Source organism: Azospirillum lipoferum (genome assembly GCF_024170005.1).
Lineage (GTDB): Bacteria > Pseudomonadota > Alphaproteobacteria > Azospirillales > Azospirillaceae > Azospirillum > Azospirillum lipoferum.
Genome location: NZ_JALJXJ010000001.1, coordinates 733,603 through 791,273 on the forward strand (window position 1 = coordinate 733,603; position 57,671 = coordinate 791,273).

Annotated in this window: 49 protein-coding genes (2 of these 49 only partly in view); 24 read left to right on the top strand and 25 right to left on the bottom strand. The window is 66.2% G+C overall.

Annotated features, from left to right (window positions below; genetic code table 11):
• From J2848_RS03525 to J2848_RS03535, 3 genes are all read right to left on the bottom strand, one after another.
• Window positions 1-379: the 5' end (the start) of a glycosyltransferase family 4 protein gene (locus tag J2848_RS03525; RefSeq protein WP_149233582.1), read on the bottom strand. The gene continues 797 nt to the left of window position 1, outside the view; 379 of the gene's 1,176 nt are visible here — the first part of the coding sequence; its start codon is at window positions 377-379; its stop codon lies beyond the left edge, outside the window.
• A 155-nt stretch (window positions 380-534) separates the two neighbouring features.
• Complete coding sequence (locus tag J2848_RS03530; protein WP_149233581.1) at window positions 535-2,010, bottom strand: hypothetical protein; 1,476 nt, start codon at window positions 2,008-2,010, stop codon at window positions 535-537.
• Window positions 2,011-2,116: 106 nt separating this feature from the next.
• Window positions 2,117-2,341, bottom strand: a complete 225-nt coding sequence (locus J2848_RS03535; protein ID WP_149233580.1) for an anti-sigma factor family protein — start codon at window positions 2,339-2,341, stop codon at window positions 2,117-2,119.
• Window positions 2,342-2,458: 117 nt separating this feature from the next.
• On the opposite strand from J2848_RS03535, the gene J2848_RS03540 reads away from it, so the two are divergent.
• A complete protein-coding gene (locus J2848_RS03540; RefSeq protein ID WP_318604832.1) occupies window positions 2,459-3,553 on the top strand; it encodes an SDR family oxidoreductase in 1,095 nt (364 codons plus the stop codon).
• Here the strand turns inward: J2848_RS03540 and J2848_RS35855 are convergent.
• From J2848_RS35855 to J2848_RS03555, 3 genes are all read right to left on the bottom strand, one after another.
• A complete protein-coding gene (locus tag J2848_RS35855) occupies window positions 3,499-4,146 on the bottom strand; it encodes a methyl-accepting chemotaxis protein (RefSeq protein WP_149233579.1) in 648 nt (215 codons plus the stop codon). The two genes, J2848_RS03540 and J2848_RS35855, sit on opposite strands and share 55 nt — an antisense overlap.
• 273 nt (window positions 4,147-4,419) lie before the next feature.
• Window positions 4,420-4,893: a sigma-70 family RNA polymerase sigma factor gene (locus J2848_RS03550; RefSeq protein ID WP_085089358.1), complete on the bottom strand. Its 474-nt coding sequence runs from the start codon at window positions 4,891-4,893 to the stop codon at window positions 4,420-4,422.
• Window positions 4,894-5,375: 482 nt separating this feature from the next.
• A complete protein-coding gene (locus J2848_RS03555) occupies window positions 5,376-5,900 on the bottom strand; it encodes a GNAT family N-acetyltransferase (protein ID WP_149233578.1) in 525 nt (174 codons plus the stop codon).
• Window positions 5,901-6,079: 179 nt separating this feature from the next.
• Between J2848_RS03555 and J2848_RS03560 the strand changes: the two genes are divergently transcribed.
• The 5 genes from J2848_RS03560 to J2848_RS03580 all read left to right on the top strand — a co-directional run bounded on the left by J2848_RS03560 (window position 6,080) and on the right by J2848_RS03580 (window position 13,792).
• Window positions 6,080-8,578, top strand: a complete 2,499-nt coding sequence (locus J2848_RS03560) for a glycogen/starch/alpha-glucan phosphorylase (protein ID WP_149233577.1) — start codon at window positions 6,080-6,082, stop codon at window positions 8,576-8,578.
• A 278-nt stretch (window positions 8,579-8,856) separates the two neighbouring features.
• The gene (locus J2848_RS03565; protein ID WP_149233576.1) at window positions 8,857-9,897 is read left to right on the top strand and encodes an aspartate-semialdehyde dehydrogenase; all 1,041 of its coding nucleotides are present in this window, start codon (window positions 8,857-8,859) and stop codon (window positions 9,895-9,897) included.
• A 135-nt stretch (window positions 9,898-10,032) separates the two neighbouring features.
• The gene (locus J2848_RS03570) at window positions 10,033-11,640 is read left to right on the top strand and encodes a peptide chain release factor 3 (RefSeq protein WP_109443642.1); all 1,608 of its coding nucleotides are present in this window, start codon (window positions 10,033-10,035) and stop codon (window positions 11,638-11,640) included.
• A gap of 207 nt (window positions 11,641-11,847) precedes the next feature.
• A complete protein-coding gene (locus tag J2848_RS03575) occupies window positions 11,848-13,419 on the top strand; it encodes a sensor histidine kinase (protein ID WP_149233575.1) in 1,572 nt (523 codons plus the stop codon).
• Entirely contained in the window at window positions 13,412-13,792 is a 381-nt protein-coding gene (locus J2848_RS03580; RefSeq protein ID WP_149233574.1) for a response regulator, read from the top strand. The genes J2848_RS03575 and J2848_RS03580 overlap by 8 nt, the downstream gene beginning before the upstream one ends.
• Before the next feature lie 11 nt (window positions 13,793-13,803).
• Here J2848_RS03580 and J2848_RS03585 read toward each other — a convergent pair whose 3' ends face one another.
• From J2848_RS03585 to J2848_RS03600, 4 genes are all read right to left on the bottom strand, one after another.
• Window positions 13,804-14,736 (bottom strand): transglutaminase family protein, encoded by a 933-nt coding sequence (locus J2848_RS03585; RefSeq protein ID WP_149233573.1) that lies wholly within the window; start codon window positions 14,734-14,736, stop codon window positions 13,804-13,806.
• A gap of 4 nt (window positions 14,737-14,740) precedes the next feature.
• Window positions 14,741-17,302 carry a circularly permuted type 2 ATP-grasp protein gene (locus J2848_RS03590; RefSeq protein ID WP_149233572.1) on the bottom strand — a complete coding sequence of 854 codons (2,562 nt, stop codon included), beginning with the start codon at window positions 17,300-17,302 and terminating at the stop codon, window positions 14,741-14,743.
• A gap of 278 nt (window positions 17,303-17,580) precedes the next feature.
• The gene (locus tag J2848_RS03595) at window positions 17,581-19,626 is read right to left on the bottom strand and encodes a di-heme-cytochrome C peroxidase (protein ID WP_149233571.1); all 2,046 of its coding nucleotides are present in this window, start codon (window positions 19,624-19,626) and stop codon (window positions 17,581-17,583) included.
• Between the two features lie 182 nt (window positions 19,627-19,808).
• Window positions 19,809-23,162 carry a transglutaminase family protein gene (locus J2848_RS03600; protein ID WP_149233570.1) on the bottom strand — a complete coding sequence of 1,118 codons (3,354 nt, stop codon included), beginning with the start codon at window positions 23,160-23,162 and terminating at the stop codon, window positions 19,809-19,811.
• A 237-nt stretch (window positions 23,163-23,399) separates the two neighbouring features.
• Between J2848_RS03600 and J2848_RS03605 the strand changes: the two genes are divergently transcribed.
• Together J2848_RS03605 and J2848_RS03610 are read left to right on the top strand one after the other, a co-directional pair.
• On the top strand, window positions 23,400-24,341 hold the full coding sequence (locus tag J2848_RS03605) for a hypothetical protein (RefSeq protein ID WP_246194116.1): 942 nt from the start codon (window positions 23,400-23,402) through the stop codon (window positions 24,339-24,341).
• Between the two features lie 31 nt (window positions 24,342-24,372).
• Window positions 24,373-25,230, top strand: coding sequence for a lysozyme inhibitor LprI family protein (locus J2848_RS03610; protein WP_149233569.1), 858 nt, complete (start codon window positions 24,373-24,375; stop codon window positions 25,228-25,230).
• Window positions 25,231-25,258: 28 nt separating this feature from the next.
• On the opposite strand, the gene J2848_RS03615 is transcribed toward J2848_RS03610, so the two are convergent.
• A complete protein-coding gene (locus J2848_RS03615; RefSeq protein ID WP_149233568.1) occupies window positions 25,259-26,038 on the bottom strand; it encodes an SDR family oxidoreductase in 780 nt (259 codons plus the stop codon).
• Entirely contained in the window at window positions 26,035-26,358 is a 324-nt protein-coding gene (locus J2848_RS03620; protein ID WP_149233567.1) for a nuclear transport factor 2 family protein, read from the bottom strand. The genes J2848_RS03615 and J2848_RS03620 overlap by 4 nt, the downstream gene beginning before the upstream one ends.
• 109 nt (window positions 26,359-26,467) lie before the next feature.
• Between J2848_RS03620 and J2848_RS03625 the strand changes: the two genes are divergently transcribed.
• A complete protein-coding gene (locus tag J2848_RS03625) occupies window positions 26,468-27,373 on the top strand; it encodes a LysR family transcriptional regulator (RefSeq protein ID WP_149233566.1) in 906 nt (301 codons plus the stop codon).
• A 30-nt stretch (window positions 27,374-27,403) separates the two neighbouring features.
• On the opposite strand, the gene J2848_RS03630 is transcribed toward J2848_RS03625, so the two are convergent.
• Window positions 27,404-28,300: an aldose 1-epimerase gene (locus tag J2848_RS03630; RefSeq protein ID WP_149233565.1), complete on the bottom strand. Its 897-nt coding sequence runs from the start codon at window positions 28,298-28,300 to the stop codon at window positions 27,404-27,406.
• Between the two features lie 298 nt (window positions 28,301-28,598).
• On the opposite strand from J2848_RS03630, the gene J2848_RS03635 reads away from it, so the two are divergent.
• Window positions 28,599-31,274, top strand: a complete 2,676-nt coding sequence (locus J2848_RS03635) for a serine/threonine-protein kinase (protein WP_149233564.1) — start codon at window positions 28,599-28,601, stop codon at window positions 31,272-31,274.
• Window positions 31,275-31,349: 75 nt separating this feature from the next.
• On the opposite strand, the gene J2848_RS03640 is transcribed toward J2848_RS03635, so the two are convergent.
• The gene (locus tag J2848_RS03640; protein WP_109443634.1) at window positions 31,350-31,919 is read right to left on the bottom strand and encodes a peptidylprolyl isomerase; all 570 of its coding nucleotides are present in this window, start codon (window positions 31,917-31,919) and stop codon (window positions 31,350-31,352) included.
• A 200-nt stretch (window positions 31,920-32,119) separates the two neighbouring features.
• Here J2848_RS03640 and J2848_RS03645 point away from each other — a divergent pair, with 200 nt between their 5' ends.
• The 4 genes from J2848_RS03645 to J2848_RS03660 are packed head-to-tail and all read left to right on the top strand — an operon-like array spanning window position 32,120 to window position 36,451.
• A complete protein-coding gene (locus J2848_RS03645; RefSeq protein WP_149233563.1) occupies window positions 32,120-33,790 on the top strand; it encodes an intermembrane phospholipid transport protein YdbH family protein in 1,671 nt (556 codons plus the stop codon).
• The gene (locus J2848_RS03650; RefSeq protein WP_246194114.1) at window positions 33,787-34,047 is read left to right on the top strand and encodes a YnbE family lipoprotein; all 261 of its coding nucleotides are present in this window, start codon (window positions 33,787-33,789) and stop codon (window positions 34,045-34,047) included. Before J2848_RS03645 ends, J2848_RS03650 begins: the two co-directional genes overlap by 4 nt.
• The gene (locus tag J2848_RS03655; RefSeq protein WP_149233562.1) at window positions 34,047-34,415 is read left to right on the top strand and encodes a YdbL family probable chaperone protein; all 369 of its coding nucleotides are present in this window, start codon (window positions 34,047-34,049) and stop codon (window positions 34,413-34,415) included. Before J2848_RS03650 ends, J2848_RS03655 begins: the two co-directional genes overlap by 1 nt.
• Window positions 34,412-36,451: an O-linked N-acetylglucosamine transferase, SPINDLY family protein gene (locus J2848_RS03660; protein WP_246194112.1), complete on the top strand. Its 2,040-nt coding sequence runs from the start codon at window positions 34,412-34,414 to the stop codon at window positions 36,449-36,451. Before J2848_RS03655 ends, J2848_RS03660 begins: the two co-directional genes overlap by 4 nt.
• 4 nt (window positions 36,452-36,455) lie before the next feature.
• Here J2848_RS03660 and J2848_RS03665 read toward each other — a convergent pair whose 3' ends face one another.
• The 6 genes from J2848_RS03665 to J2848_RS03690 form a co-directional block, all read right to left on the bottom strand.
• The gene (locus J2848_RS03665; RefSeq protein ID WP_149233561.1) at window positions 36,456-37,181 is read right to left on the bottom strand and encodes a hypothetical protein; all 726 of its coding nucleotides are present in this window, start codon (window positions 37,179-37,181) and stop codon (window positions 36,456-36,458) included.
• A 125-nt stretch (window positions 37,182-37,306) separates the two neighbouring features.
• Window positions 37,307-39,694 (bottom strand): LPS-assembly protein LptD, encoded by a 2,388-nt coding sequence (locus J2848_RS03670; RefSeq protein WP_149233560.1) that lies wholly within the window; start codon window positions 39,692-39,694, stop codon window positions 37,307-37,309.
• A gap of 155 nt (window positions 39,695-39,849) precedes the next feature.
• A complete protein-coding gene (locus tag J2848_RS03675; protein WP_149233559.1) occupies window positions 39,850-41,271 on the bottom strand; it encodes a homospermidine synthase in 1,422 nt (473 codons plus the stop codon).
• Between the two features lie 143 nt (window positions 41,272-41,414).
• Window positions 41,415-42,698: a type III PLP-dependent enzyme gene (locus tag J2848_RS03680; RefSeq protein WP_149233558.1), complete on the bottom strand. Its 1,284-nt coding sequence runs from the start codon at window positions 42,696-42,698 to the stop codon at window positions 41,415-41,417.
• 437 nt (window positions 42,699-43,135) lie between these two features.
• Window positions 43,136-43,699 carry a 1,2-dihydroxy-3-keto-5-methylthiopentene dioxygenase gene (locus J2848_RS03685; protein WP_149233557.1) on the bottom strand — a complete coding sequence of 188 codons (564 nt, stop codon included), beginning with the start codon at window positions 43,697-43,699 and terminating at the stop codon, window positions 43,136-43,138.
• Window positions 43,700-43,794: 95 nt separating this feature from the next.
• Complete coding sequence (locus tag J2848_RS03690; RefSeq protein WP_149233556.1) at window positions 43,795-45,003, bottom strand: MFS transporter; 1,209 nt, start codon at window positions 45,001-45,003, stop codon at window positions 43,795-43,797.
• Between the two features lie 207 nt (window positions 45,004-45,210).
• Here J2848_RS03690 and serS point away from each other — a divergent pair, with 207 nt between their 5' ends.
• Genes serS through J2848_RS03710 form a run of 4 tightly spaced genes read left to right on the top strand, consistent with a single transcriptional unit; the run spans window position 45,211 to window position 49,206 of the window.
• Entirely contained in the window at window positions 45,211-46,482 is a 1,272-nt protein-coding gene (gene serS / locus J2848_RS03695; protein WP_149233555.1) for a serine--tRNA ligase, read from the top strand.
• The gene (gene surE, locus J2848_RS03700) at window positions 46,482-47,264 is read left to right on the top strand and encodes a 5'/3'-nucleotidase SurE (RefSeq protein WP_149233554.1); all 783 of its coding nucleotides are present in this window, start codon (window positions 46,482-46,484) and stop codon (window positions 47,262-47,264) included. Before serS ends, surE begins: the two co-directional genes overlap by 1 nt.
• Window positions 47,261-47,914: a protein-L-isoaspartate(D-aspartate) O-methyltransferase gene (locus J2848_RS03705; protein ID WP_149233553.1), complete on the top strand. Its 654-nt coding sequence runs from the start codon at window positions 47,261-47,263 to the stop codon at window positions 47,912-47,914. Before surE ends, J2848_RS03705 begins: the two co-directional genes overlap by 4 nt.
• Window positions 47,911-49,206, top strand: coding sequence for a LysM peptidoglycan-binding domain-containing M23 family metallopeptidase (locus tag J2848_RS03710; protein ID WP_149233552.1), 1,296 nt, complete (start codon window positions 47,911-47,913; stop codon window positions 49,204-49,206). Before J2848_RS03705 ends, J2848_RS03710 begins: the two co-directional genes overlap by 4 nt.
• Here J2848_RS03710 and J2848_RS03715 read toward each other — a convergent pair.
• Entirely contained in the window at window positions 49,163-50,044 is an 882-nt protein-coding gene (locus J2848_RS03715; RefSeq protein ID WP_149233551.1) for an ATP-binding protein, read from the bottom strand. The genes J2848_RS03710 and J2848_RS03715 overlap by 44 nt on opposite strands.
• 225 nt (window positions 50,045-50,269) lie before the next feature.
• Here J2848_RS03715 and yajC point away from each other — a divergent pair, with 225 nt between their 5' ends.
• From yajC to J2848_RS03745, 6 genes are all read left to right on the top strand, one after another.
• Complete coding sequence (gene yajC / locus J2848_RS03720) at window positions 50,270-50,695, top strand: preprotein translocase subunit YajC (RefSeq protein WP_149233550.1); 426 nt, start codon at window positions 50,270-50,272, stop codon at window positions 50,693-50,695.
• A 125-nt stretch (window positions 50,696-50,820) separates the two neighbouring features.
• Window positions 50,821-52,419: a protein translocase subunit SecD gene (gene secD, locus J2848_RS03725; protein ID WP_149233549.1), complete on the top strand. Its 1,599-nt coding sequence runs from the start codon at window positions 50,821-50,823 to the stop codon at window positions 52,417-52,419.
• A gap of 11 nt (window positions 52,420-52,430) precedes the next feature.
• Window positions 52,431-53,387, top strand: coding sequence for a protein translocase subunit SecF (gene secF / locus J2848_RS03730; RefSeq protein ID WP_149233548.1), 957 nt, complete (start codon window positions 52,431-52,433; stop codon window positions 53,385-53,387).
• 30 nt (window positions 53,388-53,417) lie between these two features.
• The gene (locus J2848_RS03735; protein WP_149233547.1) at window positions 53,418-53,795 is read left to right on the top strand and encodes an Mth938-like domain-containing protein; all 378 of its coding nucleotides are present in this window, start codon (window positions 53,418-53,420) and stop codon (window positions 53,793-53,795) included.
• A 61-nt stretch (window positions 53,796-53,856) separates the two neighbouring features.
• Window positions 53,857-54,072, top strand: a complete 216-nt coding sequence (locus J2848_RS03740; RefSeq protein ID WP_149233546.1) for an AbrB/MazE/SpoVT family DNA-binding domain-containing protein — start codon at window positions 53,857-53,859, stop codon at window positions 54,070-54,072.
• Complete coding sequence (locus J2848_RS03745) at window positions 54,038-54,421, top strand: type II toxin-antitoxin system PemK/MazF family toxin (RefSeq protein WP_246194110.1); 384 nt, start codon at window positions 54,038-54,040, stop codon at window positions 54,419-54,421. The genes J2848_RS03740 and J2848_RS03745 overlap by 35 nt, the downstream gene beginning before the upstream one ends.
• 60 nt (window positions 54,422-54,481) lie before the next feature.
• Here the strand turns inward: J2848_RS03745 and J2848_RS03750 are convergent, their stop codons facing one another.
• The 4 genes from J2848_RS03750 to J2848_RS03765 all read right to left on the bottom strand — a co-directional run.
• Window positions 54,482-55,075 (bottom strand): superoxide dismutase, encoded by a 594-nt coding sequence (locus J2848_RS03750; protein ID WP_149233544.1) that lies wholly within the window; start codon window positions 55,073-55,075, stop codon window positions 54,482-54,484.
• Between the two features lie 5 nt (window positions 55,076-55,080).
• Window positions 55,081-56,469, bottom strand: coding sequence for a hydroxysqualene dehydroxylase HpnE (hpnE, locus tag J2848_RS03755; RefSeq protein WP_149233543.1), 1,389 nt, complete (start codon window positions 56,467-56,469; stop codon window positions 55,081-55,083).
• Entirely contained in the window at window positions 56,469-57,413 is a 945-nt protein-coding gene (gene hpnD / locus J2848_RS03760; RefSeq protein WP_246194109.1) for a presqualene diphosphate synthase HpnD, read from the bottom strand. Before hpnD ends, hpnE begins: the two co-directional genes overlap by 1 nt.
• A gap of 70 nt (window positions 57,414-57,483) precedes the next feature.
• Window positions 57,484-57,671, bottom strand: partial view of a squalene/phytoene synthase family protein gene (locus tag J2848_RS03765; RefSeq protein ID WP_149233541.1) — the end only. 685 nt of this gene lie beyond the right edge of the window; 188 of the gene's 873 nt are visible here — the last part of the coding sequence; the start codon falls outside the window, past its right edge — the gene reads right to left on this strand; the stop codon is at window positions 57,484-57,486.

Here is a 57,671-nt window from a genome sequence, read left to right on the forward strand (position 1 = left end):
AAGCCCGCGCCCGCTCCAGGACCGCCGCGTCGAAGCGCGTGTCCTCGAAGGCGATAACGCCGATATTGCGGTGTCCGCGGAAACGATGGGACGGCTCTCCGGCAATGAAGCCGTTGCCCAGCGCATGCAGGACGTCGGCGTCCGGAATGACAATGATGCTGCCGCCATAGGGAGCGGCCATCGCCATGTAGGCGCGATGCTGGTCCTCCAGCCCCTGCAATACGGCGCGATTCTCCGGCCGCAGGCTGTCCATCATCGGCGCGTCGAGCAGAAGCGGCGGCATGCCCTGCGCCGTCAGATATAGTGCCGTGTGCACGCCGACCAGTCCCCAGCCATGAATTTCGGACAAGGGCCAGGTCAATGCGAAACGGCGGGTCATGGCGGCCTGTGGGGCAGGGGGTGTGAGGGCGCCACCCTAAACGCGCGCAGGCAGGGTTTTCAACCGGCTTTGCACGCGAAGCGCGGGGGACTGTAAGGCTATCGTCTCAATTGGTTGCGGGGCGGCACTGACCTGACCTGTCAAAGGGCCTGTCATCAGATGGCCTGGGTGTAGCGGCCGCCATCGCCCGGCAGGCACCAGCGCGCATGCAACTGTCCCTTGGCGTCGAAGCTGCAGGCAATCCAGCCGGGGCCGTGCAGCAGGCGCCGCCCGTTCTCGGCGAAGGCCGGCATCTCGAACCGGTGGGCGGGGAGGGGATGGTCGGGGCGGAGCGCCAGCGGCTCAGCCAGACGGGCGCGCCAGCGGCCCGGTTGTTCGGCTGCGGTGAAATTGGGAGCGTAGAGCTGCCACATTTCCAGTCCGCCGCCGCGCAATACCCCCCGCGCCCCCGCTCCACCGGCAAGGCCGCGCGAGGCGACGGTGATGCGGCAGCCGCTGCGCCGGGAAAAGTCGCCCAGCGTCCGCACCATCCGCTCCCATTCGGCATGGCGCCCCGGCGACGACCGGTGGTCGCCCAGCCGGTTGCGCAGCCGTGACGGGAGCACGCCCCCCAACCGGTCGAGCAAGGCGGCGGCTGGGGTCAGCAGCGGTCTGCCGCTGACCAGAATCAGGTGACGGCAGGCGGCGAAACGGTCGAGCCAGTCCGGCAGCAGGCTCCAATCCCGTTCGGACAGCAGGCGCCGGCCATTGCGGTCGGTCCAGAGATCGAGAGCGAGAAGGCCGGCCTCGCCCAGGACGAAACCCTGCGCCAGCGTCCCGCTGGCCGCCCCCCACAGGCAGTCCGGCGGGCTGTCGGCCACCGATCCGGTCTGGAACAGCTGGACCTGCCGCCGCGTCGCCATCAGCAATGGGCGCAGGCTGCGCGACGCGGCATCGCCCTCTTCCCGGTTGCCCCAGGCAGCGGCGAGGAGACGGCCGAGATCGGCGCCGTCCCACATCATCACAGATGGAATGGTGGCCAGAGCCGACGCGGTGGCGGCACCGCTCCAGACCCTCAGCAAGCGGTCGAAGCCGGCGGCCATCAGTTCCTCCGCCACGCCGGGCAGGGCAGGGCCGAGCCGACGGGAGGCATCGGACAGCAGGGCGCGGGCCTGGAGGGAGACCGACATCACTGCATCGCCGTCGATCTGCCCGCCGGCCTGAACCAGCAGGTGATAGCGGTCGGCGGTATGCTGGGCGAGCAGGTCGGGCCAGAGCGCGGTCGGGGGGGCGCCATCTGGACCGGCATCGCCAGTCATTCCGCTTCCGTAAAGAATGGCAATTCGTGGAAATGAATGACGACCCGGAATGACTACGTTCCAGCGGGGGCCGTCAGGGAAGCCGTAGGTGACATCGGTGTCGCGCATGCCGCGGGGAACGGCGAAGTCGAAGCGCCAGACATGGCGGCGGCGCCAGACTGTCAGGTGGCGCGGTGGAACGGGCAGGGTGACGCCATCCACCCGCAGATCATCGGGTTCTACTTCCCCGTCCAGGACGAACAGCGCCGACAGCCACCAACGATCGCGCTGTTCACCACGGAAATACAGGATAGGGCCGAGCAGGATGCTCGGCTCCGCTCGTCTGGGTGCCATGCTTCATCCGTCCGAACCGGCCCCTCCCCCAAAGATGGGCCTGCTGCATGCAATAGCGCAATGTGTCGTCGGACGGAGAAAAAATCATGCGGTCCAAAGCGGACCATCAGCCGTTCCGCTTGCGCAACAGCTCAAGCATGCGAGGGGGCACCTCTTCGGTCAGGACCGGGTCGTACAGGCGATGAAGTTCCTCGACATGCTGGCGATGCTGGGCGAGCAGGGCCTTCGCGTCGGGGTCGCTCTCTACCACGTTTTCGAATTCGGCACGCTCCCGCTCGTCCAGGGCGCCGTCCAGATAGGCGTTGATATCTGTCATCGTCACACGCTTCATCTCTGTCGTTCCCGGATGGGTCGCCGGGGTTCTCCCCTGGGACACGATCAACCGTGACACGTCCGGTGGCTCCGCCATTGGCGGACAGATCGGCCGAAAGGACGCCTACCCCATCTTATGGGCATGATCCTCGGCCATACCAGTCCGACAAAGGGCGCGATCACTGCTCACTTTCGAGGCGAGCAAACCGGCACCGCCATCCTCTTTCGCGTCGCCCGGGCAAATAACAGAGCGATGTTGCCGATTGTTCCGGCGGACTTTCGTGCGGAACGCCGGGCATTGGGGGCTGTTGTGATTGTGCAACTGCCCCCGTCGGCGCCCCAACCGGGTTGCCAAAGAAGGAGTATGCCAATGGCTCAGCAGGAGAGCAGGCAGCCGCCCCAGCATCAGGACACCCAGCCGGGCCGTCAGGCTCCGATGAACCCGCAGCCTTCCGAAACCTGGCCTGGGTATCGCGGCAGCGGCAAGCTGCGCGACAAGGTGGCGCTGATCACCGGGGGAGACAGCGGCATCGGCCGGGCCATCGCCGTGCTGTATGCGCGCGAGGGCGCCAAGGTCGGCATCCTCTACCTGAACGAGGACCACGACGCGCGCGAGACCCGCCGGCTGGTCGAAGCGGAGGGACAGCCCTGCACCATCCTGAGCGGTGATGTCGGCAGTGAGGAGACCTGTCGCAAGGCGGTGCAGCAGGTCATCGGCGAGCATGGCCGACTCGATATCCTGATCAACAACGCGGCTGAACAGCATCCGCAGAAATCAATCGAGGACATCACCGCCGACCAGTTGGAGCGGACCTTCCGCACCAATATCTTCGGCCAGTTCTATATGGTGAAGGCAGCACTGCCCCATATGCAAGAGGGAGCCTGTATCATCAACACCACCTCGGTCACCGCCTACAAAGGCAGTCCGGAACTGCTGGATTATTCGGCAACCAAGGGCGCCATCGTCGCCTTCACGCGATCGCTGTCGATGGCGCTGGCCGACCGTGGCATCCGCGTCAACGGAGTGGCGCCGGGGCCAATCTGGACCCCGCTGATCCCGTCTACCTTCGACGAGGAGAAGGTGGAGAGCTTCGGCGGCAACGTGCCGATGAAACGCGCCGGCCAGCCGGACGAGGTGGCGCCGGCCTATGTGTTCCTGGCATGCGACGATTCTTCTTATATGTCGGGCCAGGTGCTGCATCCCAACGGCGGCACCGTGGTGAATGGCTGACGGGGCTTGGCCGATCGTTTCGGCAAAGAGGAAGGCCCCGGCACACCTGCACCAGGGGCCTTTCGGCTAAGCGGCGGGGAGGGCGTCAGGGAGGGCGTCAGGCCGCGCGGATGCGGGTAATGAAGGCGTTTCACTGACTCTCGCAGGCTCTGCACCTGGGTCCCGAGGCCGTCGGCGGCTTGCGGGACTTCGCGGGCAGACCGCCAGGCCTCCTGCGAGGCGTCGTTCACACCCATGATGTTGCGCGACACCTTCGCCGTGCCCTGGGCGGTCTGCTGGACATTACGCGAGATCTCGCCGGTGGCGGCGGTTTGTTCCTCCACAGCCGAGGCGATGGAGGTGGCGATCTGGTTCACCTGCTGAACCGTATCGGCAATGCCGCGGATAGCGCCGACGGCTCCCTGGATTTCCCGCTGGATTGCCAGGGTCTGGCCGGAGATCTCTTCGGTCGCCTTTTCTTTCTGGTTGGCGAGGCTCTTCACCTCGCTGGCGCCGACGGCGAAACCCTTGCCTGCTTCCCCGGCGCGGGCCTTTGTTGGCAATGCGCACGTCACCAAATTCGCGATTCCAAAGGCAATAAGGGCAACAGGCATTAGTAAAATCTAACGCGACGGTGTGGTTGTATCCAATTGCTATTATTTGCGAAATCCCGCAATGAATCAGGGATTTTTGTTATAGTGAAACTAATATCCATATTTTCTATGGCAGATCTTGGTAAGGAGCTGAAAGGACCACGTCTGATCTCATGTGCAGGGCCAGCTTGATCGATGTTAAGAAACCGAGCATGCAAATGCGCACGCCCCTCGCAACGGATTGCGAAGGGCACATGCGGTTGATATCGAGTCGACGTGGAGGGAATGGGGCGATCAGGCGGTCATCAGGTTGTTCAGCCGTTCCCGCGCCCGGCACAGGCGCGAGCGGATGGTGCCGATCGACACGTTCAGCGTCTCCGCCGCTTCCTGGTAGGGGCGGCCTTCGATGGCGACGAGCTTCACGACCTTGCGCTGACTGGGGGTGAGCGAGGAAAAGGCGCGGTCGACATCGCGGAAGACCAACCGTGACATCTGTGCCGCGTCGACCGACATGGCGCCGTCCCACAGTTCCACCTTCGTCACATGGCGATCGCGTTGCAGGTTGTTGAAATGCAGGTTTTTCAGCATCGTGGTCAGCCATGCCTGCATGTTCGTGCCGGGTTCGAAACGATGCTGGCGCGACAGGGCGCGGGCTAGGCAGTCCTGCAGCAGGTCCTCCGCGGCGTTGGCGTCACGGGTTAGCTTGCAGGCATAGCGCTGCAGGTTTGGCATGCAGCGGATCAGTTCGTTTTCGAACGAGTACGCCATGGTCTTTCTTTCCTCCACGGTCTGTGTACGTCTCCCGCCGGCCGGGGCGGCGGCGCCTCATCGCCGTACGGGCGAGGCGCGGAGCGGGGACGGCGTTGGGCTTTCCGGCGCGCACAAAAAAAGCGGCGCCACCGGTTCGAAGGGCTGACAGTGTTTTTTGGGTCTTTGAGCGTTAGGACGCCCCGGAAATGGTCACCGGAGTGTCCGCGGGCCGGCCCGTCATCTGCTGCGGGATCTGCCGCGGGTGGGCGGCCCCTGCGGGGGGGTGCGGAACGATCCGGTCGGCGGTGGCGTCATTGCGGCGGTCCCGTTGTTGCCCGTCGTTGATCGTGTCGGGAGCTAAACGCGCCACGGGCCGTAGATGTTCCACCACAGGATTCGGAAAGAGTGACATCGGTGGCAGATCGCGGCGATTCCGGTCCAGGCTCCGCTTGCCGGGCTTACCACCATCGAACGCACCTCGCGGTGCGCTATGGCAACAGTCAGCCGTTCGAAATCAGCGGTTTTTCCAGGCGCAACGCCGCCATCCCGTCTTCGTAATAATCGGCGTATTCGGCGAAGCGGCGATAGCCGGCGGCGGTGTAGAGGGCAATGGCGGCGGCATTGTCCGCCCGCACCTCCAGCCTCATGCCGTGGCAGCCGTGGTCGGCGGCGGCCTGTTCCAAGGCCGTCAGCAGGCGGCGGCCGATTCCCTGCCCACGGTCACCCGGCGCCACCGCGAAGGAGGTCAGGCGGGCGAATGGGGTCCCGGCATGAAAGCCGACCACTCCATAAGCAGTGGGTCCGCAGGCGAGTGGCGGTCCCTGCACGTTTGGTACTTGGTGGTATGCCACAAGCACCACACCTTTTGCTTGGCGGATTGCATAACGGAAGTTGCGCCGAGTCATACGGTCGGTGGGGAAGCTCCGCTCTTCGATCGCCAGCAGCGTCGGAATATCGGCCATTTCGGCTTGGCGGATGCCGATGCATGCTGCATCGCAGTGGACAGGATCGGATTCGTGAAGCATCGTTGACGGGTAAAAGGGAAGGGGATGACAGCCTACTCCCTTTTACCACAGCGAAACGATGGCGCATTCCTTCTGGGGAAAGCTTTGCTTAACCAACAGGGCAGACACTTCCCCCGAGTATGGAGCGCCGTCCTTCCAGCCGCCCGCTCCCATAGGCCTTTCACGCAGAAAGTCAGGACATGGACGCTCGGTTCAAATCTCGCGACATCGAACGCCGCAGCCTTGATGTCGATGGCCTCAAACGGTCGTTCCTGGAATGGCTGGTCTATTCGGTCGGCAAGGATGCCCGCGCCGCCACGCGCCGCGACTGGTTCCACACCGTGGCGCTGGCCGTGCGCGACCGCGTCGTCGACCGCTGGATGGACACGACGCGCAGCTACTACCAGGAAGACGCCAAGCGCGTTTACTACCTCTCCCTGGAATTCCTGATCGGACGCCTGCTGACCAACAGCCTGTCGAACCTGGGCATCGTCGACGAATGCCGTCAGGCGCTCGACCGCCTGGGCCTGTCGATGGAGGACGTGGTCGATGCCGAGCCGGACGCGGCGCTGGGCAACGGCGGTCTCGGCCGTTTGGCCGCCTGCTTCCTGGACAGCATGGCCTCGCAGGGGCTGCCAGGCTACGGCTATGGCATCCGTTACGAGTTCGGCCTGTTCGAGCAGCGCTTCGAGAATGGCTGGCAGGTCGAGTATCCCGAGCAGTGGCTGCAATTCGGCAACCCGTGGGAATTCGCCCGTCCGGAGGTGCTGTACCCGGTCCAGTTCTATGGCCGTGTCGAGGAGTTCCGCGACAGCGTCGGCGAGCGCGCCTATCGCTGGGTCGATGCCGACCGCGTGCTGGCGATGGCTTATGACACGCCCGTCGTCGGCTATGGCGGCGAGACGATCAACACGCTGCGCCTGTGGTCGGCCCGCGCCACCCGCGACTTCAACTTCGGCCACTTCAACGACGGCGCCTATATGAAGGCGGTCGAGCAGAAGATCCTGTCGGAGAATCTCAGCCGCGTCCTCTATCCCAACGACGCGACGGAGACAGGCAAGGAGCTGCGGCTGAAGCAGGAGTATTTCTTCACCTCAGCCTCGCTGCAGGACATCCTGCGCCGCTATCTCCAGCACCACACCACCTTCGACAACCTGCCTAACAAGGCGGCGATCCAGCTCAACGATACCCACCCGGCCATCGGCATCGCCGAACTGATGCGCCTGCTGGTCGATCAGCATGCGCTGCGCTGGGACAATGCGTGGGAGATCACCCGCGCCACCTTCGCCTACACCAACCATACCTTGCTGCCCGAGGCGCTGGAGGCCTGGCCGGTGCGGATGATCGAGCGGGTGCTGCCGCGCCACATGCAGATCATCTACGAGATCAACGCCAAGTTCCTGAACCGCACCAAGGCGAAGGCTGCCGGTGACAACGCCAGGCTGTCGCGCCTGTCGCTGATCGACGAGCGTGGCGAGCGGCGCGTGCGCATGGGTAATCTGGCCTTCCTCGGCTCGCACAAGGTCAACGGCGTGTCGGCCCTGCACACCGACCTGATGAAGCAGACGGTGTTCGCCGACTTCCACGAGGAATTCCCGGACCGCATCAACAACAAGACCAACGGCATCACTCCGCGCCGCTGGCTGAAGCAGGCCAACCCGGCCCTGTCGGAGCTGATCACCACCCGCATCGGCGAGGGTTGGATCTCTGACCTGTCGCAGATCGCGGCCCTGCGCGAGAAGGCCGACGACGTGGTGTTCCGCGAGGAGTTCCGCCGGGCCAAGCGCAAGAACAAGAAGCGTCTGGCCGCCTACATCGCCCGCCAGACCGGCGAGGAGGTGCTGGTCGACAGCATCTTCGACGTGCAGGTCAAGCGCATGCACGAGTACAAGCGCCAGCTGCTGAACGTGCTGCACACCATCGCGCTGTACAACGAAATGCGTGACAACCCGACGGTCAGCTGGGTCCCGGTGACCAAGGTCTTCGCCGGCAAGGCGGCACCATCCTACCACATGGCCAAGCTGATCATCAAACTGATCAACGACGTCGCCAAGGTGGTGAACCACGACCCGTCGGTGCACGACAACCTGAAGGTCGTGCTGCTGCCGAACTACAATGTCACCGCGGCGGAGATCATCATCCCGGCCGCCGACCTGTCGGAGCAGATCTCCACTGCCGGAATGGAGGCGTCGGGCACCGGCAATATGAAGCTTGCGCTGAACGGTGCGCTCACCATCGGCACGCTGGACGGCGCCAACGTCGAAATCCGCGAGCATGTCGGACCGGACAACATCTTCATCTTCGGCATGACCGCGGACGAGGTGAACGACCTGCGTGCCAGCGGCGGCTTCAACCCGCGCGAGGTGATCGCGTCGAATCCCAGCCTGAAGCGGGCGCTCGACATGATCTCCACCGGTGCCTTCTCGCCGGACGACCGCAACCGTTACCACCCGATCGTCCAGGCGCTGACCGATGGCGGCGATCATTTCCTGGTGACGGCGGACTTCGCCGACTATTGCCGGGCGCAGGAAGCGGCGATGCAGCTGTACCGCGATCCGGAGGAATGGACCCGCAAGGCCATCCTGAACACCGCCAGCATGGGCTGGTTCTCGTCCGACCGTACGGTCAACGAGTACGCCGAAGAGGTCTGGGACGTACACCCGGTAAAGCCCAGCCACGACGGCGAGGGGTTCCGGTAATCTTCCATCAGACGAATGCGCAGGCGCTTTACAATGCCTGCGCATTCGGATAAGAAGGCACCATGAACCGCAAGGCCATCATCACCACTACGACCAAAAAAGCGACTCGCTTCGGCGGGAAGCGTCGTGGTGTGTGCTGATCGGATCGACCAGCGTTTCTTCCACGAGGCAGGCCCCGCCGGACAACGGACGGGGCCTCGTCGTATCCGGGGTCCGCTGTCCGAACGACCGATAGGCCGGTCCGATCAACAGTGCGATAGACAGGACGGAACCCCGCTATGAGCAGCAACAACGCCTCCGCTTCTTCCAAGTCCCTCCGCGTCGCCGTGGTCGGCGCCACCGGCGCCGTTGGCCGCGAGATGGTCAAGGTCCTGCACGACCGCAACTTCCCGGTCGCCGAACTTGGCCTGTTCGCCTCCGAACGCTCTGCCGGCAAGGTGCAGGACACCCCCTACGGCGCGCTGACCCTGACGGCCTTCGACGCCGCGGTGGTGAAGGGCTATGACGTTGTCCTGCTGGCGGTGTCGGGCGACTTCGCCAAGGCGCATGCCAAGGATCTGGCCTCGGCCGGCGCGCTGGTGATCGACAACAGCTCCGCCTTCCGCTACGACGCCGACATCCCGCTGATCGTTCCAGAAATCAACGCCCATGTCTTCCGCGAGGCGTACGCCGCCGGTTCCCGCCTGATCGCCAACCCGAACTGCACCACGGCCATCGCCGTTGTGGCGCTCGGCCCGCTGCACAAGGCCTTCGGCATCAAGCGCGCCATCGTCTCCACCTATCAGGCCACCAGCGGCGCCGGCGCCGAGGGCATGGCCGAGCTGGAGGAGCAGACGCGCAACCAGCTGGACGGCAAGCCGGTCACCAACAGCGTGTTCCGCCATCCGATCCCCTTCAACCTGATCCCCCAGATCGATGCCTTCCAGGAGAACGGCTACACGAAGGAGGAGATGAAGGTGACGTGGGAGACGCGGAAGATCATGGAGGTCCCGGACCTGCCGGTCAGCTGCACCGCCGTCCGCATCCCGACCTACCGCGCCCATTCCGAAGCCATCACGCTGGAGACGATCCAGCCGGTCACGCCCGACGCCGCCCGTGCCGTGCTGGCCGATGCCGCCGGCGTGAAGGTGGTGGACGATCCCGCCAATGGCGTCTACCCGATGCCGCTGAACGCCACCGGCCAGTATGATGTCGAGGTCGGCCGCATCCGCAACAACATCGTCTTCGGCGACCATGGCCTGGACCTGTTCGTCTGCGGCGACCAGCTGCTGAAGGGCGCCGCCCTGAACGCCGTGCAGATCGCCGAGCTGGCCCTGTAAGCCGAAAGGCAAGGCTCTGGAATCCTGGGGCCTCCACTGCTATGTAATGCGACGGGGGCCGATGGGCGTGTTTCGCCTGTCGGCCCCTTTCGCCGTTCGCACCGTATAACGCCTTCAAGTCACGGGACTTAGCGCATGTCCGAACTTCAGGACGCCGTTTCCCGCCGTCGGACCTTTGCCATCATCGCGCACCCCGACGCCGGTAAGACCACGCTCACGGAAAAGCTGCTGCTGTTCGGCGGCGCCATCCAGATGGCCGGCGCCGTTAAGGCGCGCGGCGAGCAGCGGCGCGCCAAGTCGGACTGGATGAAGGTGGAGCGCGAGCGCGGCATCTCGGTGACCGCCTCCGTCATGACCTTCGATTTCGACGGGCGCACCTTCAACCTGCTCGACACGCCGGGCCACGAGGACTTCTCGGAGGACACCTACCGCACGCTGACCGCGGTCGACAGTGCGGTGATGGTGATCGACGGTGCGAAGGGCATCGAGGCGCAGACGCTGAAGCTGTTCGAGGTCTGCCGTCTGCGCGACGTGCCGATCATGACCTTCTGCAACAAGATGGACCGCGAGGCGCGCGATCCCTTTGACCTGATCTCGGAGATCGAGAGCGCCCTGGCTCTGGAGGTCACGCCGGCCAGCTGGCCGATCGGCATGGGCCGTGATTTCCTCGGCTGCTACGACCTGATCCGCGACCGGCTGATCCTGATGGACCGCAGCAAGGGCGACGAGATCGACGAAGGCATCGAGTGCAACGGCCTGGACGATCCCCGTCTGGACGAACTGCTGCCTGCCCACGCCGTCGCCAAGCTGCGCGAAGAGGTGGAGATGGCGCGCGGCCTCATGCCTGCCTTCGATCTGGAGGCCTATCGCGCCGGCCATCTGACGCCGATCTATTTCGGCTCCGCCATCAACAATTTCGGCGTGCGCGAACTGCTGTCCGGTCTGGCGGAGAATGCCCCACCGCCGCGTCCGCAGCCGGCCGATCCACGTACCGTCCAGCCGGACGAGGACAAGGTCACCGGCTTCGTGTTCAAGGTCCAGGCCAACATGGACCCCAACCATCGCGACCGCATTGCCTTTGTCCGTCTCTGCTCCGGCCGTTACAAGCGCGGCGCCAAGCTGAAGCACATCCGCTCCGGCAAGCTGATGGCGGTGAACAACGCCGTGCTGTTCCTGGCCCGCGACCGCGAGGTGGCGGAAGAGGCGTGGCCGGGTGATATCATGGGCATCCCCAACCACGGCAGCCTTCGCATCGGCGACACGCTGACGGAGGGCGAGGATCTGCGCTTCACCGGCGTACCGAGCTTCGCGCCGGAGCTGTTGCAGCGCGTCCGTCCGGACGACCCGATGCGGGTGAAGCACCTGCGCAAGGCGCTGGAGCATTTCGCCGAAGAGGGCGCCTCCCAGGTGTTCAAACCGCTGACCGGCGCCGACTGGGTCGTCGGCGTCGTCGGCCAGCTGCAGTTCGAGGTTCTGGCCTCGCGCATCGAGGCGGAATACGGAATCGCCGCCCGTTTCGAAGGGGCCGGGCTGGATGCAGCTCGCTGGGTCGAGACCGACGACAAGATCCAGCTGGAGAAATTCATCGAACTGAACCGCTCGGCGTTGGCGGAGGATCATGACGGCGCCCTGGTGTTCCTGGCTCGCAATGCCTGGCACCTGAACCGCGCGCAGGAGGATTTCCCGGCGCTGCGCTTCCTGAAGACACGCGAGCAGAACCGCAAGGTCCACACCGCCGCGTGACATGAACGCCCGCAACTGTGCCCCGGCCATTCGGCCGTTGCCATGGGGCGGGCGTCCTTTCAGTAGAGAAACCTCACAGACCTGCCTTAAGGGATTGACGGCTTGACGGAGTCGGCCCGCTGGCGGAACGTGTGCAGATGCGTCTGACAGTTTCGACGCATAACTAATGGCCTCCGTCGGGCGGATGCGGTCGGAAAAGAGGCGGACATGGCGGTGGGATTGGAAGAGTTTCTGGACACCGGCGGTTTCGTGCCTCATGGCGTCTGCCTCCTCTGGCGTCCCGACATCCTGATGCTGCATGTCGCGTCCGACGTGCTGATCGGCCTCTCCTATTTCTCCATCCCGGTGGCTCTGACCTATTTCGTCATCCGTCGCCGCGACGTTGCCTTTGGCTGGATGGCACTGCTGTTCGCGCTGTTCATCATCGCCTGCGGGACCACGCATTTCCTGTCCATCTGGACCCTGTGGACCCCCGACTATGTGCTGGAAGGGCTGGTGAAGCTCGTCACGGCGTTCGCCTCGCTGGCCACGGCGGCGGCCCTCTGGTGGTTGATGCCGCGCCTGCTGGCCCTGCCCAGCCCACGGGAACTGGAAGCCAGCAACCGTGCGCTGGCGTTGGAGGTCGCGACCCGGCGGGAGATGGAAGCCCGCTATTCTAGCTTTTTCAACAATCTAGGCGAGGCGTTGTTCATCGTCCAGGTGCTGCCCGACGGTGACTTCGCCTATGAGGCGATCAATCCGGCACTGGCGCGGATCGGTGGCCTGGACCCCGAGCAGTTGCGCGACCGCCGTGTCCGGGATGCCGTGGCGCCGGAGTTGGCCGATCTGGTCATTCCCCGCTACACCGCCTGCCGCGACAGCGGCGAGACCATCGATTACGAAGAGACGCTGGACATGCCGGCCGGCCAGCGCGTCTTCCACACCATGCTGGTCCCGGTCAAGGACGCCGCCGGCCGGGTCATCCAGATCCTCGGCAGCGGCCGCGACGTCACCGAGCGCAAGCGGCTGCAGGAGGAGGTGGTCCAGACATCCAAGTTGGCGACGCTGGGCACGCTGGCCGCCGGCATGGCGCATGAGATGAGCCAGCCGCTGAACGTCATCCGCCTGTGGACGGAAAACACCCTGACCCGCCTGCACGAGAATCTGCTCGATCCCGCCCGTGCCGAGCGGGCGCTGAAGCTGGTGATCGAGCAGACCGACCGCATGGGCAAGCTGATCGACCATGTCCGCACCTTCGGGCGACGGGACGGTGGTGGCATGCGGGCCTTTCATCCTGCCCATTGCGTCGAGAGCGCGGTTGAACTGGTCCGTCATCAATATGCCCTGGAAGACATCGAGATCGTCGAGCATGCCGGCTTGGCACAACTGCCGGTGACTGGTCGCCCTCTTGAATTGGAGCAGGTGATACTCAACCTTTTTTCGAACGCACGGGATGCGATCGTCGCGCGTCGTGCATCCGGCGAAGCGGCAGGGCGCATCATGGTGGCTGTCAGCGACGATCCGGACAGGCAGAGCGTGGTCATCCAGGTGACCGATGACGGCGGCGGCATCGATCCGTCGGTGCTGCCCCAGATTTTCGACCCCTTCTTCACAACCAAGGAGGTCGGAAAGGGCTCCGGCCTCGGCCTGTCGATCGGCTACGGCATCATCGACGGTATGGGTGGACGGATCGAGGCGCGCAATGTCGAGTTGGAGAGCGGGAGCCGAGGCGTCCGCTTCACCATCACTCTGCCAAGTCAGCCGGTCTCCTCATCCGACAGGGAGTTCTCGCATGCCTGATCCGTTCCACATCCTGATCGCGGAGGACGAGGTGCTGGCGGCGATGGCGCTGGAGGATTTTCTGTCCTTCAAGGGCTTCCGCGTGACCGTCGCCGCCAATGGGGTGGAAGCACTGGAACGCTATGCCAGCGAGCGGGTGCACGCGCTGGTGACCGATCTGCGCATGCCGCGCATGGACGGCCAGACGCTGATCCGGGAAATCCGCGAACGGGACGCCGCCCTGCCGGTGGTGGTGATGACCGGCTACCTGACCCAGGACAGCGACCTGACGCACGAACGCTGGAAGCCGCTGGAAATCTTCAGCAAGCCGGTGAACCCCCGTACCATCTGCAACACGCTGAACCGGATGCTGGGCTTGCCGCAGGAGGTATGAGGGCGTTTTCCTCAATCCTCCAGCGGTTCGACATCCACGCTGACGGTCAGTCCATGGCCGGCCCCGCCCAGCAGCACGCCGCGGGCCGGGCTGACATCGTCGTAATCGCGCCCCCAGGCCACGGTGATGAAGTCGCGGTTCGCAACGCAGGCGTTGGTCGGGCAGATGTCGAGCCAGCCGGCGGCTGCCCCACACCAGACCGACGCCCAGGCATGGCTGACGTCGGCGCCCACCAGCCGCGGCTTGCCCGGGGGCGGCAGGGTGCGCAGATAGCCCGACACATAGCGTGCCGGCAGACCGATGGCGCGGACGCAGCCAACGGCGATGTGGGCGAAGTCCTGGCAGACGCCGCGGCGGTTGCGCATCACGGCCGCCAGCGGCGTTGCCACCGTGGTCGCCGTCGGATCGAAGGCGAATTCACGATTGATGCGGTTCATCAGGTCGATGGCCGCCGCTACCACCGGGCGGCCCGGCATGAAGCTGCCCCGGACATAGTCCAGCAGATCCGGGCTGGAGGCCACGAGCGCGCTGTCGAAGCAGTATTGCGTGATCTCCGCCCCGTCATCCGGCCCGGACAGGCCGCGCAGGCTGTCGCGCACATGCTCCCAAGGCAGCGAGTCCTCCGGCTTCAGTGCTGGCGGTTCGAACACCTCCACCTCGCTTTCGGCGATCACGGAGAAGGTCCGGTGCGGCTCCTGCACGGTGACATAGGTAACGGTGTTGCCGAAATAGTCCACCCGTTCCGTCCGCACCGCCGGGATTGGATCGATGGTCAACAGGCTGCGCCGGATGCGCTGGCGCGGATGCGGCCGGGCCGTCAGGTGCAGCAGATGGTGGGAGATCGGCACATCCTCGCCATAGTCGTAGGCGGTGGCGTGGCGCACGCGATAGCGGGTGGAAAGACCGCTGCTGCTGGAGGTGGGAACGGAAGGCGGAGGCGTCATCGCGTCAGGCCGATCTTGCGAAGGCATGGCTGAAATAGGCATGCGCCAGGAAATTCGACACGTCCGGCAGCGTCATCGCCAATGTGTCCAGCAGCGTCCGCAATGCCTCGCTGGAGGCCATGGCGTCGGTGCGCTCCAAGCTGTTGCGCGCAGCGGCGACGATGGCCAGCGCGCCGCCAGTCGGGTCCGTACCTGTGCCGACACCCTGGCTGGGCAGCGCCCGCATGTGCCGGTCGAGTGCGGCCAGCTGGAAGGCCAGCGCTCGGGGGTTGGCCTCCTCCCCCAGCAGCAGGTCCAGTACGGGGAGGCGCAGCACGCTGGTCAGGTGGCGCGAGCGGTAGGTCATCACGCTCTCACCCAGTTCCAGCAGCACCGATAGGGTGGCGGCCTGCATCGGCTCTTCCTGGCGGTCGAGATCGGCGACATGGACCCCGCGCATCAGCGCCACCATATGCAGCGACCGCTCGATCCGCCGGCCGATGTCGAGGAAGCGCCAGCCGGCGCCCCGGGTCATGCTTTCCTGCTCAAGCCCCGAGAAGGCGGCGAGCGTGATCATCACGTCGTCCAGCCGCAGCAGCAGAGAGGCTGCGTCCATCCGCCCCTTGGGCGGCTGGGTCTGGCGGTCGATCGCCGACACCACCCGCCACATGTCCATCGACAGGCGGTCGCGCACCGAATAGGCGGTGCGGTGCAGGCGCAGAACCTGGGAACGCAGGCTGTTGGGGTGGTCCGGGTCGGTCACCGCCGCGTGCAGCGCCTCGCGCAGGCCGCGGTTGGCACTGCTCTCCGTCACCCGCGCCATCTCCGCCGGGATCATGGCGAGCGAGCAGAGCAGGTCGAGCAGCGGACGCAGCTGCAAGGTGGCGCCCGGCATGTTGCTGTCGATCAGCCGGCTCTGCGTCGCACGCAGCAGGCGCAGCGCCCCTTCGGCCCGTTCGGCATAGCGGCCAAGCCAATAGAGCCCGTCGGCGACGCGGCTGGGCAGGTCGTTGGCGGAAGGACGGGCCCCGCTGGCCGTAGGCTCCGTCGCCAGTGCCGGACGCGGCTGGGTCGAGGTCACGTCGGCACGCCGCGGCGCCAGGATCCAGGTGTCCTTGCTGCCGCCGCCGCTCTGCATCGACACGACCAGACGGCCCGACTCGCTGGACACGCGGGTCAGACCGCCGGGCATCACCGCATAGCCGCCATTGGGGGTGGCGCAGAGGAAGGCGCGCAACACCAGGGGGCGCGGCTGAAGCCGTCCGTCCTGCCAGACCGGGGCGGTGGAGAGCGCCATCTGCTCCTGCGCCACGAAATACCACGGGCGACGCTTGATCCGCTCGACGAGGGCGGAACGTTCGGCGGCGGACAGCTGGGCGCCGAAGATCGGTTCGAAGGACAGCGACGGGAAGGCCGGCTTGACGACCAGGCCGTCAAGATGGTCGATGACGTAGGCGCGCTCCGCATCGTTGCCGCACCACCAGCTGGCGACGCCGGGCAGCCGCAGCTCTTCTCCCAGCAGATGGCGGCAGAGCGTCGGCAGCGACGACTTCATCGCCATCGATTCCATCAGGCCGGAGCCCAGTGCGTTGGCCATCACCACATTGCCGGCCCGCACCGCTTCGATCAGCCCGGCGACGCCGAGCGAGCTGTCGGCGCGCATCTCCAGCGGGTCGGCGAAATCGGCGTCGAGCCGGCGCAGGATCACATCCACCTGCTCCAGGCCAGACAGGGTCTTCAGATAGACCGTCCGGTCGCGCACCGTGAGGTCCGCCCCCTCCACCAGCGTCAGGCCGAGGTAGCGGGCGAGATAGACGTGCTCGAAATAGGTTTCGTTGTAGGGCCCGGGAGTCAGCAGCACCACGCGCGGCAAACGGCCAGTGCCGACGGTGCCGTTCCGCGGCGCGATGGACAGCAGCGTTTCCTTGAAGGTGTCGAAGAAGCCGGTCAGCCGCTCCACTTGGCAATGGCGGAAGCTGTCGGGCAGCACCTTGGCGATCACCGCGCGGTTTTCCAGCGCATAGCCGCTGCCGCTCGGTGCCTGGGTACGGTCGGACAGCACCCACCAGCGCCCATCGGGCGCGCGGGCGAGGTCGACGGCGTAGAAATGCAGATGAACGTCGTTCGGTACGCGGATGCCGTGGACCGCCCGGCGGAAACCCGGGTCGGCATGGATCACCGACGGCGGTAGCCGGCCGTAGCGGGTCAACGTCTGCGGCCCGTAGATGTCGGTCAGGATGGCGTTCAGCAGCGAGGCTCGCTGGATCAGCCCCGATTCGATGGCCTTCCACTCATGCGCCGGCAACAGAAGCGGCATCATGTCGAGTGGCCAGGGTCGCTCCATCCCGTTTGGATCGCCGTAGATGTTGTAGGTGACGCCGTTCTGGTGCAGCAGCCGCCGCGCCTCCTCCCAGCGCTGCGCCATCTGTTCGGCGTCGAGCGGACCCAGCGTGCTCATGAAGGTCTGCCAGTGCGGCCGCAGCCGGCCCTGGCCGTTCACCATCTCGTCATAGACCTGTCCGGAGCCATAGCCGATGGCGTCGGCCTCGCCGAACAGCGATCCCTGGGTGAAGGGGACCGGCGGCATCCCGGATGGGACCACGGATGCCGGCGCGCGGAATGGCTGATCGGGCTGGGACAAGGTCGGGCTGGTGCGTATTGCCTATGAAGGAAGCAACAGTCTGAACGTCCCTGCCCGGCGATGCAAGGCCGCCGGCCGCATGATCCATCCGAAAGAGGAAAGATTCCGTGGCGATCCTGTTGCGGGCGGACGGATCGGAGACCGATGTCTTGAAACGAAAAAACCGGAGCGTCGCGCGAGGCGACGCTCCGGCTTGCCGGAAATTGCCGGGATATCGGAAGCCGTCAGAGCGTCTTCAGGTATTCCAGCAACTGCCAGCGCTGCGTGTCGGTCAGGCTGGCACCAAACTCGTGACCGGTGTTGTGGTTGCCGGGCTTCGTCGTGTCGTAGACGAAGGTGGCACCCGCGGCGGACGAATCCACGCCGACCTTGACCGGGTCGATGGCGGTGCTGCCCATGCGGAAGGTCGCCGACCGCTGGGACACCGGCAGCAGCATCTCATACAGGTTGGGGACCGAGCCGTTGTGCATGAAAGGCGCCGTCGCCCAAACGCCGTCCAGCGGACGGGCCTTGTAGGCCAGCAGCTGTTTGATGGTGGCGGCCAGAGCCTCCTCGTCGGAGGTCGCCCCGCCCGTCGCCGGAGCGGCAGAAACGGCGGCCTTCGCCTGCGCCTTCGTCGCACTGCCGCCGGCCGGAACGGCGCCGACGGTCGGCTTGGTCTGGCCACGGCCGGTCAGGGCGGCGATCACCTTCTGGTGGTCGGCGGTCATCTTGGCACCCTGCTTCACGAAGGGCGTGGTGTCGAGCGTGCCGCCCTTCGTCAGCGACTCCGGCGACCAGCCGGCGGGTGCGCTGGCGGTCAGCCACGGCGCCGGAGCATTGTCGCCCTTCAGCAGGTCGAGCAGCAGGCCCGGTTCACGCACCAGATCGCCGAAGATGGCGCCGATCACCGCATTGGACAGCAGGTTCGCCGCCAGATCCGGATTCTTCAGTGGCTTGCCACCCAGCAGTTGCGGCGGCATGGCGACATTGGCGATGGCGCCGGTGTCGACCTGACGGCAGAGCGCGTCGACCGCCATCTTCGGATCGGCGCCATAGTTGACGGTGACCATCTTGGCGGCGACGGCGGCGTCGACACCCTTGGTGCAGATCGTGCCGAAGGCCGCGATCACCGCCTTGGCGTTGTCCGGCTGCGCCCAGTTGAACAGCGGCACCATCTGGATCGGGGCGGTGGTGTAGGTCTCGCCGCGCGGCAGGATGGCGTGGCAGCTCTCGCAGTTTTCCTTATAGATCGGCTCGCCGGCCGCCGCCTTGACGATATCGACATTGCCGGCGAGGCTGTCCGGCCACACGGGCGACCGCAGCTTGCGCAGCTGGTTTTCCATGTCGACCAGATTCCGGCCGCGGACCGTCGAGTTGTAATAATAGTGCGCGGCGTCGGCCGGCGGCTTCAGCGTCACCTTGCCGAACACGCCGAGAACCTCGCCGGCGTTGCGGCCCAGCGCGTCGAAGGCGGTGGCGTTCGGCAGCAGGCCGTTCCACTGCACCCGCGGCTGATGGGGCGCATCCCACAGGAAAGGATAGCTGACCGGGGCGTTCGGCGCGCGGTTGTTCTTCGGCAGGTTCAGGTCGATGGCCGACACCCGGTTGAAGATCATGCCGAAAGCGTCGGTCCGCATCGATCCCCAGGGCGTATCCGGGGTGCTGGCCGCAACGAAGGCGGCGAAAGTCTTGTCGAAGGCTGTCAGCTGGTCATAGAGCGCCAGCTTCTGCTGGTCGGTCGCGGTGGCGCCCAGCACGCGGGTGGCAAAGGGCTGGAAGGCCGCATCGCTGGCGACGGTGGCGTGGACCGCGTTGCTCAGGCCGCTGATGAAGCCATAGAGGTCGCCGGTCGTGACGGCGCCATCGATGCGCATCGTCTTGCCGTTGACCGTCACGTCGCCGGTGTGGCAGGCGGCGCAGGTCATGCCGAACCAGGTGGTCTTGTCGGGGTCGGTGTCCTTGACGAAGCCGACCGGCAGCAGATCGGGGTTCCAACTGCCGGGGGTGCCGGCGGCATAGCCGTAGCGGGTGATGCTCTTGACGAAGGGCTGCTTGGTCTGCGGATCCTCCAGCGCCATGAACCAGTCATAGCGCATGATCTGCGAACCCTGGGTGGTGTTGTAATACCACTGCCGGGCTTCTTCCGACCACCCCTGGTCCAGGTACCACAGTCCGTTGACCTGAACCGGCGGTTTCACCGGTACCGGACGTGGCGGCTGCGGCGGCTCCGCACAGGCGCTGAGTAGCAGCGCAGTGGCCGCCAGGGCGGCATACAAGGGCAGCTTCATCCCCATCATTCCCTCATCTGGTGTATGGCGCTTTGGCCTTCGACCTTGGAGGGTAGTGCGGATAACCGTTATGCGTGTAGCATTATCGTGTTTTACCGCTGAAAAATAGATGACGGTGTGGTCATGAGGGGCTTCCCCTCTCCCGGAGGAGAGGGGAAGGGAAGCCGAAAGCTACCGGCGCCTCACCCGCGCCGCAGGTCCAGGGTCATCGGGAACTGCGGGTTGCGTTCTTCCACCGGGGTATCCATCGGGCCGGGGGTGTGGCCGAACGGGAAGAAGCGGGCCAGACGGCGTCCTTCCGCCTCGTTGGCATTGACCGGGAAGGTCTCGTAATTGCGCCCGCCCGGATGCATGACGTGATAGGTGCAGCCACCGATCGACCGGCCGGCCCAGCTGTCGACGATGTCGAAGATCAGCGGCGTATGGACGGGAATCGTCGGATGCAGGCAGGACGGTGGCTGCCACGCGCGGTAACGTACGCTGCCGACGAACTCGCCCTCAACCCCGGTTGGGATCAGTGGAACGCGCCGGCCTTTGCAGGTGATGACGTGGCGGGCGTCGATCAGGCCGGTGACGCGCACCTGCACCCGCTCCACCGAGCTGTCGACATAACGCACCGTGCCGCCGCCGCCCGGCTCCTCGCCCAGGACATGCCAGGGCTCCAGAGCCATGCGCAGCTCCATGGTGATGCCGCGCTGGCTGACATGGCCGTAGACCGGGAAGCGGAAGTTGAAGTGTGGCGCGAACCAGCTGTCCTCCAGCGGATAGCCGTGGTCGCGCAGGTCCTGCAGTACGTCGGCCATGTCCTGCTGGAGGAAATGCGGCAGCATGAAGCGGTCGTGCAGATCCGTACCCCAGCGCACCAGCCGGCCCTTGTAGGGATGCTTCCAGAAGCGGGCGACCAGCGCCCGCATCAGCAACTGCTGGGTCAGGCTCATCTCCGCATGAGGCGGCATCTCGAAGGCACGGAACTCGACCAAGCCGAGGCGGCCGGTGGAACTGTCCGGCGAATAGAGCTTGTCGATGCAGAACTCCGCCCGGTGGGTGTTGCCCTGCACGTCGACCAGCAGGTTGCGCAGCACCCGGTCGACCAGCCAGGGCGGACAGTTCCCGGTCGCCGCCGCCTGATCGATCTGGTTGAAGGCAATCTCCAGCTCATAGAGCTGGTCGTCGCGCGCCTCGTCGACACGGGGAGCCTGACTGGTCGGACCGATGAACAGGCCGGAGAAGACATAGGACAGGGCAGGGTGATTCTGCCAGAAGGTGATCAGGCTGCGCAGCAGGTCGGGCCGGCGCAGGAAGGGGCTGTCGGCCGCGGTGGCGCCGCCCATCACCACATGATTGCCGCCGCCGGTGCCGCAATGGCGCCCGTCGATCATGAACTTCTCGGCCCCCAGGCGGGACTGGCGGGCATCCTCGTACAGCGTGATGGTGTTGCGCACCAGATCGTCCCAGCTATGGGCCGGGTGGATGTTCACCTCGATCACGCCCGGGTCGGGAGTGACGGCCAGCGAGTTCAGGCGCGGGTCCTTCGGCGGCTGGTAGCCTTCGATGACCACCGGCATCTCCAGTTCGACCGCCGTCGCTTCGATCTCCGCCAGCATCGCCAGATAGTCTTCCAGGGTGCTCATCGGCGGCATGAACAGGTGCAGGCGCCCGTTGCGCGCCTCGCAGGTCAGGGCGGTGCGGACGATCCACCACGCCGACTTGCCCTCTTCCGGCAATTCGTCACGGATTTCCGCCATGATGCGCTGGCGCTGGGCGATCCGCTTGTCGGTGTGGACGCCGCGGTCGGATTCCTGGACGGCACCACGGATTTCGTGCCGGCGTTGCACGGGGTGCGGCGGCAGAGGGCCGCGCTCCTCGAATGGGTCGGTCTCCCAGCTATAGGGATAGTCGGCCTTCGATACCCAGGGCAGCGACCCGATGGGCAGGCGGTAGCCGACCGGGCTGTCGCCGGGGATTAGCAGCAGCCTCTCCTGGCGCAACGGCCAGGTGCTGGACAGCCAGATCGGACCCTGCTGGGTCATGCGGCGGTTGATCGGCAAGGCGAAGCCCACCGGCTCGGCCAGGCCGCGGGTGAAGACGCGGGCCAGGCGGTCTCGCTCCTCCTTGTCCTCCAGCTTGCTGTCCAGCGGGTCGACATTGATGGGGAGCTGCGATTCCTTGCGCAGGTAATGCCAGGGGTCCTCATAGGCGCCGAGCACCAGATTCGGGTCGAGGCCCAGCCGCTTCGCCAGCGCCATCAGGAAGACGCCGGCGTCCTGGGCGGTGTGGCCGTAATCGGTGTCCTCGCGCGCCAGCAGGTCGCTGTTGGCCCACAGCGCCTCGCCGTCGCGGCGCCAGTAGACGGTCATCGCCCAGCGCGGCAGCGATTCGCCAGGATACCATTTACCCTGGCCGAAATGCAGCAGTCCGCCGGGTGCGAACCGCGCCATCAGCCTGTGGATCAGATCGGCGGCCAGCTTCCGCTTCTGCGGGCCGAGTGCCGTCGTGTTCCATTCGGCCCCCTCCATGTCGTCGATGGACACGAAGGTCGGCTCGCCGCCCATGGTCAGGCGAACGTCCCCGGCCTTCAGATCCTCGTCGACGCGATGGCCCAGCGCCTCGATCGCCGTCCATTGCTGCGGGCTGTAGGGCTTGGTGACGCGCGGTGCCTCGTAGATGCGGGTGACCGACATCTCATGGCCGAACTCGACCTCCGCCTCGTCGACCATGCCGGAGATGGGAGCGGCAGAGGAGGCGTCGGGCGTGCAGGCCAACGGAATGTGGCCCTCGCCCGCCAGCAGACCGGAGGTCGGATCCAGCCCGACCCAGCCGGCGCCGGGCAGGAACACCTCCGTCCAGGCATGGAGGTCGGTGAAGTCGCTTTCCGGACCGGACGGACCGTCCAGCGCCTTCTGATCGGCGGTCAACTGGATCAGGTAGCCGGAGACGAAACGGGCGGCGAGGCCCAGATTGCGCAGGATCTGAACCAGCAGCCATGCCGAATCGCGGCAGGACCCGGTGCGCTTGGTCAGCGTCTCCGCGCAGGTCTGGATGCCCGGCTCCATCCGGATGACGTAGCCGATGTCCTGTTGCAGCCGCTGGTTCACCGCAACCAGGAAGTCGATGGTCGGGGTCTTGTCCCGCGGGATGTCCTTGAGGTAGGCCGACAGCTCCGGCCCCGGCTCCTCCGTCTCCAGATAGGGACGCAGCTCGCGCTCAAGCCAGCCGTCGTAGGTGAAGGGGATATGGTTCGCCTTCTCCTCCAGGAAGAAGTCGAACGGGTTGATCGCGGCGATCTCGGCGACCAGATCGACCTCGACGATGAACTCGCGAGTCTTTTCCGGGAAGACGAAGCGGGCCTGGAAGTTCGATTGCGGGTCCTGCTGCCAGTTCAGGAAATGCTGCTTGGGCGTGACCTTCAGGGAATAGCTGAGGATCGGTGTCCGGCAATGGGGCGCCGGGCGCAGCCGGATGATCTGCGGGCCGAGGGACACCGGCCGGTCGTAGCGATAGATCGTCTTGTGGTTCAGCGCGACGTGGATCGCCATGGAAAACCCCGCCTCATGCCTGTTCGATGATGTTCGCGCCCCGGTTAGGTCCAGGATCGCCGCTGCAACGGTAACACCGATAAATCCGCCCCGACAGAGTGCCTGGCCGTCGATCCTACCGCAGTTGCGAAAAAGTCACGAAGTTGCCTGTGACGCGCGCTGCGGCTTTCTTCCGTTCGCGTTACCCATTATATCCTAAGCGACCGGGGTATCGCTGCGGCTGGGATTCGCGTCTGGATGGTGTCGGTGGCGGCTTCTTCACTAATGGGCGGCAACCAGGGGGCCGGCGGGCGCGGTTCCGGCGGCATGGGTGACGCCGGACGGGGCGTCGTCACCGGAAAGTATTTCAATTTCAAGCCGCTGCCGCCGCCGGCCGACATCCTGGGCAATCCGCTGGTCGTTCCCAACCTGCCGACTCACAAGCTGCCGAGGGAGACGTTCGGCAGCCGGGTGAAACGGTTCCTGGCCCGGATGAACCTGGGCAGCCAGTCGGCCGACACCCGGCTGCGCTGGAAGCTGTACGACACGATCCAGGCCACCATGGCGTCGCTGTCGCCCACCGTCACGCTGGTGGCGGAAAAGCGGGCGCCGGCGAAGAAAAGGAAGCTGTCGGTCCCGGTCGTCGTCGTGCGCCACCCCTATCACCTGCGCCATGTGTTCGAGATGATGCCGAACATCCCCGACACGCTTGCGGCGGAGCGGCGCTTTCTCGAACTGCTGATGACCCGCGCGCTGAAGCGTTATGGCGAGCAGATGGCGCTGATCAAAGGCAGCGCCTTCTCCTTCGAGCATGAGGCGCGCGAGTATTTCTTCGCCGGTTTTCGGCTGGAAAAGCAGATCAAGAAGGTCAACAATCCGGACGAGCGATTCGCGGCTTTGCAGGCAATTCACACCAACTATTTCCATGGCCGCAACTATTATTATTTCGCTTTGCTGCGGCGGGAAAAACTGGCGCCCGACAACAAGTTGTTCATGCTTTATGCACGCGCGGTCTATTTCATGGCGCGCATCGACTGGAACGGCGAACTGTTGGACAAGCCCAACCCGCGCATGCTGCCCAGCCGCGACGACATGCTGTTTTTCGTGGAACGTGACAAGTCGGTCGTGACGCGCTATCGCACCGACCAGGATTTCCAGCGTCAGGTCAAGTCCGTGCTGGAGGCTTTCCCCGCTTCGTGACGTTCCGTTTCCTCATCCAAGGTTTCCTGCGATGCGCGCCCTGTCCCTGGTTGGCGGTTTTCTGGCTGCCGGCTCCCTGCTTGCGGTGCTGACCGCGGTCCCGGCCCTGTCGGCTCCGGCGGACGCCCCTTCGCCCGAGGCGTCGGCTCCCGCGGAGCCCGTTTGTGATGCGGCGGAGACGCCGGCAGCGCAGCTGACATGCCGTGATCCGAAGCTGACGGCGGCCGCCGCACAGCTGGATGCGGCACTGGCGGCGCTGGGGGCGACCACCGACGACACCGGGCGCACGGCGATCGAGGACGCTCAAACCGTCTGGCGGGCGCGGCGGGACGAAGCCTGTCCGGTGAGCACGACCGATCTTGCCGACGCCAAGGCGACCAAGACGCGCAGCGATTGCCTGCTGCGCGTCATCCGCCAGCGCACGATGGCGCTGGAGACGGAGCGTCAGGCGCGCTCGCGCCCAATCGCCGACCTGCCGCTGTCGGTCACCGGTGCCGCTGCCCGCCGCTTCGACGCACCCGAACCGCATGTGCCGGCGTTCAACCGCAAGGTGGCGCTGTCGACGCTGGCCGGCCGCTGGGCCAAAGCCGATCCGACCGACCGCGCCGCCATAGACGATTGTCGCAGCTCCTACCTGGAAATCGGGACCGACCGTGCCCTGCATGCGGTCGATTCACGGCTACCGCTGTTCCCCCTGAACGGAACGCTGGCGGCCGATGGCGATCCGGTACAGGGGGTGGTGCTGCTGCCTGCCAGCTCAGCAGAGGGAACGCCTGCCCCGCTGGCGATCCTGCGGCTTCTGCCCGCCGATTCGCCGCGCCTCGACCGGCTGGTGCTGCGCATGGAGCCGCCGGCGACCTTCGCCGCGGAGTTCGTACGCTGCCGCTAGCCCGGCTAAAGAGGGCGTTACGCAAGGGCTATGCGGTGGGAACGGTACCGCCATCGATGACATATTCGGTGCCGGTTATGGTTCTGGCACGGTCGGACGCGAGAAAGGCAATCAGATTGGCGATATCTTCCGGCTTCGAAGGCCCGCCGATGGGAATGCCGCCAAGCGAGTCCATGATGATCCGCTTGCCGCCTTCATAATCGGTGCCGGCGTCCCTCGCCAGCCGCTCCGCCAGCCGAACCGCCGCCTCGGTCTCGATCCAGCCGGGCGAGACGCGCACCACACGCACGCCCTTGGGCGAAACCTCCTTCGACAGGCTCTTGCTGTAGGTCGAGAGCGCGGCCTTCGCGGCAGCGTAGGCAGTCGTTGCCTCCGGCAACGGCAGCTGACGCTGGATCGAGGTCACATGGATGACCACTCCATGGCCTTGCGCCACCATCGCCGGGACGAGTTCCCGGTCGAGCCTGACGGCCGGCATCAGATTGAGGTTCAGTTCCCTGCTCCATTCTGCATCGCCCAGCGTTGCAAAGCCTCCTGCAGGGGCGGACGAGCCGCCCAGCATGTGAACGATGACGTCGACCCCGCCCAGACGCTCCCGTACAGCGGCGGCGAGTGTTGCGCACCCTTCCGGCGTGGTCAGGTCGGCCGAGACGAACATCCTGTTGTCGAGCGTGTCCGGGCGGGACCGGGCCACGGTCAGTACCAAGGCGCCGAGTTCGCGAAACAGGGCGACCGTTGCTGCACCCGCGCCTCGCGTGCCCGAGGTGATCAGTACCCGCTTGCCGTCGAGAGTGATGAACGGGGTCATGGGTTGACCTCCAACGCAGTGATCCGACTGCTTCCGAGTTCAAATGCGAATGTTATGGTGGCAGGGCTGCCAGGGAATTGCCCCATCACCTTTGCGAGAGGTTCGATAACATCACTCTTCTCGATGATTTCGAACGGTTCGATACTGTGCTTGTATGCGAACTTGGATGTGCGCCACCACGTGCCGATTGCGATGCTGCCGACGTAGGTCTGACCTTCATCCTTCACGACTGCATCAGGTGCGAAGCTGGCGATCACAGCCGCACCATCGTTCCTCCCGTCTGCGTCGATGTAGTCCTGAATTGGTGGGGGGAGTTTCATTGCACCGTGCCTTCTGATCGGTAGGGGCTTTCGTCTCCCCAACGTAGGCCTGGACAAACGTTCCGATAATCAGGATAAAACGGAATGTGGAATTCCGATAAACGGGACAATGTATCGGCCTGAACTGAATGATCTGGATGCGGTCATTGCCATTGCCCGTCGGGGCTCCTTTCGGGCCGCGGCTCTGGATTTGGGCATGTCGACGACCGCGCTCAGCAATGCCATTGGAAAACTCGAAGCGGGCCTAGGTGTCCGTTTGTTCAATCGGACAACGCGGAGCGTCTCTCTCACCGATGCAGGCCGCGTATTCGTCGAGCAGGTCGGTCCCGCGTTGCAGGATATCCACGGTGCTCTGGATGCCGTGCGGTCGCAGCAGGCGATTCCGTCGGGCACGCTGCGCATCAACGCCTTTGCCATGGCGGCACGCGAGATCCTGTCGCCGCTCGTGCTGGAGTTTCTCCGCCGTCATCCACAGGTGCATATCGACCTCGTCACCGAAGGGCGGCTGGTGGATATCGTCGCTGAGGGCTTTGATCTCGGCGTGCGGGTGGCGGACCTCGTGCCCAGCGACATGATCGCGATTTCCCTCGGACGCCCGCAGCGATATGCCGTGGTCGGATCTCCAGCCTTCTTCGGAAAGCGTGACAGGCCGCGTGTCCCGCCCGACCTCCTGAATTATCCTTGTATTCGAGTTCGCCTGCCGAACGGAGCCCTTTACCGGTGGCAGTTCCAGAAGGACGGACAGGCGACACAGATTGATGTCGACGGACCGATCACCTTGGACGAGGCCAGCCTTGTGCGAATCGCCGTCCTTGAAGGCATCGGATTGGGCTTCTTTATGGAACAGGACGTGCGGACCGACATCGAGGCGGGCCGTCTCATTCGCGTGCTCGACGACTGGACGCCGCCACGAGCCGGGCTCTGCCTCTACTACCCGGGACGGCGCAACCCCTCCGCCGCCTTCAGTGCGTTCATCGGCTTGGCTCGCGAATTCGGTGCCAAGCCGGTTCCGTGATCCTCGATGTCCGAGGTGGTGGCGGGGACATCAGGTTCTTGAAAGCAGAAAGCGGACAGTAATCGACAGCCGTTCGCCCGCAGGAAGGGCGATGATGCCGGAGCCGGGTTCCTGCGGGCGGTTCAGTGCATCGGTCATGTGGGTGACCGGCTCCAGGCACAGATAGGGCTCGCCCGGTGGGGCGTAGACGATCAGATGTCCGACCGGCCCGTCGGCAAGCATGGTCAGGCGCAGCCGCTCCTGCGGCCGTTCCAGTACCGCCGAACCGCTCCAACCGGTGAAGCCGTTGTCCAGCGTCACATGGTCCATGGTCACGCCGTGGCGAAAGTTCCAAGCTGGGGGCAGCGGCCGGTTGCGGCAGGGCAGGATGGTCGCGTCATTTTCCCACACCGTCTGGACATCGGCGGTCACGCGGGTGCCCGGCGTGCGGACGAAATAGGGGTGCAGCCCCAGCCCGGCCGGCATGTCGCAGTCCGACTCGTTGACGAGGTCCAGCGTGACGGTCAGCCCCTCGCCGTCGAGCCCAATCATCTGCGCCGCGCGGTAGCTCCAGGGCCAGTCGTCCGCCCGGTGGCTGAAGCTCATGTGCAGGGCATCATCGGTGGCGGCCTCCACGCTCCATGGGTTGGACCAGCCATGACCGTGGATGCGGTGCGGCGATCCGGGGTCGGTGGCCAGCACCACCTCCCGCCCCTGGAAGACGAAGCGGCCACCGCCGATGCGGTTGGAAAAGGGCACCAGCGGGAAGCAGGCCATGTCCGGGGAGAAATCACCTGCCAGCGCGCGATCGGACGCCCGCCGGAACAGCTCCACCGGACCGTCGGGAGTTGACAGGCTCCAACTCGCTAGCGAACCGCCGCAGTGCGGGGTCGCGGTGAGGCTCATCGGCCCGTGCTGCAACGCGATGATGGTGCCGGTCCGGATCATGCGTTTCTCCCATCGTCAGCGTCCCGATTTTTATCGCACATGCGAAGGCTGAAGGGAACGGCCGCTGCCGCCGACGGGCGGAATGGCGCAACGCCGACACGCCTCATATGCTTTTGATGAAAAATCTGGGTATCGTACACCCGTCATTTACCCTCGCTGCGCAAGAATGATCCACCGGCGGTGTGCCCTGGCGATATGCCATGGCCGGCGCGGTATGCTGGTTCGATCGACAACGCAGGCGGAGCGCCGTTGTTGCAGCCCGGTTGCACCATCCGCCACCCTGATGGAAAGGCCCGGAGTGTCCATTCCCCAGCTCAGCCGTGCGACGCCGACGCCCCAGGCGGCCATAAATACGCTCGACGAGGCGGAGCTGTGCGGCGCGCTGCCGGACTACCATGCGCTGTCGGCGCGTCTGGTGATCGGGGCGGTGATGCGATCGTTTCTGGACCCGCTGCTCCTGACCCCGACGGAGCTGATCCACCTCGCGAAGCCGCTGAAATCCTGTCTGGACCAGGGTTCCCTCATCGAAGCGGCCATCACCAGGATCGCGACGATCCAGGCCCGCGCGCCGGGTCAGGATCTGCAGGTGCGCCGCCGCGCCATCCGTGCCGCGGTGGACGAAAGCTGGGCCAAGGCACGGGTTGCCCAAGTCGCCTTCGCTGCCATGCCGCGTGGCCGCATGCCCGTGGACTGGCTGCTGTCCCAGGGGGCCAAGTCTCCCACCGGCGATGCCGATTACGACCTGCGCGTCGCCACCAGCCTCGAATTGGTCGACCTCAAGAACTGGAACGGCAAGCTGGACCGGCTGCTGGAACTGCATCAGTGGGACAGGGATGAGCGGCTGGCCGCGGCCGTCGACGGGGTGATCGGCGATATCCTGGCCTCCACCGCTGCGGGGGCGGAGCTGTTCGGGGCCAATCTGCTGCCTGGCACGCTGCTGTCGACCCTATGCGACCTGCTGTTCGGCCGCATCGGCATGGACGCCATCGGACCGAATCGTGTGGGCGTGCTGAACGCTTTGTTCCGCCAGGGCAAGCTGCCGCAGGCGAAGGCTGCTGTGCTCGACCGCATCCGCCGACAGTTGAAGGGGCCCCAGCCGCTGGGCCGCGGCGCCTTCGACCAGGAAGCGGAGATGCTGAAGACGCTGGTCGGCCATCTGCTGACCCGCGACGGGCTGGTTGGCGGTGCTGCCATGGCCGATGCGCTGACCGTGCGCTATTCGCGCCGGCTGGAGCAGGGTGGGGCCAGCGCCTATCGCCGGTCGATCGTCGGGCTTGGCGAGGGGCAGTCGGATCTGATCTGCCGCATTCATTACCTGATCCGCGTGGCGGCGGTCCCTGCCGCCGAACGCCATGCCGACGAGATACTTGCCTCGCTGGAGGCCGCCGTCTGCAACGAACTGCTGATTGAGAACATGCTGGTGCAGACGCCGGACACTGCCCTGCTGGAGCGTGACTTCGCCCGCGCGCTTGCGGGTATACGCTCCGCTCCGCTGCCGGCCGGCGCCTGCGAGCGGATCGCCGCAAGAGCGGAACGGGCGGTGGACGATTATGTGAAGACCGGCCAGCTCGCAGTCCGCCTTCGGCAGGTGGAGCCGGTCCTGCGCCGCCGCACCATCCGGCTGGCGGAGGTCGCCTGCTCCGGCCTGATCCGTGAGGATGGCGCGTTGCCGCTGATGCGCCAGCACATCCTGGAGATCGTCCGCCAGCCGCAGTTCCAGGCGGAGCTTGCCCAGCCGGAAAGCGAGGTCGCACAGGCGGAGGTCCGCCGGCTGCTGGAACTGCTCGACCGGCTGCGCCAGATGGCCACGGCGCCCGCACCGCCACCGGTTCTGCCCGCTGTTTCGCCTGCGGCGATGCAGCCCACCGTGGATGTGGCCTCGCTTCCGCCCCAGGCGACCCCGCCAAAGGGCATGCCCAGGGACAATCGCGGTGCGGAAACTATCCTTCACCCGGTCAGCCGGCAGCCGGCAGGGTCGGCAGGGTCGAAGCCGGTGTCCGTGGTGACAGCCTGTCTTTGCCCCAGCTGCTATGCCACCCTAGGTGAGGCTGGAGCCTGCGCCGCCTGTGGTTTCCCTGCGAAGTCCGAGAACCGGCCGGGCGTGCATCTGGTGCCGGGCACGTTGCTGCACGGCCGCTATCGCTCCGGACGGGTGCTGGGGCAGGGCGGGTTTGGCGCCACCTATCTGGGCTGGGACGACCGCCTGCGGGTGAAGGTGGCGATCAAGGAATATTACCCCGCCAACCTGATCGCCCGGGTTCCCAACGCTGCTGCCGTCTCTCCCTTCTCCGACGAGCATGCGGAGACCTTCGCCGCCGGGCTGGAGAAATTCCTGGAGGAGGCGCGGACGCTGGCCCGTCTGCGCGACGTGCGCGAGATCGTCGGCGTCCAGGACTTCTTCGAGGAGAACGGCACCGCCTATCTGGTCATGGAACTGCTGGAAGGCCGCACCATGAAGAAGTACCTGACCGACTGCGGCGGGCGGATCGACGTGAAGCGGACATTGTCGGTGGTGATGCCGATCGCCAAGGCGTTGCAGGTCATCCACGATCAGGGGCTGATCCATCGCGACATCAGCCCGGACAATATTTTTCTGACCAACGGCGGCGACCGCAAGCTGCTGGATTTCGGTGCCGCCCGGCAGACAGCCCGTCCAGGTGCCGGCATGACCGTGATCCTCAAACCGGGCTATGCCCCGCCGGAGCAATATTCCAACGAAGGGCGGCAGGGTCCCTGGTCCGATGTCTATGCGCTCTGCGCCACCATCTATCTGGCGCTGACCGGCCGCACCCCGCCCGACGCCACCGCCCGCTTCATGAACGACAAGGTGCCGAAACCGTCGGAACTGGGTGTCGCGCTGTCTCCCGGTTTCGAGAAGGTGCTTCTGTCGGGGCTCGCCATGCGCTGGCAGGACCGGCCGCAGTCGATGAAGGATCTCCTGCGGGCGATGACCAACGCCCTCTCCGGCGGCTGAAACCGAAGACCCTCGCGCACGAAAAAAGGGACCGGCGAACCGGTCCCTTTTTGCTGGTCGGCTGATGCGGCGACGTTACTTCACGTCGGCAGCGACCTGCATCTTGATGATCTTATCCGGGTTCGAGACCTGACCGTTGCGGGCCTGATCGCCCTTCTTGATCATGTCGACGAACTCCATGCCTTCGACCACGCGGCCCCAGACGGTGTACTGGCGGTCCAGGAACTGGGACGGGGCGAAGCAGATGAAGAACTGGCTGTCGGCGCTGTTCGGATCCTGCGCGCGGGCCATCGACAGGGTGCCGCGGATGTGCGGGGCGCTGGAGAACTCTGCCTTCAGCTTCTGGCCGGAGCCGCCCATGCCGGTGCCGGTCGGATCGCCGGTCTGGGCCATGAAGCCGTCGATGACACGGTGGAAGACGACGCCGTTGTAGAAGCCCTGGCGGGTCAGTTCCTTGATGCGGGCGACGTGGTTCGGCGCCAGGTCGGGCCGCAGTTCGATCACCACGCGACCGTCCTTCAGGTCGAGGTAAATGGTGTTTTCCGGATCCAAGGCCTTCGCCTCCCCTTGAGAAACTGTAAAGAACGAGACAGTGAAGATTGTGGCGAAAAGCGCCGCCAGCAATGCGCGGGTCCACCGCTTCATGCGAAACACTCCGATGAGCCGAAATCCGCGCACCGGACCATAGGGGAAAAGTGCTGGAATGCAAAGCCGTGCTGGCGGGGAGGCCGATCGGTCGAACAATCCGCCAAAAGTCACGGATGACGGCCGGTCGTCCGGGTGTTCATCCGGGCATGGACGTGGCATGCCGGTCCTGACGGACATGCGGGAAGGGAAGGCGGGCTTTGAGGCTGGGACGGGCGATCGCGGGGACGGTGGCTGTTGCGGTGACGCTTGGCGTCATTGGGCTGGGCGGGGTGATCCTGGCCGGACCGGCCCTGATCGGCGTGACGGCGACGGAGACGCTGCGCGGAGCCGGCTTCACCAGTGCCGCGGTGACCGTCACCGGGATGCGTATCGCCGATGGCTGGGAAGGGTTGCGGCTGGAGTTCACCGGCGACAGCGGCCCGCTGGAGACCGCGGCCCAAACGCTGGATTTGCCGATGGCCGGCCGGCTGACCCTGTCCGGTGCGCTGGTTGTCGGGATCGAAGGCGGTGCCGTATCCGCCACATCCGCTGGTTGCCTGACTGCCAAGGTGGAACGGCTGACTGTTTCCGGTCAGCCGCTGGATCTGCCGCAAGGGGCGACGATCTGTCCGGTGAAGGACGTTCCACTTGTGCGCTGGTCACCCGACGCCATGGCCGTGGCAGCCGAAGTGCAGGCACTGCGGCTCGACGCTCCCGCCAGCGCCCTGCGTGCCGAGCAACTCGTGCTGCAACTGCGGCAGGATGGAACTGGAGGGCGGGCGGATGCCACCATCGCGCGGCTGATCAACACCGCCAAGCCGGCGCCGGTTGTCCCGCTCGCCATCACGATGCAGGCGGTCCAGGCGGGGGAGGGGCCATGGGACATCGACGGTACAGCCAGGAGCGCCAACGGCCTTCTCACCGTCACCCTCGACGGCACCTACGATCAGACCGCCGGGACAGGACGGCTGGAGGCGGCGGCGAAGCCGATCCGCCTTGCCGAGAATGGTCCCGGTCTTGCCGCCATTTCGCCGCTGGCAGCGACCTTCCTTGAAAAGGCGTCCGGCACGCTGTCGGGCAAGGCGACGCTGACCCTGACGCCAAAGGGCCTGACCACGGCCGGCCAAGCGGTGGTGAAGGGGCTTGCCGGCGCTGCCGGGCCGGTGACGGTCGCCGGGGTCAGCGGTACCATCGCCCTGTCCAGCCTGTCGCCCCCGATCATCCCGGACGGGCAGAAGCTGTCGATCGGTCTGCTGGATGTCGGCATTCCTTTGACCGACGGCACGCTGCTGTTCGGTTATGGCCGCGATGGGCGGCTGGATGTCGACCGGGCGGAATGGCGCTGGGCCGGCGGCATGCTCCATGCCGATCCGTTCGAACTGGCGCCTGACAAGCCCAAGGGGACGGTTACTCTGCACGCCGACGGCATCGACGCCGGCAGGCTGCTGGAACTGATCGCCGTGGATGGCCTGGAGGCGACCGGCAAGCTGGCCGGCACCCTGCCGGTGGTCTTCGCCAGCGATACGGTCACATTGAACGGAGGCGTCCTCGAATCGGCCGGATCGGGAACCCTGCGCTATGATCCCGCTCAACCGCCGTCCGGCCTGAAGGGGGAGGAGGGGAGCCCGACCGCCATGCTGATGGGGGCGCTGACCGACTTCCGGTACGAAACCCTGCGGATCACCATCGATGGGCAGGCTGGCGGCGAGCTTAGCGCCGGCTTCTCCCTGCGCGGGGCGAACCCGTCATTCTACGATGGCTATCCGGTTGCGCTTAACCTTAAGCTGTCCGGCGCGCTCGACCGGATTCTGCGCCAGAACCTCGACGTCTACCGGATCCCCGACACGCTGCGGGACCGCATGACCGGCTCCGACCAGAAGGACCATTGACCGCCACCATGGATATCAAGTTTCCGCCAAACGGCCTGACGGCCGTCCTGCTGATTTCGGTCACGCTTGCCGCCTGCGCCCCGACGGTGAAGATCCAAGCGCCCGACAAGCCCATCGAGATCAATCTGAACGTCCGGATCGAGCAGGAGGTGCGGGTCAAGCTGGAACGCGACGTCGACGACGCCATTCGCAACGATCCCGCTCTGTTCGGTCTTCCCACCGACTCCGTGCCCTCTTCGGCGAAGGGGAAAAAGTGATGACGAAAAGCCTCATCAGCCGCCGGCATTTCAACCGGCTTGCCCTGTACGCCCTGGCGGCCGGGATGCTGACCGCTGCGCTGCCGCAACTGGCACTGGCCCAGGATGCTCTGGCCACCGCCAAGGCTGCCGGCCAACTGGGTGAGCGTCCGGACGGGATGGTCGGCGTGGTTCCCGGCGCGCCGGATACCGCCCAGGTGCTGGCGCAGCAGGTGAACGCCCAGCGCCTCGCCCGCTATCAGGAGATCGCCAAAGGCAACGGCACGGCGCTGGACAAGGTCCAGGCGGTCGCCGGCCAGCAGTTGATCGAACGAACCCCGGCCGGGCAGTACGTGATGACCGCCGCGGGCCAGTGGCAACGCAAGTGATCTCGTCATCCGCACCCGGTAAGGGCCCGATCGCCGACCTGCGCCGCCGTCTGGCCGGCAAGCCCGGCGACGGCGCGCTGCTGTCTGCGCTGTTCTCGGCGCTCGACATGCTGGGGCAGACGGGCACGCCGGAGGAGGCGGTCGCCCGCTCGAACCTCGGCGAGGCCATGCGGCGCCAGGGCCGCCTTGTCGAGGCGGAAGCGCATCACCGCAAGGCACTGGCATGGCTGCCCGACTTCGGCGGCAACCACTACAATTGGGGCGTGACCCTCCAGGCGCTCGGTCGCCCGGCGGAGGCCGCCGCGGCTTATGGCGAGGCGGCAAGGCTGATGCCGAACTTCGCCCCGGCGCCCTGCAACCAGGGAGTCCTGCTGCGCGATCTCGGCCGGCTGGACGAAGCGGAATTTGTGCTGGATCGCGCGCTGGAACTCGATCCCACGCTGGTCCCCGCCCGGCTGGCTCTGGCCGCCCTGTATCGCGACCGCGGTGACCTGGACCGCGCCGCCGCCGGCTTCCGTGCGTGCCTTTGCCTGCGCCCCGATCTGGCGGAAGGGCAGGCGAATCTTGCCCTGACGCTAAAGGAACGGGGGCAGCGCGGCGGTCCGGCGGAGGACGCCGCGGCAAGCATCCTTGGCTTCGAACGCGCCCTGCGCATCGGCCTGCCCGATGCCGGTGGAGTGCTGGCGCAGCTGGTGCAGCAGCACCGCCATCTCTGCCGCTGGAACGGGTTGAACGCTTTATCCACCCGGCTGGTCGAACTGGTGCGGGAAGGGCGCACACAGCAGGCTCACCCCTGGATCTTCCTCGGCGAAGGGGCGGGGCCGGCGCTGGAGCGTGCCTGCGCCGAGCGCTATTCCGATTGGAAGATGCGCGGCATCCGAACCTCCTTTCCAAATCGCAGCGGACGTGGGCCCAAGCTGCGCATCGGCTATCTTTCCGCTGATTTCCACGAGCATGCGACGGCGGTGCTGATCGCCGAGCTGATCGAACGGCACGACCGCGGCCGGTTCGAGATCGTCGGTTGTTCCTATGGCGCAGACGATGGTGGGCCGTTGCGCCGGCGGTTGGTCACCGGATTCGACCGTTTCCTGGACCTGTCGGCCCTGACCGACGACTCGGCTGCGCGGCTGATCCACGAGGCGGGTATCGACATCCTGGTCGATCTGAAGGGCCATACCCAGAACGCCCGGCCGGGCATTGCCGTCCACCGCCCCGCGCCGATCCAGGCGCAATGGCTCGGCTATCCGGGCACCCTGGGCAGTGCGGCCATCGACTATGTCATCGCCGACCGGGTGGTGGCGCCTGCCGATCACCAACGCTTCTATAGCGAGCGGATCGTCCATCTGCCCGACAGCTACCAGCCGAACGACCGCAAGCGCGCCATCGGTCTGACGCCGCACCGGGCCGGCTGCGGTCTGCCGGAAAGCGGCACGGTATTCTGCGCCTTCAACGCATCCTACAAGATCGGGCCGGATTTGTTCGGCCGCTGGTGCCGGATTCTGCAGCGCGTGCCGGAGTCGGTCCTGTGGTTGCTGGACGGTCCGGCCGAGGTCGCGGACAACCTTCGGCACGCGGCTGTGGAGCGGGGTGTCGCGGCGGAGCGTCTGGTCTTCGCTCCGCGTCTGCCGGGACCGGCGCACTTGGCGCGCCACCGGCTGGCCGACCTGTTCCTGGATTCAGGCCCCGTCGGTGCCCATACCACGGCGAGCGACGCGCTGTGGGCCGGGCTGCCGGTGCTGACGGTTGCCGGCCGTTCTTTCGCGGGGCGGGTTGCCGCCAGCCTGCTGCATGCCGTCGGGCTGCCCGAACTGGTGGTGCCTGATTGGGATGCCTATGAGGCGACGGCAAAGCGTCTGGCTGAACAGCCCGCCGAACTGGCGGCGCTAAAGCTGCGGCTGGAGCAGGCGCGCGCCACCGCCCCCCTGTTCGACACCGACCGATTCGCCCGCTCGATCGAAACCGCCTATGCCACGATGTGGGACATTCACGCGGCGGGGGAACCGCCGCGCGGGTTCGCCGTTCCGCCTCAGGGATAGGGGCTCAGGGATAGGCGCAACGGTCGGCCGTGACCTCGACGAAGGAGCGCTGGGAGGCGGCGATGGTGAAGCGGTACTCGCTGTTGTCGACGACCAGCGACTGATGCAGCGGCAGCACGCCGCTGACCGTGGTGCCCTTGCCGCCCATGCCGGTGATGCGGATGGTCACCGGCTGGCCCGGATCGAACCAGCTTTCTGCGTTGCCCTGCGGATTGTGGGCCGACTGCCCCTCACCGGTGACGGTGACGGTGCCGTTGCCGAAGGTGACACCGCGCGCCCCGCCCTTCAGCAGTGGCGTGCTCAGCGTGAAGCGTTTGGTGTCGGTCGGCTGGCAATTGCGCGGAACCTGGGCCTGCGAGATGACGAAGGCAAGGCGGTTGGCATCCAGCCCACCCTTCAGCCGTTCCGCCACCAGCTGCGTCAGCTTGGCGAGGTCGCCGGTCGGAACTTCGCGCTGAAGGCGTCCGTCGAGTTCGGCCACGCGGGCCTCTGCGGTGCGGGCGGCGTGCTGCATCTGGCTGGCCAGCAGTTCCAGCTCCGCCTTCTGGCGCGACAGGGTGGCGATCTCCTCGCGCAGGGTCACGTCGCGACCCTTCAGCTGCTCGATGCCCATCTGGTAGGAAAAAAGTCCGATTCCCAGAACGAATGCTGCCAGCAGGGCGAACTTGATTACGCCGGCCCGCATGCGCTTGCGGTACCGTCTTTCGTAGTCGTAACGTCCCAGGGTCATGATTTCAGTCGCGGCGGGCTGTCTTGTCGGGCCTTAATGGCTAATGGCAACGGCCAAGGGATGCAACCCCCTGGCCGTTGGTTTCCGCCAGCTTTTGCCGCGATCTTTCGCCCGCCCCGCCGTGATTACTGGTTGGCCGACCCGCCGCCCAGGAAGTTGGCGCTGATGCCGGGGCTCTTGAACTCGCCGACATTCTTGAAGACCAGACGGAAGAAGATGGTGTTGCCGTCCTTCTCGCCGGTGGTGCTGATCGTGTAGTCGCGCCGGGCGATGGTCTGGAACAGCAGGCATTCGTCGCCATAGGTCAGCACGGCAAGACTGGAGCGCGGACCCGGCTGAGGCTCCATCGCCTGAGTATGGGCGATGCCGATGTTCCAGTGGTCGGTGAACTGCGACGAAACGCCGAAATTCGCCTGTTCCACCCGGTTGCGGGTAACCGCAGTGCGGGAGGTCGTCTGGTCGACATAGGTGTAGGAGGTCGACAGCCGAAGCAGCGGGACGCCGGCCGACGCGTTCAGCGAATGGCGGCGGGGACGGAAGGTCTCGTGATCGACGCGGAAGCCGTAATTGACGTCCAGCCAGTCGGCAGGTTGCAGGTCAAGCCGGCCAACATAGTCGGACACCCGCTCTTCCAGGCCCGAATCGCCGGTGAAGCCGGCGCTGCTGTCGCTCAGGCGGATGCTCTGGCCCAGGAACAGGCTGGCCGATCCCTGGTTATAGCCATAGATTGCACCGCGCATGCCGTAGGTGACGCGCATGCCGTCGTCCAGCCGGTCGATGCCGGTAAAGCGGTTGGGCTGCAGCAGGTTCACATCGTCGAATTCGACGTCCAGGCTGTCTTCGTTGGGGAAGAGGCGGTTGTTCGGCAGCTTCGGCGCGAAGGTCAGCTGGCCGATCGGCTCGATCAGCTGGGATGAGCTTTCGCCATAGCGGACGAACGGATAGCGGACGGTCGCCTGTCCCTGCGGGAAGAAGCGGAAGCGGCTGATGTTGTCGTTCCCGCGGACCGTCGGATCGTTGTAGTTAAATTGCTGCGCCTTGTAGCCGGCGACCAGCACGCTGCCCGACAGGGTGGTGACGAAACCGGCGTTGGAGACGATGTTCCGCTCCCAACCCGGCTGGGCCATGACGCGCTGCGTGTCGGGACCGGCATTCTTGAAGCGCGACACCGCCAGCAGGCTGGTGTCGAACGACCAGCGGCCGCCCAGCAGGCTGCCCGGCTCGCCCAGTGCGTTGTACTGCGCATAGGGGAGGGTGACCGGTTCCGGGATCGAGTTCCCGTACCGCATGTCCTGGAAGCTGTAGCCGGTGATCGCCGCATAGTTCCGGCCGCGGAAGCCTTCGACGAAGACCTTGCTGGTCAGGTAATCCTCGCGGAAGTCGTAATAGCGCCGCAGGAAGGTCGGGTCGCTGGCCCGCTTGATGTCGAAGCCGGCGCGCCAGGTCTCGTCGATGTCGAACAGGCCGCGCGCCGCGACGTAACCACGGGTGCGTGTTTCCTTCGGTACGATGGTGGTGTTGGCCACGTCGCCGCGGGTGATGGCGCCCTCCAGCTCCAGGCGCCCGCTTTCGAACCGCTTGCGGTACTGACCGCCGAGCAGCGGCCCCTGCTGCGAGTAGTAATGCAGGTCGAAGGTGGCGTCCTGGTCCGGCGCGATGTCCCAGTAATAATGGGTCTTGAGGATCGCGCCGAGATTGGAGTTGTTGCCGAAGGACGGCGTCAGGAACCCGCTCTTGCGGTCGACCGACGGATCGGGATGCGACAGATAGGGCGTGTAGGCGACGGGGATGCCGAAAATCTCCATCGTCGCGTCGCGATAGCGGACCTCGTGCTCCTCGTTGTCGTGCACGATGCGCACGGCGCGGATCTGCCACAGCGGCGGACGGGTCGGGTCTTCCTTGCACAGGTCGCAAGGGCTGTAGACGCCGCGGTTGACGCGCGTCAGCCGGCCCTCGCGCCGCTCGCCCTCATTGCCGGCCATGCGGCCGTTGTCGGTCATCAGGACGCGGATGTTCTCGATAAACACGTCCTTCAGATCGTCGGTCAGCTCGGCGTAATCGGCGAAGACAATGTCGCCCGACGGCTCCACCAGCCGGATCTTGCCGGTGGCGGTGACAACCTTTGTCTTCTGGTTGTAGGTGATCTTGTCGGCGCGGACGCTGCGCTTGCCCTGGGCGAGTTCCACGTTGCCGCTGGCGGTGACGACGCTGTTCACCTCGTCGAAGGTGACCTGATCGGCCGTCAGCAGCACTGGTTCCTGCTTGGATTCGGTGCCGTTGGCGCCGGTCTGCGTGGCCGGGGCGGCAGGCTTGCTGCCCGGAAGCGGCCCTTGGGAGGGCTTCGCGGTCGGCGTCTGCTTGGACGGCGATTGGGCGTTGGCCGAATCCGGAAGAGCCAGATCCACGGCGGCGACCCCACACGCCACCATCAGCCCGACGATGCCGGAGCGCAGGATGGGGTTGGCGGCGGTCGGAGCTTTGGCGCGGGCGCGCCGGGAGACGTGCTTGGGCATATCGGAACGATTGGGGGAAGCGAAAGCCCAAGTCAACGGTTTCAAGGCCCGTCCGCGGGCAATGTCACCGTGTCGCCGCGCCCCCTGTGGCAGCACTGCCGCAGCCGCCGCGCCGGAACCGGCTTTGAGGGCTGCGGCACTTCATCCAACCTCTCTCAAACCACCCGGAAGTTCTTGAACTGCCAGGGATCGTCCTCGTCGATGTCCTCCGGAAACAGGACATTGCGGTCCTGCAGCGGAGTCCAGTCGCCATAGGCACCGACGACCTCGCCGAGATAGGGGGTGGCGATGTCCAACACCCGGCGGAAGTCCACCTCGTCCGGTTCCACCACGCCCCGATTCGGGTTCTCCAGCGTCCAGACGATCCCACCGAGAACGGTCGAGGTCACCTGCATCGAGGTGGCGTTGTTGTAGGGGGCCAGCGACCGCGCCTCGTCGATTCCCAGGCGGGAGCCGTACCAGTAGGCGCCCTTGGGATGGCCCATCAGCAGCACGCCCAGTTCGTCCATGCCGCCGGTGATCTCATGCATCATCAGCCGCTGTTCGGCCTGCATGTTGAAGTTCTTGCCGGCCAGTTCGTGCAGCGACATCACCGCGTCGTCGCAGGGGTGATAGGCATAGTGGCAGGTCGGCCGGTAGACGACCTTGCCGCCCTCGCGCACGGTGAAATAGTCGGAGATGGAGATCGCCTCGCTGTGGGTGATGAGGAAGCCGTGGAACGGCCCCTCCAGCGGGGTCCAGGTGCGCACACGGGTGGCGGCACCGGGGCGCATCAGATAAATGGCTGCGTCGCAGCCGAATTCATGGCGGCGGCCATCGGGCGGCAGTGCCTTCTCATGCGTGCCCCAGCCCAGTTCGGCCGGCTGGCAGCCTTCGCTGACGAAGCCGTCGATCGACCAGGTATTGACGAACTCGCCGATCTGCTTGGGCTGGTTCGACACCTGGGTGTCGCGTTCCGCCACGTGGATGGTCTTGATGCCCAGCTTCTGCGCCAGCCGGCCCCAGCCGTCGCGGTCGGTCGGGACATCAGTCGCGACGCCGGTGTCGGCGGCGATGTTCAGCAACGCCTGCTTGACAAAATGCGACACCAGACCCGGATTCGCCCCGTGGGTGATCAACGCGGTCGGGCCGCCGTCAAAGCGGCTGCGCAGCGCCAGCGCCGATTCGCGTAGCGCATAGTTGGAGCGCAGCGACGGCGACAGGCTGGAATCGGTATAGCCGCCTGCCCACGGTTCGGTGCAGGTGTCGGTGTAGAAGGCGCCGACCCGCTGGCAGAACTCGATCAACGCGATCGACGACACGTCGACCGACAGGTTGACCAGGAAATCGCCCTTGTCGATCAGCGGTTTCAGAACCTGGAAGAAATTGTCGTTGTCGAGCGGGTTGTTGTGGAAGGCGACGCCGTAAAGCTCCGCTTCCTCGCGCCCGCGTTCCTCGGCGGTGACGATGGTGATCCGGTCAGCCGTAAGTCCGTCGATGTGACGGAGAAGCAGCGGCAAAACACCCTGGCCAATCGAACCGAATCCAACGATGACCATGCGGCCTGTGAACGTGCAGAGCTTCGTGTCCAGGGCCATGATTTTTTGTCTCCCCGAGGTAGTTTAGGCCAACGACATAACCCGGCGCTCCCGCCCACTTCGGAGAAGCGGAAACGGGACGCGCCGGACCACTGAATGTTACGGATGTCTTTACGCTTTATCCACAGAATCCGGCTTCGCCTTCAGGCGGCACAGGAGCGAAGCTCGTAACCGGGGGTGGCGAGCAGCGGGGCGTCCGACACCTCGACGACCCGCGCCTGATCAAAGCCGTTGAAAGCCGTGCGCAGGCAGGAGCCATAGGCGCCGAGCTGTCCCAGCTCGATCCAGTCGCCGGCCTTCACGTCGGCCGGCAGGTGGAAGGGGCCGGCCATCTTGTCGGCGCTGTCGCAGGTCGGGCCGTAGAAGCTGAAGGCCTCGTCTCCGGCATCGGTCATCGCCTCGAACGGCCGGATCAGCCGCGCCGGGAAACGGAAGCCGGGCACGCCGGCATCCGACAGGGCGCCATAGACGCCATCGTTGATGAACAGTTCCGTGCCGCGCCGCTTCACCACCTGCACGACCAGCGAGACGCCGGGGGCGACCAGCGCGCGGCCCGGTTCGCACCACAGGCGGCAGTGCGCCGGCAGCTCGATGGCGGCGACGCCGCGGGCGATGGCGGCCATGAACTCGCCGAGCGGCGGCGGGGTGACGCCGGGATAGGACACCGGGAAGCCGCCGCCGACATCCAGAACGTCGATGGCGACGCCGCTCTCGGCGATGACATAGCCGGCAAGCGCGATGGCACGCTCATAGGCCGACGGGTCGAGCATCTGCGAGCCGACATGGAAGGACAGCCCGACCTTCGGCGCCACCGCGCGGGCAGCACGCAGCAGGTCCATCGCATCGGTGACGGCGGCGCCGAACTTGCCGGACAGGTCGTAGACGGCGTTGCCCTTCGGCAGCGACAACCGCACGACGAGGCCGAGGTCAGCGGCGCGGTCGGTCTCCTCCAGGATCTTGTCCAACTCTTCCCGGCTGTCGAGTACGAAGTCGCGCACGCCATATTGGTGATAGGCGTTGCGAATCGCCTGACGACCTTTGACCGGGTGCATGTAATGCAGGACGGCGTCCGGGAACATCTGACGAATCAGCCGGATCTCACCGGGGGAGGCGACGTCGAAATGGCGCACGCCGCCGGCCCACAGGGCGCGCAGCACCGCCGGTTCCGGATTGCACTTGACGGCATAGAGCACGTCGCCGCCACGGCCGACGCCATCGGTCGCGCCGGCGAAGGCCTTCAGGAAGCTGTCGGCGGTGTCGGCCAGCACGCCCGGACGGATGCAGTGCATCGGCTCTTCCGGGCGATGCAGCGCGACGGCCTGCGCCACGGTCGAGCGGCGGCCGGAGGCCAGCGAAACGGCGCTGCTGTCGTTCAGGCCGACGCGGCGGAGGGGGGTGACGGCGGAACGGGAACGCAGGAAACCCATGGCGCACTCCTATCCCCGGACAGCGGCGTGCAGGCCGGCCCGGTGAGCAGACGGCAATCCCCAGCCGCACCACGAACCGGCCAGCACAAGGCTGGCGTACGGGTGGCGCAGCGGGATTGGCGATTGATCGGATTTTGGAAGGGGGGAGACGGAAAAAGCCGGTGCGAGCAGCGGCCCCGGGCTGTGAAGCTCCAGGCAACAGCGCGTCGTTTACCGGCTAGAGGGCTACCGTCTCACAGCCCCACCGTGGGCAGCGTACATACTGACCTCCCTCTCGGGACCGACCCACTGGAATGGTCGGTTCTGCCAAAAAGGACGCGGTACGTCGTAGCATAACCACAGAGGGCCATAGGCACGTGCGGGTGCGTCGTGCCGATTGATTTACGCTTTTCCGCCCGTGATTCAAGTGAATTTTTTGAGGCGGGAATAGGGCGGAATCAGGCTGCCCGCGCAGCGTCGGGCTGGAAGAACGGAAAGCGCGCGGCGATGGCGTCGCCGGTCGGGGTGGCCACCCAGCCGTCGGGGCGGCTGAAGAAACGGATGGTGGTGAAGCGCGGCTTCGCCCCCATGTCGAACCAGTGCGGCGTTCCGGCGGGAATGCTCAGCAGGTCGCCAGCCCCGCACACCACGCGGAAGACCCGGCTGTCGAGGTGGATATAGAAGGCGCCGGTACCCTCGACGAAGAAACGCGCCTCGTCCTCTTCATGGATATGCTCGTCCAGGAACTTGGCGCGCAGGGCAGCAACGCCATCCGTCTGCAGGGTTATGCGCACCACGTCGACGGTGCAGAAGCGCCGCGCCTCCTTCAGCCGCTCGATGGAGGCGGCATAGGCTGCCAACACGGCGTCAGCATCAGCGGAGGCGGGCAGGGGAGCTTCGGCGGTCCAGCGTTCGAACAGGATGCCGGCATGGGCCAGATGCCCCGTTATCAACGCCGGATCGGCGGTGCGGAGTTCCGGCCTGCGGGCGTCGCTTTCCAGATAGACGGTCAGGTCACTCACCGGGCGCACTCCTGACGAACGGACCCGGACAGCGTGAAGTATCGTTCAGAGCAATGCAACAAGCCGAATCGCACAAGCGACCGTTCGCCGCGCCGTCAGCGGCTGCGCAGCAACCCGGCGGTGACCCCTACAGCGATGGCCAGCAACAACCCGACGAAAGCGGCCACTCCGGTCCAGCCATAACTGTGCCAGAACAGCCCGCCCAATGTCCCGGCGAGCGTCGAGCCCAGATAGTAGCAGAACAGATAAATGGAGGAGGCCTGCCCCCGCGCCACCGCCGCCCGCCGGCCGATCCAGGCCGAGACGATGGAATGGGCGCCGAAGAAGGCGAAGGTGAACAGGGCGATGCCGGAGGCGATGGCGAGCAGGCTGTCGATCTCCATCAGCACCAGCCCGGCCACCATCAGCGCCACCGCCACTGCCAGCGTGCGGTTCGAGCCGAAGCGCCCCGACCAGCCGCCGAACAGTGGCGAACTGACGACGCCGAAGCTGTAGACGAGGAATACCGCGCCGACGATGGCCGGCCGCAACTCGAACGGCGGTTCGCTCAGGCGGAAGCCGATATAGTTGAAGACGGTGACGAAGCCGCCCATCAGCAGGAAACCCAGCGAAAACAGCCCGAGCAGCGCCGGGTCGGTCAGCAGCCCGCGCCACGCCCGCACCAGCGCCGGCAGCCCGGCGGCGCGGCGGACGAAGTGGCGCGACGGCGGCAAGGCGAACCAGACGGTGACGGCCGCCGCCACCGCCAGCGCGCCGACCACTCCCACCGCCAGCCGCCAGCTGCCGAGGTCGGTGACGATTGCGGTCAGCACCCGGCCGGACATGCCGCCGATGGCGGTGCCGCCGATATAGAGCCCCATGGCGACGCCGGCCGATTTCGGATCGACCTCTTCGGAGACATAGGCCATCGCCACCGCCGGCAGGCCGCTCAGCGCCAGCCCCTCCAGCGCCCGCACCGCCAGGAAACCGTGCCAGCCCGGCATCAGCGCGCCGACGATCCCGAGGATGCCGGCGCCGAGCAGGGCCGTGACCATCACCGGCTTGCGTCCGATCCCGTCGGAGATGGCGCCCGCCACCAGCAGGGCCACCGCCAGGATGCCGGTGGTCAGCGACAGTGACAGGCTCGATTCCGCTGGCGTCACCCCGAACTCCCGCACGAAGTCGGGCAGCAGCGGCTGGACGCAGTAAAGCGTGGCGAAGGTGGAGAATCCGGCGACGAACAGGATTCGGCTGGCGCGGCGATAGGCGGGTGTGCCGGCCTGAAGATAGGCGGATTCACCACCGGTCTCGATCTCGTCGCGCACGCGCTCGGCTCCTGTTTCGGTCTTGGAGCGACATTGCCTTGCCGCAACCGTGCATTCCAACATTTGCCGGGGCGCAGCCGCCATGCCGTCCGCGCAAGTCACCTTCATATCCTTATCAGGAGAGGTGCGGAGGCGGCCTTGCACTGGACCTTGGCGGGGGCGCGCCGTATAACCAGTGCCCCACACAATTCGTTGATTGTTCGAGCCATGCACGACCTTCGCGCCATCCGTGAGAATCCCGAAGCCTTCGACCGCGGCCTTGGCCGTCGGGGACTGGCGCCGATGTCGTCCTCCGTGCTCGATCTCGACGGCCGCCGCCGCGCCGCGCAGACCCAGATGCAGGAGATGCAGGCCCGCCGGAACGAAGCGGCGAAGGAAATCGGCCTCGCCAAGCGCGAAGGCCGCGATGTCCAGCCGATCCTGGACGAAATGGCGACCCTGAAGGACCGCCTGCCCCAGGCCGAGGAGGAGGAACGCGCGCTCGGCGCCGAACTCGACGCGATCCTGGCCGGCCTGCCCAATATCCCGGCCGACGATGTGCCGGACGGGCCTGACGAGACCGCCAATGTCGAGGTGCGCCGCTGGGGCAGCCCGGCCGACATCGCCAACCCCAAGCAGCATTACGAGCTGGGCGAAGCGCTGGGCCTGATGGATTTCGAGGCGGCGGCCCGCATGTCCGGCGCCCGCTTCACCGTGCTGAAGGGCGGGCTGGCCCGTCTGGAGCGCGCGCTTGCCGACTTCATGCTGGACATCCACACCGGCGAGCACGGATTCACCGAGATCGCCCCGCCGTTGATGGTGCGCGACAATGCCCTGTTCGGCACCGGCCAGCTGCCGAAGTTCGAGGAGGATCTGTTCAAGACCACCTCGTCCGACCATTACCTGATCCCGACCAGCGAGGTGCCGCTCACCAATCTGGTCAACGACCAGATCGTGGCGTCGGAGGAACTGCCGTTGCGCTACACCGCGCTGACCCCCTGCTTCCGCGCGGAAGCGGGATCGGCCGGGCGCGACACCCGCGGCATGATCCGCCAGCACCAGTTCTGGAAGGTGGAGATGGTCGCCATCACCACGCCGGAACAGTCGGAGGACGAGCACCAGCGCATGACCCGCTGTGCCGAGACGATCCTGGAGCGGCTGGGCCTGCCTTACCGCACCATCGTGCTGTGTACCGGCGACATGGGCTTCTCCTCGCGCAAGACCTATGACGTCGAGGTCTGGCTGCCGGGCCAGAACGCCTACCGCGAGATCTCCAGCATTTCCAATTGCGGCGATTTCCAGGCGCGGCGGATGAAGGCCCGTTGCCGCGCCAAGGGAGAGAAGCAAACTCAATTCGTCCATACCCTCAACGGATCGGGTGTGGCGGTCGGGCGCTGCCTGATCGCGGTGCTGGAGAACTACCAGCAGCCCGACGGTTCGATCCTGGTTCCCGAAGCGCTCCGCCCCTACATGCGCGGAGTGGAGAGGATTTCCATCTGATGTTCGACCTGCCGCTCGACCTGTCCCGCACGCGCATCCTCGTCACCAACGACGACGGCATCCATGCGCAGGGATTGAAGGTCCTGGAAGCCATCGCGCGCGAGCTGTCCGACGACGTCTGGGTCGTCGCGCCGGAGATGGAGCAGTCGGCGGCCAGCCATTCGCTGACCATCAACCGGCCGCTGCGCCTGCGCAAGCTGGACGAGCGCCGCTTCACCGTCGACGGCACGCCGACCGACTGCGTGCTGCTGGCGGTCAACCATGTGATGAAGGATGCCCGTCCGACGCTGGTGCTGTCCGGTGTCAACCAGGGCTCCAACATCGGCGAGGACGTGACCTATTCCGGCACCATCGCCGCGGCGATGGAGGCGACCCTGCTGAACGTGCCGGCCATCGCCATGAGCCAGCATTACGAGCCGGGCCAGCCCATCGACTGGTCCGCCGCCGCCGCCCATGGTGCCGACGTGGTGCGCAAGGCGGTTACGGTGGCCTGGCCGAAGAACGTGCTGCTGAACGTCAACTTCCCGGCCCGCCCGGCCGCGGAGGTCACGGGCATCCAGGTGGTGCGCCACGGCAAGCGCAAGATCGGCGACGAGCTGTTCGAGCGCATTGACCCGCGCGGCAAGCCCTATATCTGGATCGGCACACTGCGCGGCGAGGCCGATGTGGCGGACGACACCGACATCCATGTCGTGTTCAACGGCGGCATCTCGGTGACGCCCGTCTATCTCGACCTCACCCATACGCCGACGTTGCAGACGTTGAGGCAGGCCTTCGTGTGACATACAACCCGCGCAAGATCCGCTTGCTGATGGCCCTTCGCGGGGCCGGCGTCACCGACACCAAGGTGTTGGCGGCGATCGAGCGGATCCCGCGCGAGTTGTTCGTCCCGGAGGCCTTCCAGGACCGGGCGTGGGAGGATACGGCCCTGCCGATCGACCTGGGCCAGACCATCAGCCAGCCGCTGGTGGTCGGCCTGATGACCCAGGCGCTGGAGTTGCACCCGCGGCATCTTGTCCTGGAGGTCGGCACCGGCTCCGGTTATCAGGCGGCGGTGCTGTCGCGGCTCTGCCGCCGGGTCTTCACGATCGAGCGGCTCAAACCGCTCCTGCGCGAGGCGGAGGAGCGGTTCAGGGCACTCGGCATCCACACGATCACCACGCGGCTCGGCGACGGGACGCGGGGCTGGCCGGAGCAGGCGCCCTTCGCCCGCATACTGGTCACAGCCGCCGGCGGGCCGGAGCCGCCAAAAGACTTGACGGATCAACTCGCCGTTGGTGGTGTCTTGCTCATTCCGTTGGGGACCGATCACCGCGACCAGAGGGTCGTGCGTTTCCGGCGCTCCGAAGCTGGCCTTATCCGGGAGGACCTGTGGCCCGTCCGTTTCGTTCCGCTGCTGTCCGACCCGCCGCAATCGGTCCGTTCCGCATGAAACCCGCATTTTCCAAGCGCGTCCTGTCCGTACTGGTCCTGTCCACCGCCGTCCTGGCGCTCGGCGCCTGCGAGCGGGTGGGCGGGCTGGCGCCCTTTACCCATGTCTCCGAGGTGCCGGAATCGGCCGGGGGCGCCATCACCGTGCAGAAGGGCGACAGCGCCTATACCCTGTCGCGCCGTTACAATGTGCCGTTGCGTGACCTGATCGAGGCGAACAAGCTGGCGCCGCCCTACCGGCTGGAGGTCGGTCAGCGGCTGGTGCTGCCCACGTCGCGTCAGTACATTGTGCAGAAGGGCGACAGCCTCTACAGCATCTCCCGGATGCACAATGTCGACGTCAGTGAACTGACGCGGCTGAACAACCTGACGCCGCCCTATGCGGTCCAGGTCGGCCAGCCGTTGCGCCTGCCCGGCAGCAACGACGGCAGCGGGACCATGATGGCCTCTTCCGGTGCGGCAACCGGCGGAGCCGTACCGCTGACGCCTCAGGGTTCGCCCACCGGCCGCGGGTCGGTGCAGGCCGCCGAACTGCCACCGCCGGGTGCATCCTCGTCCTCCGGTTCGGTTTCCTCGGGCAGCATCGCCGCCACGCCGCTGCCGCCGCCGTCCAAGCCCGGTGCCGCATCTGAACCGGCTCCGACCGCCGCACCGCCGGCCGCTGCGGGCGACACCGCCTATCAGCCGGGGCAGGCCCCCACCATGCTGCGGCCGCCCGGCAGCAAGCCGGCGCCGACGCCGATTCCGGCCCCTGCCGTGCAACCAACACCCGCTCCGCAGTCGGCTCCCCCGCAGCAGGAGGTCGCCGCGGCGGCTCCGCCGCCCAAGCCGGAACCGAAGGCGGAGGTCGGCGCCCCGCCGCCGCGCGGCGGCGCCCGTTTCCTGTGGCCGGTAAAGGGCAAGCTGATCTCCGGCTATGGTCCGAAGCCGGACGGGCTGCACAATGACGGGCTGAACATCGCCGCCCCCAAGGGCACCGCGGTGGTCGCGGCCGACAACGGTGTGGTCGCCTATGCCGGCAACGAGCTGCGCGGCTTCGGCAATCTGCTGCTGCTGAAGCATTCCGACGGCTGGATCACCGCCTACGCCCACCTCGACAAGATCGAGGTGGAGCGTGGGGCTTCGGTGAAGCGGGGGCAGGTGGTCGCCCGGGTCGGACAGACCGGCGGCGTGTCCTCGCCCCAGCTGCATTTCGAGCTGCGCAAGGGCAGCCAGGCCGTCGACCCGAGCGACCAGATGGACCGCAAGGTCAGCGAAGGGGCTTCCCGAGGCGGCCAGCCAAGTCCTGGATGAACTGCCAGGCCACCCGGCCCGACCGGCTTCCGCGCGTGACCGACCATTCGACGGCCTCGGCGCGCAGCCGGTCCTCCGGGATCTCCAGGCCGAAATGGCGGACGTATCCCTCGATCATCGCGAAGTAGGTGTCCTGGTCGCAGTTGTGGAAGCCCAGCCACAGCCCGAAGCGATCGGACAGCGACACCTTCTCCTCCACTGCTTCCGCCGGGTTGATGGCGGTCGACCGCTCGTTTTCGATCATGTCGCGCGGCATCAGGTGGCGGCGATTGGAGGTGGCGTAGAACACCACATTGTCCGGCCGCCCTTCGATCCCGCCGTCCAGCACCGCCTTCAGCGACTTGTAATGGGCGTCGTCATGGTCGAAGGACAGATCATCGCAGAACAGGATGAAACGGCGCGCCTCCCCCTTCAGCCGGGTCAGCAGACGGGGCAGGGTGGGGATGTCCTCCCGGTGGATTTCCACCAGTGCCAGTTCGCCCGGCCGTTCCAGGCAGATGGCGGCGTGGGCGGCCTTGACCAGCGAGCTTTTGCCGGTGCCGCGGGCACCCCACAGCAGGGCGTTGTTGGCCGGCAGCCCGGCGGCGAAGCGGCGCGTGTTGTCCAGCAGGATCTCCCGCTGCCGCTCGATGCCCTGAAGAAGCATGATGTCGACACGGTTGACCACCGGAACCGCTTCCAGCCGGTCGGGATCGGGGTGCCAGACGAAGGCGTCCGCAGCACCGAAATCCAGCGGCCGGTCCGGCGGCGGAGCCAGACGTTCGAGCGCTTCGGCGATGCGGGTCAGCAGGGGGACGAGCGCCTGATCGGCACCGGAAGTACTGGTGGATTGCGACATAATTTTCCGGAAATTTTTTCTGAATGTTCCATGGAAAGTGGGTGCCCGCGCAGCCATCTTTCCGACGCCTTCGCACCGTAACACAGCAGGGCAAGCACACAAGCTGTGGCCACCCCACGGATCGTGGCGCATCACCATTGCATCCCGGTCATGGGCGGCTATAGTCGCGGCGTCCCGGCGGAACGCCGATCCGGTGCCGAGACCAAACCTGTAAGGAGCTTCCAGATGTTCGTTTCGACGGCTTATGCACAGACGGCGGCCCCGGCTGGCGGCGGCGGTGACATGCTCGTCCAGTTCGCGCCGCTGATCCTGATCTTCGTCGTCTTCTACTTCCTGCTGATCCGTCCGCAGCAGAAGAAGATGAAGGAGCATAAGGCGATGCTGTCGGCCATTCGCCGCGGCGACCGTGTCGTGACCGGCGGCGGCATCATCGGCGTCGTCACCAAGGTCGGCACCGACGACGAGATCACCGTCGAAATCGCGGAGAACGTGCGCGTGCGCTGCCTGCGCTCCACCGTGAATCTGGTGCTCGCCAAGACCGAGCCGGCCGGCAAGTCCGGCGGCGACGCCGCCCCGGCCGCCGAAGGCGAGGCGAAGCCGGCCGACACCACCGCCACCGGCGGGATCGGCAAGCTGTTCGGCCGCAAGTAAGCCGCAGCCGGGCCCCTCTTCCGCGGGTCGGCCCGAAGGCGCTTCCCGTCCGGCCCGGCCGGTCGCCTCCTGTATGTGGCGGACCGGTCGCCCGGACCGGGTGTCTGATCGGATTCGAGTGACGCATGCTCTATTTTTCGCGCTGGAAGATTTACCTGATCCTGGCGACCTGCCTCGCCGGGTTCATCCTGATGCTGCCCAACTTCCTGGGCCGCGACACGCTGGCGGCGCTGCCGTCCTGGTATGCCAACACCCGGGTGTCGCTGGGTCTCGACCTGCGCGGCGGATCGCATCTGTTGCTTGAAGTCGACATGGCCACCGTCATCCGCGACCGGGTGGAAGGTCTGGTCGATGGCGCGCGGCAGCAGTTGCGCACCGCCAACGTCGGCTACACCGCGCTGAACGCCGGGGAGCGCTCGCTCACCGTCCAGCTGCGCGACCCGGCCCAGGCGGATGAGTCGGTGAAGGCCCTGCGCCAGCTCTCCAGCCCGGTGGGCCGTACGGCGCTCGGCGTCGGGCAGCCGGACCTCGACGTGACCGTCAACGGCGGCACGGTGACCGTGGCGCTGAGCGAGGTCGCCCTGCGCGACCGCGCGACCCAGGCCATCGAACAGTCGATCGAAATCGTCCGCCGCCGCATCGACGAGACCGGCGTGAACGAGCCGACGATCGCCCGCCAGGGCAACGACCGCATCCTGGTCCAGCTTCCCGGCGTCGAAGATCCGGACCGCATCAAGCGCCTGCTCGGCACTACCGCCAAGATGACCTTCCGTCTGGTCGACGTGAACGCCGATCCCAATACCGGCCGCGCTCCTCCGGGGTCGGAGATCCTGCCGTCGGCCGAAGGCGACCGCTACCAGTCCAAATACGTCATCCGCAAGAAGGTCGAGGTGGACGGTGCCACGCTGCAGAACGCGTCGGCCGGCACCAACCCGCAGACCGGCGAGTGGGTGGTGAATTTCGAGTTCAACACGGCGGGCGCCAACCGCTTCGCCGAGGTGACCAAGCAGAATGTCGGTCGCCCCTTCGCCATCGTGCTCGACAACAAGGTCATCAGCGCCCCCGTCATCCGCGAGCCGATCACCGGCGGCCGCGGCCAGATCAGCGGTAACTTCACCGCCGCCAACGCCAACGACCTCGCCGTGCTGCTGCGCGCCGGCGCCCTGCCGGCCCCGCTGAAGGTGATCGAGGAACGGACGGTCGGCCCCGACCTGGGCGCCGATTCGATCCGGGCCGGCCTGACCGCCGTCGTCGTTGGCTTCCTCATGGTCTGCGTCTACATGATCGCCTGCTACGGGCTGTTCGGCGCCTTCGCCTGCTTCGCCCTGCTGGTGAACATCGTGCTGACCATCGCGGCGCTGTCGCTGCTGCACGCCACGCTGACGCTGCCGGGCATCGCCGGCATCCTGCTGACGCTGGGTCTGGCGGTCGACGCCAACATCCTGATCAACGAGCGCATCCGCGAAGAGACGAAGAAGGGCCGCGGGGTCTTCGCGTCGATGGAGGCTGGCTTCAGCCGGGCCTACAGCACCATCGTCGACAGCAACCTGACGACGGCCATCAAGATGGCGCTGCTGTTCGTCTTCGGCACTGGCACCATCAAGGGCTTCGCCGTCACCATCACCTTCGGCATCCTCATCTCCATGTTCACCGCCACGGTGCTTGTGCGCCTGATGATGGTGACGTGGCTGCGCCGGACCCGTCCGGCTGTGTTGCCGGTCTGAGAGGTCATACGATGTTCCATCTCCGCCTCGTCCCCGACAACACCAAGATCCCCTTCATGAACGGCCGCATCGCCGGCCTCGTCGTGTCGGCGGTCCTGTCCATCGCGTCCGTCATCCTGTTCTTCCACCCCGGCCTGAACTACGGCATCGACTTCCGTGGCGGCATCGTCATCGAAGCCCGCACGCCACAGGCCGCGGACTTCGCCTCGCTGCGTCACACCCTGTCCGGCCTTGGCATGGGACAGGTGGCGTTGCAGGAGTTCGGGTCGCCGCAGGATGTGCTGATCCGCCTGGAACGGCAGCCCGGCGACGACGCCGCCCAGCAGGTCGCCGCCGACAAGGTGCGCAACACGCTGGCGCAATCAATCCCCGGCACCCAGGTCCGCCGTGTCGAGGCGGTCGGCGCGTCGGTCAGCGGCGAGCTGTTCGCCAACGGCATGCTGGCGCTCGGCCTCGCCATGCTGGCGATGCTGGTCTACATCTGGTTCCGCTTCGAATGGCAGTTCGGCTTCGGCGCGGTGGTGACGCTGATTCTCGACATCACCAAGATCGTCGGCTTCTATGCCATCACCGACATCCAGTTCAACCTGACGGCCGTGGCGGCGATCCTGACCGTCATGGGTTATTCGGTGAACGACAAGGTCGTGGTCTATGACCGCATGCGCGAGAACCTGCGCATTTACAAGAAGATGCCGTTGCGCGACCTGATCGACATGTCGATCAACGAGACGCTGAACCGTACGGTCGGCACGTCGGTCTGTACGCTGTTGTCGATCATCCCGCTGGCGCTCTTCGGCGGCGAGGCGCTGCAGGACTTCGGCATCGTGCTGATCTTCGGCGTTATCCTTGCGACCAGCTCGTCGGTGTTCATCGCGGCACCCATCTTGCTGTTCCTGGGCGAGAACCGGTTGCGGCGCGGCGCTCCCGATTCAGCCTCGGCGGGCAACACCCCGGCGACCACGCCGTAAGACCGGGCGTTTAGCAGAGGAGAGGGCAGCATGGCCGACATCATGCCGATGATCCCGTCGGACCGTCAGGTCATCGACGGCTACGGTCCGGGGCAGTTCTGCATTTCCGGCCAGTGGCGTGTCGGCGCGGTGATCGTGTTGCCCGACCGCACCCTGCCGTGGGAGGCGACCGACGTCGCCTCCCTGTCGGTGGAGGACTTCGGACCGGTGCTGGCGGCCGAGCCGAAGGTGGAAATCCTTCTGCTCGGCACCGGTGCCACCATGCGCATGATCCCGAGGGCGCTACGCCTCGGCCTGCGCGAGCAGGGCGTGGTGGTGGAGCTGATGGACAGCCGGGCGGTGTGCCGGACCTATAACGTCCTGCTGGCCGAGGGCCGGCGGGTAGCTGCGGCGATGCTGCCGGTTTGATAGGCATTGAAGCCGTAACGGCTAGGCACCAATGTAAGGATATTCCTTACTATGGTGCTCCATGATCACCAGCAAGCTGACCAGCAAGGCCCAGACGACCATTCCGCAACCGGTGCGGGCAGCCCTGGGCCTGCATGAGGGCGACGAGATCGCCTATCGTATCGAAGATGACCGTGTTATCCTGACCCGAGTCGCTCCGGCTCCCACAGACGATCCCTTCCACTGCTTTACGGAATGGGACAGTGAAGCGGATCGGCAGGCCTATGCCAGCCTTTGAAACCTGGAACGTCGTCAAGGTCCCGTTCCCTTACGCCAACCGCCCGGTTCGCCAGCGTCGACCGGCATTGGTCATTGCCGCAGACGATCTGCAAGCAAGCCATAGCTTGATCTGGGTGTTGATGATCACCAGTGCCGAGAATCGGAGCTGGCCGTCCGATGTGCCTGTCAGCGACCTTGTTGTCGCAGGGTTGCCCGCTCCATCCGTCGTGCGGACGGCAAAGGTGGCCGTGATCGACGCGCGTGACGCTGAAATGCTTGGTACTCTTGCCGACAGCGACCGTCAGACGGTCAGCCGCCAAGTTGGTCACCATCTTGAAGAGATGCTGAAGGTCGGTCGAAACGCGTAGCACCCAAACGACAAAGGCGCCCATTCGGGCGCCTTTGCGTTTTCAACCCGCTACTAAACCTTACGCAGCCAGCTGCTCGGCGGCGAAGTCCCAGTTGGCGAGGTTGTCGATGACCGCCTTCACGAAGTCGGCGCGGCGGTTCTGGAAATCGACGTAATAGGCATGCTCCCAAACGTCGATCGTGAACAGCGGCTTCTGGCCGTGGGCCAGCGGGGTGTCGGCGTTGCCGGTCTTGCCGACCTTCAGCTTGCCGCCGTCCAGGTACAGCCAGGCCCAGCCCGAGCCGAACTGGGTCAGGGCGGCCTGGGTCAGCTCTTCCTTGAACTTCTCGACGCTGCCGAAGTCGGCGACGATGCGCTGTTCCAGGGCGGCCGGCATCTTGCCGCCGTCCTTCTTCAGGCACTGCCAGAAGAAGGTGTGATTCCACACCTGGGCGGCGTTGTTGAAGATGCCGACCTTGGACGCATCGCCGACCGAGGCCTTGATGACCTCCTCCAGGCTGGCGTTGGCCAGCGGGGTGTCCTTGGTCAGGTTGTTCAGGTTGGTGACGTAGGTCTGGTGGTGCTTGTCATGGTGCAGGTGCAGGGTCTCCGACGAGATGTACGGAGCCAGAGCGTCGTATGCATACGGAAGCGGCGGAAGTTCGAACGCCATTTGATTTACCCTCTCTTCTTTGATTGTCCTTCCGGGCCGCGCCTTGCGAGCACGGCACCTCCGTCCGTCCAAATAGGCCGATGACGGAAGCTTGTGAAGGCCGGAAACAGTCCCGAACGTCGTATAGGGTTATTTCCATTCGACAAAGTGGCCTCGGCCGCCCGGCTTCCCGAGCGCACGGCAGCCTCCAACGTGGCGGGAAGCCCCGTTTCGGTCCAGTCACCGGCCAGAGTCAGGTTGTTCCAGTGGGTGCGCGTCTTCGGGCGGCGAGCGACCGATTCGGGAGACTGGTCAGGGGTTGCCCGCCGCTCCTTCACCACGCGGAAGGGCGGAATCTGCCCTTCGAGTCGCGGCACCGGGTTCAGGTGGGGAGCGATCTCCGCCCACAGCCGGCCGGCGATCACCTCGGCCGGCAGGTCGGCCAGGGCATCTGCGTCGCTGATGGTGACAGACAGCAGGTCGTCGCGGGCGAACAGCCATTCCGCCGTGCCGCCGACCAGCCCGACGAATGGCAAACCGCCCGGCAGCCGCACTGGCATGTCCAACCGGAAATGCAGGTTGACGATGGCGGGCCCGGGAGGCGGCACGGTAAGTCCCGGCACCAGCCGTTCCGCCACCCAGGCTGGCGTGGCGAGGATCACGCCGTCGTCCGCGCCGAGCGCCACGGCACTGCCGCCGGCGGCGAAGCCGGTCAAGCGGTCTCCTTCGTAGGTCAGCCCGTCGACCCGTGCACCGAGATGCAGCACCGCACCAGCCGACCTCAGCCGGGCCAAGGCCGGGTCGACGAAGGCGGCGGAGAGGCCCCGTGGCGCCAGCACCGGCCGGCAGGCCGCCTCGCCGCGCAGCAGCGTCTCGCGCAGTACCGCACCGAACAGACGGGCGGAGACCCGCTCCACCGGCCCATTCAGGGCGGACACCGCCAGGGGGCGCCATAGCCGCTCGAACAGGGCTCCGGATGGAGACAGGCGGTCGGCAACGGAATGATGCCGGCCAGCTGTCAGACAGAGTAGGGAGGCAAGATAGTCGAGCGGCCGGCTGCCCGGCACCCGGCGCGCGGGGTCGAACAGCCACAGCCCTCCGGGACGCAGGGTCCAGGTGGTGCCGTCATGCAGGTCGAGGAAGGGAAAAGCCGCCGGTCGCAGTTCCTCCAGCGCATCGGCTCCGCCGGTCCGCCGGGCATAGTCGAGCAGCGTGCGGTTGCCACTGAGCACCATGTGGTTGCCGTTGTCGATCGACCGGCCCAGCGTGGCGTCATGGAAGCTGCGGCAGCGTCCGCCGGCCTGCGGAGCCTGATCATAGACGGCGACACGCCGGCCTGCCTCGGCCAGCCGAACGGCGGCTGCCAGCCCGGCGAGCCCGGCACCGATGACATGGACGATGCCCGGTGCGCTCATCAGGCGGCCGGGGGAATGCCGAGCATGCAGCGCACCGCCACCCAGGCGCTTTCACGCCGACCAACCCGCACGCGCGCTGTCAGGTCGCGCCAGCCGGCCGCGCGCAGGCGCTTCAGCAGCCGGTGATACAGCACCATCATCGCGGTGGCCGCCCACAGCGATCCGCGTGCCTGACCGGCGATGGCGGAGCGTGCCTCGGCGAAGCGGGTCTCGGCGAGCGCGGCGAGCGCCTCACAGGCCCGGGGCAGGGCCGGGTGAGCCAGGACTGCGTCCGGATCGTTGCCGTCGATGCCAGCCGCCAGCAGCAGCTCGCGCGGCAGATAGAGCCGCCCCAGCTCCGCATCCTCGGCCAGATCGCGCAGGATGTTGGTCAGTTGCAACGCCTCGCCCAGCGCCAGGGCAAACCGTTCGGTTGCCGGATCGGCGCGGTCGAAGACGCGGATCGCCAGCATGCCGACGGCCCCGGCGACACGCCGGCAATAGAGTCGCAAGGTGTCGAGATCGGGAGCCTGCATACCGCCGGAACCAGATTCCTCTCCGGCGACATCCATCGCCATGCCATCGATCAGCGCCTCCAGCTCAGCCCGTGGCAGGCTGTACCGTTCGATGGCGCCCTTCAAGGCGGCCGTCAGCGGCCCGTTGGGAGCACCACCGATATAAAGATCGCGGATATCGCGGCGCCAGGCGTCCAGAGCGGCCCGCTTGGCGGCAGGCTCGCCCGGTTCGTCGGCGATGTCATCGATGCAGCGGCAGAAGGCGTAGATGGCGAACATCGCCGCCCGCTTGGAGGCAGGCAGAAGACGCATCGGCCAATAGAAGGTGCTGCCCGACTTGGCGGTGACGGCGGTCGCCGTGTCGGGCGCTTTCTTGTCCGGCGCCTGCTTGTCCAGCGACGTCATGGATACCGGTTCCAGCGGGGCCGTCTCCAGCGGCGGAGGGGTCATCTGTAGCATCCTGGGCATTGCACGTCGCGACGTGCCTGTCGGTGCACGTCGCGACATGCGGCCCCGGAGTTTATGCGGCGGAGAAGCTCCGCGCCAGCCCCCGCGCCACGGCGGCCAGCTTGTGGTGCGCCCCCAGCGTCACCCGCGCCTTCATCGGGTCGCGGGCCTTCAGCCGCCGCGACAGCGATTCGGCGAGGCTGAGGATCACCGCCGCCTCCATCCGCAGCCCGCGATGCTGGATCAGGCCGGGCAGGGCGG

Bases quoted from the DNA above. Each gene is read 5' to 3' on its own strand.
- J2848_RS03580 (WP_149233574.1), top strand. From the start codon at position 13,412: ATGCCTGATCCGTTCCACATCCTGATCGCGGAGGACGAGGTGCTGGCG.
- J2848_RS03605 (WP_246194116.1), top strand. From the start codon at position 23,400: ATGGTGTCGGTGGCGGCTTCTTCACTAATGGGCGGCAACCAGGGGGCC.
- J2848_RS03675 (WP_149233559.1), bottom strand. From the start codon at position 41,271: ATGGCCCTGGACACGAAGCTCTGCACGTTCACAGGCCGCATGGTCATC.
- J2848_RS03740 (WP_149233546.1), top strand. From the start codon at position 53,857: ATGATCACCAGCAAGCTGACCAGCAAGGCCCAGACGACCATTCCGCAA.
- surE (WP_149233554.1), top strand. From the start codon at position 46,482: ATGTTCGACCTGCCGCTCGACCTGTCCCGCACGCGCATCCTCGTCACC.
- J2848_RS03560 (WP_149233577.1), top strand. From the start codon at position 6,080: ATGGACGCTCGGTTCAAATCTCGCGACATCGAACGCCGCAGCCTTGAT.
- J2848_RS03735 (WP_149233547.1), top strand. From the start codon at position 53,418: ATGGCCGACATCATGCCGATGATCCCGTCGGACCGTCAGGTCATCGAC.
- J2848_RS03550 (WP_085089358.1), bottom strand. From the start codon at position 4,893: ATGGCGTACTCGTTCGAAAACGAACTGATCCGCTGCATGCCAAACCTG.
- J2848_RS03535 (WP_149233580.1), bottom strand. From the start codon at position 2,341: ATGAAGCGTGTGACGATGACAGATATCAACGCCTATCTGGACGGCGCC.
- J2848_RS03530 (WP_149233581.1), bottom strand. From the start codon at position 2,010: ATGGCACCCAGACGAGCGGAGCCGAGCATCCTGCTCGGCCCTATCCTG.
- J2848_RS03710 (WP_149233552.1), top strand. From the start codon at position 47,911: ATGAAACCCGCATTTTCCAAGCGCGTCCTGTCCGTACTGGTCCTGTCC.
- yajC (WP_149233550.1), top strand. From the start codon at position 50,270: ATGTTCGTTTCGACGGCTTATGCACAGACGGCGGCCCCGGCTGGCGGC.
- hpnE (WP_149233543.1), bottom strand. From the start codon at position 56,469: ATGAGCGCACCGGGCATCGTCCATGTCATCGGTGCCGGGCTCGCCGGG.
- J2848_RS03630 (WP_149233565.1), bottom strand. From the start codon at position 28,300: ATGATCCGGACCGGCACCATCATCGCGTTGCAGCACGGGCCGATGAGC.
- J2848_RS03615 (WP_149233568.1), bottom strand. From the start codon at position 26,038: ATGACCCCGTTCATCACTCTCGACGGCAAGCGGGTACTGATCACCTCG.
- J2848_RS03595 (WP_149233571.1), bottom strand. From the start codon at position 19,626: ATGAAGCTGCCCTTGTATGCCGCCCTGGCGGCCACTGCGCTGCTACTC.
- J2848_RS03590 (WP_149233572.1), bottom strand. From the start codon at position 17,302: ATGCCGCCGGTCCCCTTCACCCAGGGATCGCTGTTCGGCGAGGCCGAC.
- J2848_RS35855 (WP_149233579.1), bottom strand. From the start codon at position 4,146: ATGCCTGTTGCCCTTATTGCCTTTGGAATCGCGAATTTGGTGACGTGC.
- J2848_RS03555 (WP_149233578.1), bottom strand. From the start codon at position 5,900: ATGCTTCACGAATCCGATCCTGTCCACTGCGATGCAGCATGCATCGGC.
- J2848_RS03640 (WP_109443634.1), bottom strand. From the start codon at position 31,919: ATGAAGCGGTGGACCCGCGCATTGCTGGCGGCGCTTTTCGCCACAATC.
- J2848_RS03665 (WP_149233561.1), bottom strand. From the start codon at position 37,181: ATGACCCTGGGACGTTACGACTACGAAAGACGGTACCGCAAGCGCATG.
- J2848_RS03655 (WP_149233562.1), top strand. From the start codon at position 34,047: ATGACGAAAAGCCTCATCAGCCGCCGGCATTTCAACCGGCTTGCCCTG.
- J2848_RS03715 (WP_149233551.1), bottom strand. From the start codon at position 50,044: ATGTCGCAATCCACCAGTACTTCCGGTGCCGATCAGGCGCTCGTCCCC.
- J2848_RS03620 (WP_149233567.1), bottom strand. From the start codon at position 26,358: ATGAAACTCCCCCCACCAATTCAGGACTACATCGACGCAGACGGGAGG.
- secD (WP_149233549.1), top strand. From the start codon at position 50,821: ATGCTCTATTTTTCGCGCTGGAAGATTTACCTGATCCTGGCGACCTGC.
- serS (WP_149233555.1), top strand. From the start codon at position 45,211: ATGCACGACCTTCGCGCCATCCGTGAGAATCCCGAAGCCTTCGACCGC.
- J2848_RS03575 (WP_149233575.1), top strand. From the start codon at position 11,848: ATGGCGGTGGGATTGGAAGAGTTTCTGGACACCGGCGGTTTCGTGCCT.
- J2848_RS03540 (WP_318604832.1), top strand. From the start codon at position 2,459: ATGGGCATGATCCTCGGCCATACCAGTCCGACAAAGGGCGCGATCACT.
- J2848_RS03570 (WP_109443642.1), top strand. From the start codon at position 10,033: ATGTCCGAACTTCAGGACGCCGTTTCCCGCCGTCGGACCTTTGCCATC.
- J2848_RS03670 (WP_149233560.1), bottom strand. From the start codon at position 39,694: ATGCCCAAGCACGTCTCCCGGCGCGCCCGCGCCAAAGCTCCGACCGCC.
- J2848_RS03610 (WP_149233569.1), top strand. From the start codon at position 24,373: ATGCGCGCCCTGTCCCTGGTTGGCGGTTTTCTGGCTGCCGGCTCCCTG.
- J2848_RS03680 (WP_149233558.1), bottom strand. From the start codon at position 42,698: ATGGGTTTCCTGCGTTCCCGTTCCGCCGTCACCCCCCTCCGCCGCGTC.
- J2848_RS03625 (WP_149233566.1), top strand. From the start codon at position 26,468: ATGTATCGGCCTGAACTGAATGATCTGGATGCGGTCATTGCCATTGCC.
- J2848_RS03750 (WP_149233544.1), bottom strand. From the start codon at position 55,075: ATGGCGTTCGAACTTCCGCCGCTTCCGTATGCATACGACGCTCTGGCT.
- hpnD (WP_246194109.1), bottom strand. From the start codon at position 57,413: ATGACCCCTCCGCCGCTGGAGACGGCCCCGCTGGAACCGGTATCCATG.
- J2848_RS03565 (WP_149233576.1), top strand. From the start codon at position 8,857: ATGAGCAGCAACAACGCCTCCGCTTCTTCCAAGTCCCTCCGCGTCGCC.
- J2848_RS03585 (WP_149233573.1), bottom strand. From the start codon at position 14,736: ATGACGCCTCCGCCTTCCGTTCCCACCTCCAGCAGCAGCGGTCTTTCC.
- secF (WP_149233548.1), top strand. From the start codon at position 52,431: ATGTTCCATCTCCGCCTCGTCCCCGACAACACCAAGATCCCCTTCATG.
- J2848_RS03600 (WP_149233570.1), bottom strand. From the start codon at position 23,162: ATGGCGATCCACGTCGCGCTGAACCACAAGACGATCTATCGCTACGAC.